44 protein-coding genes, 1 tRNA gene and 1 pseudogene (2 of these 46 cut by a window edge) are annotated in these 57,671 nt (G+C 57.4%); 15 read left to right on the top strand and 31 right to left on the bottom strand.

Translation table 11 applies throughout. The features are described from left to right. On the bottom strand, positions 1-225 hold the 5' portion of the coding sequence (locus tag IM304_RS08205) for an N-acetylmuramic acid 6-phosphate etherase (RefSeq protein WP_193354690.1). Its footprint begins 639 nt before the window's first position; only the first 225 of its 864 coding nucleotides appear in the window; the start codon lies at positions 223-225; the stop codon falls past the left edge of the window. A 153-nt stretch (positions 226-378) separates the two neighbouring features. Between IM304_RS08205 and IM304_RS08200 the strand changes: the two genes are divergently transcribed. Together IM304_RS08200 and dcuR are read left to right on the top strand one after the other, a co-directional pair. Next, the gene (locus IM304_RS08200; protein ID WP_193354691.1) at positions 379-1,995 is read left to right on the top strand and encodes a sensor histidine kinase; all 1,617 of its coding nucleotides are present in this window, start codon (positions 379-381) and stop codon (positions 1,993-1,995) included. After that, positions 1,992-2,711 (top strand): two-component system response regulator DcuR, encoded by a 720-nt coding sequence (dcuR, locus tag IM304_RS08195; protein ID WP_148418171.1) that lies wholly within the window; start codon positions 1,992-1,994, stop codon positions 2,709-2,711. The genes IM304_RS08200 and dcuR overlap by 4 nt, the downstream gene beginning before the upstream one ends. On the opposite strand, the gene IM304_RS08190 is transcribed toward dcuR, so the two are convergent. Both IM304_RS08190 and IM304_RS08185 read right to left on the bottom strand, forming a co-directional pair. Then, positions 2,692-3,654, bottom strand: coding sequence for an FAD:protein FMN transferase (locus IM304_RS08190; RefSeq protein WP_193354692.1), 963 nt, complete (start codon positions 3,652-3,654; stop codon positions 2,692-2,694). The genes dcuR and IM304_RS08190 overlap by 20 nt on opposite strands. Before the next feature lie 94 nt (positions 3,655-3,748). Then, complete coding sequence (locus tag IM304_RS08185; RefSeq protein ID WP_193354693.1) at positions 3,749-6,529, bottom strand: flavocytochrome c; 2,781 nt, start codon at positions 6,527-6,529, stop codon at positions 3,749-3,751. A gap of 609 nt (positions 6,530-7,138) precedes the next feature. On the opposite strand from IM304_RS08185, the gene IM304_RS08180 reads away from it, so the two are divergent. Further along, complete coding sequence (locus IM304_RS08180; protein ID WP_148418174.1) at positions 7,139-8,647, top strand: anion permease; 1,509 nt, start codon at positions 7,139-7,141, stop codon at positions 8,645-8,647. A gap of 52 nt (positions 8,648-8,699) precedes the next feature. Then, positions 8,700-10,349 (top strand): class I fumarate hydratase FumA, encoded by a 1,650-nt coding sequence (fumA, locus tag IM304_RS08175; protein WP_193354694.1) that lies wholly within the window; start codon positions 8,700-8,702, stop codon positions 10,347-10,349. On the opposite strand, the gene IM304_RS08170 is transcribed toward fumA, so the two are convergent. Continuing rightward, the gene (locus IM304_RS08170) at positions 10,338-11,243 is read right to left on the bottom strand and encodes a LysR family transcriptional regulator (RefSeq protein WP_193354695.1); all 906 of its coding nucleotides are present in this window, start codon (positions 11,241-11,243) and stop codon (positions 10,338-10,340) included. The genes fumA and IM304_RS08170 overlap by 12 nt on opposite strands. A 95-nt stretch (positions 11,244-11,338) precedes the next feature. Here IM304_RS08170 and IM304_RS08165 point away from each other — a divergent pair, with 95 nt between their 5' ends. The 3 genes from IM304_RS08165 to IM304_RS08155 all read left to right on the top strand — a co-directional run bounded on the left by IM304_RS08165 (position 11,339) and on the right by IM304_RS08155 (position 14,991). Then, complete coding sequence (locus IM304_RS08165) at positions 11,339-12,634, top strand: serine hydrolase (protein WP_193354696.1); 1,296 nt, start codon at positions 11,339-11,341, stop codon at positions 12,632-12,634. A 260-nt stretch (positions 12,635-12,894) separates the two neighbouring features. Further along, positions 12,895-14,196, top strand: coding sequence for an MFS transporter (locus IM304_RS08160; protein ID WP_193354697.1), 1,302 nt, complete (start codon positions 12,895-12,897; stop codon positions 14,194-14,196). Between the two features lie 6 nt (positions 14,197-14,202). Next, entirely contained in the window at positions 14,203-14,991 is a 789-nt protein-coding gene (locus IM304_RS08155; RefSeq protein WP_193354698.1) for a substrate-binding domain-containing protein, read from the top strand. On the opposite strand, the gene IM304_RS08150 is transcribed toward IM304_RS08155, so the two are convergent. Continuing rightward, on the bottom strand, positions 14,963-15,865 hold the full coding sequence (locus IM304_RS08150) for a LysR family transcriptional regulator (protein ID WP_176609977.1): 903 nt from the start codon (positions 15,863-15,865) through the stop codon (positions 14,963-14,965). The genes IM304_RS08155 and IM304_RS08150 overlap by 29 nt on opposite strands. Before the next feature lie 266 nt (positions 15,866-16,131). Here IM304_RS08150 and mtfA point away from each other — a divergent pair, with 266 nt between their 5' ends. After that, the gene (gene mtfA / locus IM304_RS08145) at positions 16,132-16,929 is read left to right on the top strand and encodes a DgsA anti-repressor MtfA (protein WP_148418181.1); all 798 of its coding nucleotides are present in this window, start codon (positions 16,132-16,134) and stop codon (positions 16,927-16,929) included. On the opposite strand, the gene IM304_RS08140 is transcribed toward mtfA, so the two are convergent. After that, positions 16,926-18,134 (bottom strand): MFS transporter, encoded by a 1,209-nt coding sequence (locus tag IM304_RS08140; RefSeq protein ID WP_193354699.1) that lies wholly within the window; start codon positions 18,132-18,134, stop codon positions 16,926-16,928. The genes mtfA and IM304_RS08140 overlap by 4 nt on opposite strands. A gap of 138 nt (positions 18,135-18,272) precedes the next feature. Between IM304_RS08140 and IM304_RS08135 the strand changes: the two genes are divergently transcribed. From IM304_RS08135 to IM304_RS08105, 7 genes and pseudogenes are all read left to right on the top strand, one after another. Continuing rightward, complete coding sequence (locus IM304_RS08135; protein WP_193354700.1) at positions 18,273-20,015, top strand: IucA/IucC family siderophore biosynthesis protein; 1,743 nt, start codon at positions 18,273-18,275, stop codon at positions 20,013-20,015. Further along, complete coding sequence (locus IM304_RS08130; RefSeq protein ID WP_193354701.1) at positions 20,015-20,962, top strand: GNAT family N-acetyltransferase; 948 nt, start codon at positions 20,015-20,017, stop codon at positions 20,960-20,962. The genes IM304_RS08135 and IM304_RS08130 overlap by 1 nt, the downstream gene beginning before the upstream one ends. Then, positions 20,959-22,701 (top strand): IucA/IucC family siderophore biosynthesis protein, encoded by a 1,743-nt coding sequence (gene iucC / locus IM304_RS08125; RefSeq protein WP_193354702.1) that lies wholly within the window; start codon positions 20,959-20,961, stop codon positions 22,699-22,701. The genes IM304_RS08130 and iucC overlap by 4 nt, the downstream gene beginning before the upstream one ends. After that, positions 22,698-24,023, top strand: coding sequence for a lysine N(6)-hydroxylase/L-ornithine N(5)-oxygenase family protein (locus IM304_RS08120; RefSeq protein WP_193354703.1), 1,326 nt, complete (start codon positions 22,698-22,700; stop codon positions 24,021-24,023). Before iucC ends, IM304_RS08120 begins: the two co-directional genes overlap by 4 nt. 26 nt (positions 24,024-24,049) lie before the next feature. Further along, positions 24,050-26,239, top strand: coding sequence for a TonB-dependent siderophore receptor (locus tag IM304_RS08115; RefSeq protein WP_193354704.1), 2,190 nt, complete (start codon positions 24,050-24,052; stop codon positions 26,237-26,239). A 163-nt stretch (positions 26,240-26,402) separates the two neighbouring features. Further along, positions 26,403-26,478 (top strand) — tRNA-Asn (locus IM304_RS08110). Between the two features lie 161 nt (positions 26,479-26,639). Next, a pseudogene (locus tag IM304_RS08105) lies at positions 26,640-27,856 on the top strand (tyrosine-type recombinase/integrase); the annotation flags it as partial. A 246-nt stretch (positions 27,857-28,102) separates the two neighbouring features. Here the strand turns inward: IM304_RS08105 and IM304_RS08100 are convergent. The 25 genes from IM304_RS08100 to tssC all read right to left on the bottom strand — a co-directional run. Continuing rightward, positions 28,103-28,582: a hypothetical protein gene (locus IM304_RS08100; RefSeq protein ID WP_193354705.1), complete on the bottom strand. Its 480-nt coding sequence runs from the start codon at positions 28,580-28,582 to the stop codon at positions 28,103-28,105. A gap of 42 nt (positions 28,583-28,624) precedes the next feature. Continuing rightward, entirely contained in the window at positions 28,625-29,266 is a 642-nt protein-coding gene (locus tag IM304_RS08095) for an SANT/Myb-like DNA-binding domain-containing protein (RefSeq protein ID WP_193354706.1), read from the bottom strand. A 63-nt stretch (positions 29,267-29,329) separates the two neighbouring features. After that, on the bottom strand, positions 29,330-30,643 hold the full coding sequence (locus tag IM304_RS08090) for a VasL domain-containing protein (RefSeq protein ID WP_193354707.1): 1,314 nt from the start codon (positions 30,641-30,643) through the stop codon (positions 29,330-29,332). Between the two features lie 23 nt (positions 30,644-30,666). Continuing rightward, the gene (tssE, locus tag IM304_RS08085) at positions 30,667-31,110 is read right to left on the bottom strand and encodes a type VI secretion system baseplate subunit TssE (protein ID WP_193354725.1); all 444 of its coding nucleotides are present in this window, start codon (positions 31,108-31,110) and stop codon (positions 30,667-30,669) included. Then, on the bottom strand, positions 31,110-31,634 hold the full coding sequence (gene tssJ / locus IM304_RS08080) for a type VI secretion system lipoprotein TssJ (protein WP_193354727.1): 525 nt from the start codon (positions 31,632-31,634) through the stop codon (positions 31,110-31,112). Before tssJ ends, tssE begins: the two co-directional genes overlap by 1 nt. Beyond that, the gene (gene tssG, locus IM304_RS08075; RefSeq protein WP_193354726.1) at positions 31,615-32,664 is read right to left on the bottom strand and encodes a type VI secretion system baseplate subunit TssG; all 1,050 of its coding nucleotides are present in this window, start codon (positions 32,662-32,664) and stop codon (positions 31,615-31,617) included. Before tssG ends, tssJ begins: the two co-directional genes overlap by 20 nt. Next, complete coding sequence (gene tssF / locus IM304_RS08070; protein WP_193354708.1) at positions 32,664-34,427, bottom strand: type VI secretion system baseplate subunit TssF; 1,764 nt, start codon at positions 34,425-34,427, stop codon at positions 32,664-32,666. The genes tssG and tssF overlap by 1 nt, the downstream gene beginning before the upstream one ends. Positions 34,428-34,440: 13 nt before the next feature. Then, positions 34,441-35,181, bottom strand: coding sequence for a hypothetical protein (locus IM304_RS08065; protein WP_193354709.1), 741 nt, complete (start codon positions 35,179-35,181; stop codon positions 34,441-34,443). A 46-nt stretch (positions 35,182-35,227) separates the two neighbouring features. Further along, a complete protein-coding gene (tssA, locus tag IM304_RS08060) occupies positions 35,228-36,805 on the bottom strand; it encodes a type VI secretion system protein TssA (protein ID WP_193354710.1) in 1,578 nt (525 codons plus the stop codon). Beyond that, positions 36,805-40,221: an ImcF-related family protein gene (locus tag IM304_RS08055; protein ID WP_193354711.1), complete on the bottom strand. Its 3,417-nt coding sequence runs from the start codon at positions 40,219-40,221 to the stop codon at positions 36,805-36,807. The genes tssA and IM304_RS08055 overlap by 1 nt, the downstream gene beginning before the upstream one ends. Positions 40,222-40,242: 21 nt before the next feature. Beyond that, positions 40,243-41,424, bottom strand: a complete 1,182-nt coding sequence (locus IM304_RS08050; RefSeq protein WP_193354712.1) for a hypothetical protein — start codon at positions 41,422-41,424, stop codon at positions 40,243-40,245. 3 nt (positions 41,425-41,427) lie between these two features. After that, positions 41,428-41,685, bottom strand: a complete 258-nt coding sequence (locus IM304_RS08045) for a PAAR domain-containing protein (RefSeq protein ID WP_193354713.1) — start codon at positions 41,683-41,685, stop codon at positions 41,428-41,430. A 9-nt stretch (positions 41,686-41,694) separates the two neighbouring features. Beyond that, positions 41,695-42,228 (bottom strand): hypothetical protein, encoded by a 534-nt coding sequence (locus IM304_RS08040; RefSeq protein WP_193354714.1) that lies wholly within the window; start codon positions 42,226-42,228, stop codon positions 41,695-41,697. Positions 42,229-42,352: 124 nt separating this feature from the next. Beyond that, positions 42,353-43,321, bottom strand: a complete 969-nt coding sequence (locus tag IM304_RS08035; RefSeq protein WP_193361510.1) for an SUMF1/EgtB/PvdO family nonheme iron enzyme — start codon at positions 43,319-43,321, stop codon at positions 42,353-42,355. Next, positions 43,318-44,289 (bottom strand): SUMF1/EgtB/PvdO family nonheme iron enzyme, encoded by a 972-nt coding sequence (locus IM304_RS08030; RefSeq protein ID WP_193361509.1) that lies wholly within the window; start codon positions 44,287-44,289, stop codon positions 43,318-43,320. The genes IM304_RS08035 and IM304_RS08030 overlap by 4 nt, the downstream gene beginning before the upstream one ends. After that, entirely contained in the window at positions 44,289-46,601 is a 2,313-nt protein-coding gene (locus IM304_RS08025; protein ID WP_193355812.1) for a hypothetical protein, read from the bottom strand. Before IM304_RS08025 ends, IM304_RS08030 begins: the two co-directional genes overlap by 1 nt. 14 nt (positions 46,602-46,615) lie before the next feature. After that, positions 46,616-49,138, bottom strand: coding sequence for a type VI secretion system Vgr family protein (locus IM304_RS08020; protein WP_193355813.1), 2,523 nt, complete (start codon positions 49,136-49,138; stop codon positions 46,616-46,618). Next, a complete protein-coding gene (locus IM304_RS08015) occupies positions 49,125-49,667 on the bottom strand; it encodes a putative T6SS immunity periplasmic lipoprotein (RefSeq protein ID WP_193355814.1) in 543 nt (180 codons plus the stop codon). Before IM304_RS08015 ends, IM304_RS08020 begins: the two co-directional genes overlap by 14 nt. Further along, on the bottom strand, positions 49,661-50,221 hold the full coding sequence (locus IM304_RS08010) for a hypothetical protein (protein ID WP_058651516.1): 561 nt from the start codon (positions 50,219-50,221) through the stop codon (positions 49,661-49,663). The genes IM304_RS08015 and IM304_RS08010 overlap by 7 nt, the downstream gene beginning before the upstream one ends. Next, on the bottom strand, positions 50,221-52,863 hold the full coding sequence (tssH, locus tag IM304_RS08005; RefSeq protein WP_193355815.1) for a type VI secretion system ATPase TssH: 2,643 nt from the start codon (positions 52,861-52,863) through the stop codon (positions 50,221-50,223). The genes IM304_RS08010 and tssH overlap by 1 nt, the downstream gene beginning before the upstream one ends. A gap of 173 nt (positions 52,864-53,036) precedes the next feature. After that, positions 53,037-53,528, bottom strand: a complete 492-nt coding sequence (gene hcp / locus IM304_RS08000; RefSeq protein ID WP_029883904.1) for a type VI secretion system effector Hcp — start codon at positions 53,526-53,528, stop codon at positions 53,037-53,039. 5 nt (positions 53,529-53,533) lie between these two features. After that, positions 53,534-55,243 carry an OmpA family protein gene (locus IM304_RS07995; RefSeq protein WP_193355816.1) on the bottom strand — a complete coding sequence of 570 codons (1,710 nt, stop codon included), beginning with the start codon at positions 55,241-55,243 and terminating at the stop codon, positions 53,534-53,536. A gap of 3 nt (positions 55,244-55,246) precedes the next feature. Beyond that, positions 55,247-55,900, bottom strand: coding sequence for a type VI secretion system protein TssL, short form (gene tssL, locus IM304_RS07990; RefSeq protein ID WP_193355817.1), 654 nt, complete (start codon positions 55,898-55,900; stop codon positions 55,247-55,249). Beyond that, positions 55,897-57,237 carry a type VI secretion system baseplate subunit TssK gene (gene tssK / locus IM304_RS07985; RefSeq protein WP_193355818.1) on the bottom strand — a complete coding sequence of 447 codons (1,341 nt, stop codon included), beginning with the start codon at positions 57,235-57,237 and terminating at the stop codon, positions 55,897-55,899. Before tssK ends, tssL begins: the two co-directional genes overlap by 4 nt. Positions 57,238-57,250: 13 nt before the next feature. After that, positions 57,251-57,671 carry the 3' portion of a type VI secretion system contractile sheath large subunit gene (tssC, locus tag IM304_RS07980; RefSeq protein ID WP_193355819.1) on the bottom strand. The gene runs 1,115 nt beyond the window's last position, so 421 of the gene's 1,536 nt are visible here — the last part of the coding sequence; its start codon lies beyond the right edge, outside the window; the stop codon is at positions 57,251-57,253.

Below are 57,671 nucleotides of genomic sequence, written 5' to 3'. Positions count from 1 at the left end.
GGACGCGCCCGCGCCGGTCAGGATCAGACGTCCGCCGTGGCTAAGGGTTGCCGCCGCGTTATCTACCACGCGGGCGAGCATCGTCAGGTGTGGGGTAAGTGCAGAAGCGATCTGTGCGTCATCCTGGTGAATGACTTTCAGCATATCCAGCGTGGATAATCTGTCGATATTCATCGTGCTGGCGTGCCGTTTTTCCCTGGCCGTACCGGTAAGCATAATGCTCATAAACTGCCTCCTTATTATGAGTACCCCCACACTATAAAGTGTTTTATATAGGTCACCTGAGAGGAGGGTCACGAAACGCCCTTCTTTACATGGCTTTATGAAACGCCCGTCATCAGCGATAATTAGCCCATTCTTTATCATCGCGGAGTGTTAATGAGCGATTTGCAGCCCTTTTCCCCGACGCGCAAGCGACCTATGAAGCTGAACACGCTGGTTACGCTGATGGTATGCGCCATTATCGGATCTGTGCTGCTGGTGGTCTTCGCGCTCTATTCTGTACAGATTACCCGGGCAACGCGCGATGACGTAAAAGATACCGCGCTGGGTATCGCCCGTACGCTGGCAGACAGCCCGGACATCAGGCGCGGCCTGATGGAGTCGCCCCAGGCCGGCATCATCCAGCCGATAGCGCAGGCCGTGACGAAGCGTAACGATCTGCTGTTTACCGTGGTCACCGATCTGCGCGGCGTGCGTTATTCCCATCCCAATGAGGCGCTGTTAGGTTTGCATTTTATCGGCGACGATCTGACCCCCGCCCTGGAAGGGAAAGAGAATGTCTCCGTAAACCGCGGCGCGCTCGCAGAAGCGCTGCGCGTCTTTACGCCGGTGTATGACGACCAGCACGAGCTGATAGGCGTGGTGGTGGTCGGCATTTCGCTGAATAAGGTGGAAGATCAGATTGCCCGCGGGCGGCTTAACGCCGTGTGGACCATCCTGTTCAGCGTCTTGATGAGCTCGCTGGGGATATGGGGCTTAGTCCGGGTTCTCAAACGCATCCTGTTCGGGCTGGAGCCTTATGAGATCTCTGCCCTCTTTGAGCAGCGTCAGGCCATGCTGCAGTCCCTGCGCGAGGGCGTCATGGCCGTGGACATTCACGGCCGCGTGACGATGATTAACCATACCGCCAGAGAAATTTTACTCCTGACCTCCGGCCAGCACTCCGAAAGCAGCAGCGAACCGCTGCTGGCCAGCCTGAGGGAGGTGTCGAGAACCGGCATTGCGCGTCAGGATCAGGAGATTGGCTGTAATGGACGGCTGCTGCTGTGCAACATGGTGCCGGTAAAAAGCCAGAATCAGGTGATCGGGGCAATCAGCACGTTCCGCGATAAAACCGAAATCAGCCAGCTGATGCAGCGTATTGATGGCATGGTCAGCTACGTCGACGCCCTGCGCTCCCACACGCATGAGTTTATGAACAAGCTGCACGTGATCCTCGGCCTGCTGCACATGAAGCGCTACGACAAGCTGGAGGAGTACATCATCCAGACCGCGCAGAATTATCAGACCGACATTGGCGCGATACAGCGTAAGGTTAAATCGCCGGTCATTGCCGGCTTCCTGCTGGGTAAAATCAACCGCGCGAAAGAGGCCGGTGTAACCCTGACGCTGGCGGAGGAGAGCCAGCTTCCGGACACGGCCAATGAAGAGCAGGTTGCGGTGCTGATTACCGTGCTGGGCAACTTAATTGAAAATGCCCTGGATGCGATGGAAGGCCAGCCGGAGGGTGAGATCGGACTGCTGCTGCATTACCAGAACGGCTGGCTGAGCGGTGAAGTCAGCGATGACGGTCCCGGCATCGACCCCGAGCGGCTGGAGGCTATTTTTACCAAGGGCTACTCAACCAAAGGTGAAAACCGCGGCGTTGGGCTGTTCCTTGCACGTCAGCAGATCCAGAACCTCGGCGGGGATATTACCGTCGAGTCGGAGCCTGGCGTGTTTACCCAATTTTTTGTTCAGATCCCCTGGGATAGCGAGAGGAATATCGCGTGATAAATGTGTTAATTGTCGATGATGACGCCATGGTAGCCGACCTCAACCGCCTGTACGTTAACCGCGTTGAGGGTTTTAGCTGCTGCGGCGTCGCTTCCACGCTCAACCAGGCCGAGGCGCTGATTGCAAATCCGGCCCAGCCGATCGACCTGGTGCTGCTGGATGTCTATATGCAGCAGGATAACGGGCTGGATCTGCTGCCCGTCATCCGCGCGTCGGGCCGCCCGATTGACGTGATTATGATCTCATCGGCCTCCGACGCGGCGACGATCCAGACGTCCATGCACTACGGCGTGGTGGATTACCTGATTAAACCGTTCCAGTTCCCGCGTTTTGAAGAGGCGCTGAACGGCTGGAAGGCAAAGCGCAGCCTGATGGGATCGCATCAGTATTATGAACAGGCCGACGTGGACAGGCTGATCCACGGCGGTGCGCCGGAGCTGGCCGACAGCAAGAAATTACCGAAAGGGTTAACGCCGCAGACGCTGCGCACGATTTGCCAGTGGATCGACAGCCATCCGGAGACGGAATTCTCCACCGACGATCTGGCCAACGCGGTAAACATTTCACGCGTTTCCTGCCGCAAATACCTGATCTGGCTGGCGCAAATCAACATCCTGTTTACCAGCATTCACTACGGCGCCACGGGCCGCCCGGTGTATCGCTATCGTTTACAGCCGGAACAGACCGGACTGCTCAAGCAGTACTGCCAGTAATACGGTAGCCCTCGTCCAGCAGGGTAAAACGGAAGTGGTGCATCGAGGAGAACACCACTTCTTTCGTTTTGGTGACAAAAATCGCTTCAATATCAGGGCGCGAGCGCAGCGCGGCGCAGCCCTTCTCCACTCCCATGCCGTAGATCAGCGTGGTCCAGAGATCGCCGTCGATGGAGTCTCCGGAAATAATCGTCACGCTGTCCAGCTCGTTATCCAGCGGGTAGCCGGTGCGCGGATCCAGGATGTGGTGATAGCGTTTACCGTTCTGTTCAAAGTAGCGCTCATAGGTACCTGACGTCACGACCGAGCGGTTCTCTACCGTCATTGCGCCAATCAGCGCGTCACCGGCGAACGGTTTTTTCAGGCCTACGCTCCAGCCCCCTTCCGGGGAGCCTAACGTCTGGATGTTGCCGCCGAGGTTAATGAGCCCCATCTCGACCCCCTCCTTGCGCAGATAGTCCCGGACCCGATCGGCAATATAGCCTTTAGCAATGGCGCCCAAATCAATCTCCATGCCGGCCCGCGTCAGAAACACGCTGCTGCTGGATTCATCCAGCACCACGTCAGCGGGACGGGTCAGATCCAGCAATGCCGTGATTTCATCCGCAGGCGGTACGGTGTCGCCCCGAAAGCCGATTTTCCACCGCTTCACCAGCGGCCCAATCGCCAGGTTAAACGCGCTGTCCTTGAGCAGGCTTGCCGCTTTCGCGCAGCGGATGAGATCGAATACCGGACGGCTAACGGCAACCGGATGACTGCCGGCGGCATGGTTGATGTCCATCACCTGAGAATGGGCACGGTTGACGGTAAGGAGATCTTCGTACTGTTTGATGAGTCGAAACACGCGGGAAGCAAGCGCTTCGTCATGGGAAAAGAGTTTCAGGAGAATGGGCGAGCCCATCAGAACGGCGGAGTAGCTGTAAACGCGGTTGTCGTCAGGCATGGCAAAGTCCTCAGATGTAGCCCCGGCAGGCACCGCGCCGCCGGGGTTTAATGCCGGATAGCGCGATGCGTATCCGGCCTACAGTACAGGAGCCTTATGCTTTTTTCGCTCGCATCGCCGCCTGATGTCCGGCAAGCGTACCAAAAATAATGATATCTGCCACCGCGTTACCGCCAATGCGGTTACCGCCGTGGATGCCCCCGACAACCTCCCCCGCGGCAAACGCCCCTGGCAGCACGTTGTGGTTGCCGTCCAGCACGCAGGTATCGGTGTTGATGGTCACGCCGCCCATGGTGTGGTGTACGCCCGGTGCAATCTGAATGGCATAGAACGGCCCTTCGTTGATGGGCGCACGCAGCGCGGTGGTACGACCAAAATCGTCGTCGTGCTGTTTTTCCACAAAGCCGTTGTAGCGTTCAAGCGTTGCCAGGAACTGGTGGGGATCCATTCCCAGCGCTTCCGCCAGGGCTTCCGGCGAGCTGGCGCTGGTGACGAAACCTTTTGCGATGTACTCATCCGCGGCTTTGTTTTTAGCCCGAACATGCTCGTCAAAGACGATATAAGCGTATTTCTCCGGCAGCGCGATGATTTGCGCCGAAACCTTGTCGCGGGTCTCCATTTCGTTAAAGAAGCGGTTGCCCTGCTGGTTCACCAGAATCGCCCCGCCGCCGCGGATGGATTCGGAAATCAGATACGAGGTTTTCTGCTCAACGGTTGGGTGGATCTGGATCTCGCCCATATCGACGGTGCCTGCGCCAATACGTTCCAGCAGCGCGATACCGCCCCCCGTCGCCCCTTTGTGGTTAGTGGTGACGAACCCTTCCAGGTCCGGACGGTATTTCACCACCATCTGGCTGTTGGCGCTGAAGCCGCCCGTCGCGACAATCACGCTTTTGGTTGCCACGGTGAGGGTTTCATTCTCTTCCGTCGTCAGGCGCACGCCGGTGACTTCGCCGTTTTCAAAGAGGATGTCGCTGACGGAGGTATCCAGCATCACCTCAATGTTGCGCCGGTTGACGTTACGCACCAGGCCGCTGATCAGGTAACCGCCCACCGCGGAACCGTCTTTTGGACGGTGAGTACGGTCGATGCTCATCCCGCCGGTTGTGGTGATGTCGTTCAGCATAATGCCGCGCGTAGCCAGCCACTCGATGGCTTCCGGTGCGTTCTCGACAAAGCGACGCAGCAGTTCCGGGTTGTTCTTGTTGCCGCCGCCTTTCAGGCTCTCCTGATAGAACAATTCTTTGCTGTCCTGGATGCCCTTCACGCGCTGGAAGCGGGTTTCGGCGGCGTTCATACCGGCCGAAGCTTTGATGGTGTTACCGCCGATGGTTGGCATTTTCTCGACGATCAGCACGCTCGCGCCTTCGTCATGAGCCTGAATCGCCGCCGCCAGACCTGCGCCGCCGCTGCCGACCACCACAACGTCCACGCTTCTGGTTTCATTCGGGTCCGCGCCCTCTTCTGCCGCCAGCGCCTTGCTGGATTTCAGCATCGCTTTAGAAACCGCTTTTTTCACCGCCTCGCTCTGGCTGGTTGCGCCCGTAATCGCGTCCACGTGCGGGGTGTTGGCATCCAGAATGCGGGTGCGGATCTCTTCGAAGCTGGTCACAAACTCCACGTCATCGCCGGGGCCGGAGGCCAGTTCGATATCCGCGATACGATCGGTTTCAAGGCTGACGTTAATCACCAGCTCGTTAGCATCGTCCTGCACTTTCTCGGTGAAGGTACCGGGCTTGAATTTAGATTCGCCCATGCTCATGTCGCGGATCATCGCTTCCACCAGCGAGAAGCGCCACAGCGGTTCAGGAATGTTCAGCGCTTCACGGCGGGTGCTGTCCATAAACAGCTCGAGGCTTTCACCAGCAGCGATGCGGTCGGTCCAGTCCGGGTAGGCGATAGTGGCCCGCCCGACGGCAATCAGATCGTAGCCGCGATCCAGCGCCTCATTTACATCGGCGGCATTTACCACGCCGCCAACGCCCATCACCGGCACCTGTGCCAGGGTTTCAGACCGCATCGCACAGTATTTTTCAATCAGCGGCGTTGGATCCTGAGTGTCGACGATAGAAGGTCGCAGGGTGGCGCCAACGGAGAAGTGCAGGTAATCCACGCCGCGCGCGGCCAGTTTTTCCAGCAGATACATGGTGTCGTCGAAGCGAATGCCCGGGACCTCCAGCTCTTCAGGCGAGAAACGATAGCCGATAATGAACGCGTCGTCCGCGTACTGGCGCACCATTTTGTGGGTAATGTCCAGCACCGCCAGCGGGAATTTCGCGCGGTTATCGCGGCTGCCGCCCCACTCGTCATCGCGCTGGTTAGAATTTGGGGAGTAAAACTGCTGGATGAGATAGGTGTTCGCCCCGTGGATTTCGACACCGTCGAATCCGGCCTGAATCGCGCGGCGCACGGCTTCACCGAACTTGCCCACCATGCCTTCCACTTCTTCGGTGGTCAGCGCAACCGGCGTCGCGGCACCGTCACGCGGCGCGGCAACGGCGCTGGGACCAACCGGCGTGCGGCCGCCGATAAGCTTAGGATCGACCATGCGGCCGCCGTGGTAGATTTGCAGAAGGGCTTTGGATCCTTTGGACTTAATGGCGTCAGCGATTTTCGCCAGCCCGGCGATTTTCTCGTCGTTATCAATACCAATTGCGCCCGGGAACGCCAGGCCGAGATCGTCGACAAAGCAACACTCAACGATGATGGTACCGATGCTGCCAGAGCGGGCGCGGTAGTATTCCACCAGCTCGCTGGTCACGGTGCCATCGTAATAGCCGGTACAGGTTGTCATCGGGGCCATTAACAAACGGTTTTTCAGTTCAGTACCATTCGGTAATGTGAAAGGGCTTAACATACGTTCGTTAGTGCTCATAATAGAAACTCCAAACTTTAAAAAATTAAGAATTCGTTATCGGGCTGAATTTTTATTTCGTCGTTTTTGCCGATGTCATGATATTAATATAATGCTTTTTTTAGTTTCTAAAGCCATTACGTTAGTTAATAAACTATTTAATCCCTGCGATAACAACAATAATACATTGGTGTTAGCCATATAATTTCATCCATTTACAACAATGCAAAATTCGTTAACATAGTTAAGGTAAGACCATTTTATCAACGATAAATAAACTCATATTTATCAATTGATTGTATAAATACCGAACTTTATATGTTATCAAAATGAAAAAAACGAACAAGAAAAACCCCTAATACCCACATACGCCGTAGTGGTTATTTAAAAGAGCATAAAAATACGCATCCATTTCTGTTTATTTGATCGCGATCAAAAGTTTCGACACCTAAACGCGCAATATATAAATATCATCATTTTTTAATTAAGCGCCCAACAAAAAGCGTTTAACCCCTATTACTGAAATAACTGAAGCACCGTTTTAATAACTAAAAAAAGCAAAGAAATTAAATAAAGCGAACCGGCTATTTCATCGTATGACGAATCTTTGACAACTTAAGACGTGAAACTATGAAAACAAAAACTGCTGTAACGCCTCCTGCGGCGAATCAAGCATCAAATGGAACAGCTAAACGACTGCTGATGATGGCCCTGCCCGTCATAGTTGCCGTACTGCTGCTGTTTGTTCCCGTTCCTGAAGGCCTGCCGCCTTACGCGTGGCACTACTTCGCAATCTTTGTTGGCGTCATCGTCGGGTTAATCTTCGAACCGCTGCCGGGTGCCGTGATCGGCCTCACCGGCGTGGTAGCGATTGCGCTGTGCAGCCAGTGGGTGCTCTTTAGCCCGGAACAGCTGGCCGATCCTAAGTTCAAGCTGGCGGGTGCCTCCTTTAAATGGGCGGTCAGCGGGTTTGGTAACTCTACCGTGTGGCTGATCTTCGGTGCCTTTATGTTTGCCGCGGGCTACGACAAAACCCGCTTTGGCCGTCGCCTGGCGCTGATTCTGGTGAAGTACCTGGGCCGCCGCAGCCTGACGCTCGGCTACGCGATTACCTTCGCGGACCTGCTGCTGGCACCGTTTACCCCGTCCAACACCGCGCGCAGCGGCGGGACAATCTACCCCATCATTGCTAACCTGCCGCCGCTGTACGGTTCAAAACCGAACGACCCAAGCGCGCGTAAAATTGGCTCGTACCTGATGTGGGTGGCGATCACCGCCGCCTGTATCACCAGCTCTATGTTCCTTTCCGCCCTCGCGCCTAACCTGCTGGCGCTGGCGCTGGTAAAAAGCACGGTAGGCATTGATATCTCCTGGGGGACCTGGTTCCTCGCCTTCCTGCCGCTCGGCGTGCTGCTGATCCTCACCATGCCGCTGCTGGCCTACTGGTTCTACCCGCCAGAAGTCAAAGTGAATAATGAAGTACCGCTGTGGGCAACCCGTGAGCTGGAAAAGCTCGGCAAACTGTCGCGCAATGAAATCCTGCTGCTGGTGTTTGTGTGCTGTGCGCTGCTGATGTGGATCTTCGCCGCCGCGTGGATTGAACCGGCCATGGCTGCCCTGCTCATCGTTGGCCTGATGCTGTGGACCGGCGTGCTGGAGTGGAACGATATCACCGGTAACAAAGCCGCGTGGAACACCTTCGTCTGGTTCGCCACCCTGGTTGCGCTGGCGGATGGCCTCTCCTCAACCGGCTTTATCAGCTGGCTGGGTAAAGAAGGCGGCCTGCTGATGAGCGGCATCTCGCCGGGCGTGGCCACTATCGTGCTGCTGCTGGCGTTCTACCTGCTGCACTACCTGTTTGCCAGCACCACCGCGCACACCACGGCGCTGCTGCCGGCGATGCTGACCATCGCCTCCACCATTCCGGGCATGAATATGGAAGTGTTTGTCCTGCTGATGGTGACCTCGCTGGGCGTAATGGGGATCATCACCCCGTACGGTACTGGCCCAAGCCCGATTTACTACGGTAGCGGCTACCTGCCAACCAAAGACTACTGGCGCCTCGGCACCATCTTCGGCGCCATCTTCCTGGCGGCCCTGCTGCTGATTGGTTATCCGTGGATGTCCATGATGTTCTGATTCCTGACCGCCGGGCTAACCCTCCGGCGGTTTTATTTTTATGGAGCAAGCTATGTCGAACAAACCGTTTTTCTACCAGAACCCGTTCCCGCTCGCGCACGACGACACCGAATACTATCTGCTGTCCAAAGAGCACGTCTCGGTTGCCGAATTTGACGGACAGGAAGTGCTCAAAGTAGAGCCGGAAGCCCTGACCCTGCTGGCACAGCAGGCCTTCCACGATGCGGCGTTTATGCTGCGCCCTTCGCACCAGAAGCAGGTTGCGGCTATTCTGAGCGATCCGCAGGCCAGCGAGAACGACAAATACGTTGCCCTGCAGTTCCTGCGCAACTCCGAGATTGCGGCGAAAGGCGTGCTGCCGACCTGTCAGGATACCGGCACGGCAATCATCATGGGTAAAAAAGGCCAGCGCGTCTGGACCGGCGGCGGTGACGAAGCGGCGCTAAGCCAGGGCGTTTATAACACCTATATTGAAGATAACCTGCGCTACTCGCAGAACGCGGCGCTGGATATGTATAAAGAGGTGAATACCGGCACCAACCTGCCCGCGCAGATCGACCTCTACAGCGTGGACGGCGATGAGTACAAATTCCTCTGCATGGCGAAAGGCGGCGGTTCAGCGAATAAAACCTATCTCTACCAGGAAACCAAAGCGCTGATCACCCCGGCGAAGCTGAAAAACTACCTGGTTGAGAAGATGCGTACCCTCGGTACCGCAGCGTGCCCGCCGTACCATATTGCCTTCGTTATCGGCGGAACCTCGGCGGAAGCCACGCTGAAAACCGTCAAGCTCGCCTCCGCGCGTTACTACGACGACCTGCCAACCGAGGGTAACGAGCACGGCCAGGCGTTCCGCGATGTTCAGCTCGAACAGGAGCTGCTTCAGGAAGCGCAAAACCTCGGCCTGGGCGCGCAGTTTGGCGGGAAATACTTCGCCCACGATATTCGCGTGATCCGCCTGCCGCGCCACGGCGCGTCCTGCCCAATCGGTATGGGCGTCTCCTGCTCCGCCGACCGCAATATCAAAGCGAAGATCAACCGCGACGGCATCTGGATTGAGAAGCTGGAGCACAACCCGGGCCAGTATATTCCTGAATCCCTGCGCCAGCAGGGTGAAGGCGACGTGGTCAGCATCGATCTGAACAGGCCGATGAACGAGATCCTGGCGCAGCTTTCCGCGCATCCGGTCTCTACACGCCTGTCCCTGAACGGCACCATCATCGTGGCGCGCGACATTGCCCACGCGAAGCTGAAGGAGCTGCTCGATAACGGCGAAGCGCTGCCGCAGTACGTAAAAGATCACCCGATCTACTACGCGGGCCCGGCGAAAACGCCGGAGGGCTACGCTTCCGGCTCGTTAGGCCCAACCACCGCGGGGCGTATGGATTCCTACGTGGACCTGCTGCAGTCCCACGGTGCGAGCATGATCATGCTGGCCAAAGGTAACCGCAGCCAGCAGGTGACGGATGCCTGCCACAAACACGGCGGCTTCTACCTCGGCAGCATCGGCGGCCCGGCGGCGGTGCTGGCGCAAAACAGCATCAGGAGCCTGGAGTGCGTGGCGTACCCGGAACTGGGAATGGAAGCTATCTGGAAAATTGAAGTGGAGAACTTCCCGGCGTTTATCCTGGTGGACGACAAAGGCAACGACTTCTTCCAGCAGATCCAGAATAAACAATGCCAGAGGTGTTCACAGCGCTGAGCGTTTCCATAACGCCGGCAGCAGCGACAGCGTATCGTTAATCAGCCCGCGCTTGTCGCTGCCCGGCTTCCAGATGGTCACCATCGTCTGGCTTATCCCCTGGCTGCCCACTTCGGTGGGCAGCCTTTTTACGTTTTTCCACCGCGCCGCGCGAAGATGGGTCGGCAAAAAGCCCCAGCCGCAGCCCTGTTCCAGCAGGCCGCGCAGCATCTCCAGTTCATTGGTGTAGAGCGTGTGTCCGGCGATTTGCAGGCGGCGGGCAACCGGCTCGTCAGACGCGTCATGCATAATCACCTGCGGGACCAGAGAGAGATCGAGCAGCGACACCGGCGACGCCACCTCCGCAAAAAGCGCCTCTGCGGCGTAAAAATCCATGTCGATCGCCCCCAGCGCGCGCCACTCCATTTCATTGCCCACGCTGCGGTTGCGCGCCTGGCAGATCGCCAGATCGGCCTCACCGCCTGCCAGCATGGCTTCCGCGTCATCGCGCGACGCGCTGGTCAGGCTCAGGCGAATTTTTTGCGTCGCCAGTGTGGCAATCAGCGCCTGCAAAAATGCCCGGGGGGTGAACGGATCGTAGACGAGGGCAATGTCCTGCGTCGCGCTGGCCGGTACCGCTCTGGCAAAGGCCTCAAATGCTTTTACCTGGCGCATCAGCAGGTGAGCCTGCCGCTGGAGCTGCTCCCCCTCCGGCGTCAGGCGAAGGCTGCGCCCCTCTCGCAGAAACAGCGCGTAGCCCAGCCCGTCCTCAAGAAAATCAATCAGATCGCGCAGGGTTGTACGATCTTTGCCAAGCTTCATCGCCGCCTTCATCAGGCTGCCGTGCTCGGCGACGGCGGTGAATGCCTCAAGCTGGGCAAACGAATAGTTTAGTGACGCCACGTCATCCTCCACGGGGATTTTGTGGGGGATTTTCCCCCATTACGCGCTTTTTATTATAGGCCGGGGGTTCTTAAACTGAAGCCCTTCCTGAGCCACACGAGATAAACATGAAAACTAAAACGAACCTCACGCTGCTCGCGGCGCTTGTTGTCAGCAGCCTGCTGTCGCCCGCTGCCATGGCGGCCTGCAACGGTACCGACCTCGCTACCTGCCCGGCGCCTTTTGACGCACGGCTTCCGGATGCGCATACGATGCTCACCTGGAGCCAGGCCGATCGCGTGGTGGGCTTTCGCAATGACTACCGCAACTACGCCGGCGACGTGTTCCGCCACGGCAACGCCTCGCCGCTGCTCGCCGCGGAAAAGCCGCTCGCTGACGTCCGCTATCAGGTGAACGGCAAGACCTGGGATCTTCAGGATTACCTCGAACGCCAGAACGTCAGCGGCATGCTGGTGCTCAAGGACGGCAAGATCGCCTTTAAATATCTGGGAGAAGGCAATACTGATTCAACGCTCTGGACGTCGCGCTCCGTGGGAAAATCGGTGGTCTCGGCGCTGGTGGGCGTTGCAATTAAAGAGGGGAAAATCCACTCCCTGGACGATTTTGTCACTCAATACGAACCGGACTTAAAAGGCACCGCCTGGGAGGGCGTGACGCTGAAACAGCTCATCACCCACACCTCGGGCGTGGCGTGGAATGAAGATTACACGAACCCAAAATCTGACTTCGCCCGGCTTACCGAATGTGAAGCGAAACCCGGCGCGTACGACTGCGTGCGCACGCTGGTGAAGGGGTTACGCCGCGAGCATCCGGCGGGAGAAAACTGGTCGTATTCGTCGGGCGGCGCGTGGCTGCTGGGCGACGTGCTTGAGCGCGCCACGGGAATGACGCTTGCCGCATACCTGGAGAAAAGCATCTGGCAGCCTTACGGCATGGCGAGCGACGGCGTGTGGCACGCCTACAGCAAAGGCCAGCACGACGTGGGGGCGCACGGGTTCAACGCCACGCTGGAGGACTGGGGGCGCTTCGGGGAATTTATCCTGCATAACGGTACGCTGCCGGACGGCAGGCAGATCCTGCCGAAAGGCTGGGTGAAGCAGTCCTCAGACTGGACGCAGGCTAACGGGTCGGTGTCAGAGGCGCACCCGAAAGGGCTGTACGGCTATCAGTGGTGGAACAACGAAGTGCCGGCTAATGCCGTCGGCGTGACGCCGAAAGTGGAGGATTCGCTGAAGGATTCCCTCTGGGCGCTGGGAATTTTTGGCCAGATGATTATGGTCAACCAGAAGGAAAATCTGGTTATCGTCCAGTGGTCCACCTGGCCGCAGGCGGAGCCGTCGTTCAGCGCCCAGCCGCTGGAGGCGTCATTGATGTTCAGCGCGATAGCGAACGCGCTGCGCTAAACAACCTGAGCCAGGCGCTGCCTGGCTTCACTTCTGCGCCATGTCACAAAACAGGCATTTCAGCAACTTAGGCTGAAACGGTGAATAAAAAATTGCCGAATTGTTAAGTTATTGTTGGCAATGTAAATCCTGGTCAACGTAGCGTCATTGATGCGCATCGCGCATCGGCCTATGCGCTAAATGCGCTTATTAATTTCCGCTTCCTGATCCAGTTTTCAGAAACAGACGGGCATAACGTCACTATAAAACTGGAGATAATCATGGTTACCTCAACCTCACCTGCAACGGTCCGTGCGAAAGCCGGCGCGATTTTTCGCGTCACCTCGGGCAACTTTCTTGAGCAATTCGACTTCTTTCTTTTCGGCTTTTATGCCACCTACATCGCCCACACGTTTTTCCCGGCGAGCAGTGAATTTGCCTCGCTGATGATGACCTTCGCCGTCTTTGGCGCAGGCTTTCTGATGCGTCCCGTCGGGGCGATTGTCCTCGGGGCCTACATTGACAAGGTGGGCCGCCGTAAAGGGCTGATCGTCACCCTGTCGATTATGGCCGCCGGAACGTTTCTGATTGTGCTCATTCCCTCTTATCAGAGCATTGGCCTGTGGGCGCCGCTGCTGGTGCTGACGGGCCGCCTGCTGCAGGGCTTTTCTGCGGGGGCGGAGCTTGGCGGGGTTTCGGTTTATCTGGCGGAGATCGCCACGCCGGGCCGCAAAGGTTTTTACACCAGCTGGCAGTCGGGCAGCCAGCAGGTGGCGATTATGGTCGCGGCGGCAATGGGCTTTGCGCTGAATATGATGCTGGAAGAGAGCGCCATCCGCGAATGGGGCTGGCGTATTCCGTTCCTGTTTGGCTGCCTGATCGTACCGTTCATCTTTTTCCTGCGCCGCAGGCTGGAGGAGACCGAGGAGTTTAGCGCCCGTCGCCACCATCTGGCGATGCGTCAGGTGTTCACCACGCTGCTCGCGAACTGGCAGGTTGTTGCGGCGGGCATGCTGATGGTGGCGATGACCACGACGGCCTTTTACCTGATTACCGTTTACGCCCCAACCTTCGGCAAAAAAGTGTTGATGCTGAGCGCGTCAGACAGCCTGCTGGTCACGCTGCTGGTCGCCGTTTCTAACTTCATCTGGCTGCCGATTGGCGGCGCGCTGTCGGACCGCTTCGGGCGCAAGCCGGTGCTGATTGCCATGACGCTGCTGGCGCTGGCGACCAGCTATCCGGCGCTGACGATGCTGGCGGCGGCTCCGAGCTTCTCGATGATGCTGGCGGTGCTGCTGTGGCTCTCCTTCCTTTACGGCCTGTATAACGGCGCGATGATCCCGGCGCTGACGGAGATCATGCCAACGGAAGTTCGCGTGGCGGGCTTCTCGCTGGCGTACAGCCTGGCAACGGCGGTCTTTGGCGGCTTCACGCCGGTCATTTCTACCGCCCTTATCGAGTACACCGGAGATAAAGCCTCTCCGGGATACTGGATGAGCTTTGCCGCCGTGTGTGCCCTGCTGGCGACGCTCTATCTCTATCGTCGTCGCACGTTAACCCTGCACGCCGCCGTTAAGGAGTGATTCAGCATGCATACATTCAGAACGGTGGTTGCCGCCCTGACGCTTGTCGGCTTCAGCGCGGGCGCGCTTGCGCAGGACGTGACGGTGATGATCTCTGGCGGCTTCAGGGCGGCGCTGGAGAAGCTGACGCCGCAGTACGAAGCGAAAAGCGGCGACAGGCTGATTTTAATTTCCGGCCCGTCGATGGGCAAAACGCCGCAGGCCATTCCGGCCCGGCTCGCCCGGGGAGAAAAGGCGGACGTGGTGATTATGGTGGGCGATGCGCTGGAGAAGCTTGAACAGGATCGCCGCACGGCGCCGGGCTCCCGCGTGGAGCTCGCAGATTCGCCCGTCGGGATGGTGGTGAAGGCGGGTGCGCCAGTGCCGGATATCAGCACGGTGCCCGCCCTGCGGCAAACGCTGCTGAAGGCCCACTCCGTTGCCTGGTCCGACAGCGCCAGCGGCCGGTACGTTGAGAGCGCCCTGTTGCATAAGCTGGGCATTGCGGATCGGATAAAAACGAAGGGACACCGGGTTGAGCGCATTCCGGTGGCGTCTGAAGTGGCGAAAGGGAAATACGCGCTCGGCTTCCAGCAGGTCAGCGAGCTTCTGCCCGTTCCGGGGGTGACGTTTGTCGGTAAGCTGCCGGAAGATGTGCAATACATTACCCGTTTCGCCGGAGCCGTCACCCGGGGCGCCGACCATCCGCAGCAGGGCAGCGCGCTGCTGACGTTCCTCTCTTCCGAAGAGGCCGCCAGCGTCATTACCGCCACCGGCTTACAGCCCGTTAGCGCAGCTCGCGATACTGCTCGGTGATAAGCGTTTCCAGCTCAGCCGCGATATAGGACTGGATCCGCCCGCGGCGGCGAATCAGCCCTACGGTTCGCCTGACCTCGGGCTCAGTCAGAGGAACAGACGTCAGCAGGGAATGCTCCGGGCGGGGCATCGACATGGCGGGGACGGCCGCAATGCCGATCCCCGCTTCAACCATCCCCAGCATGGTCGTGACGTGGCGCGTTTCGCAGATGCTGGGGCGCTCGGGACGAATATGGCCGATCCGCTGGTCGAGGAGGTTGCGGTTTCCGGAGGTCTTGTCCAGGCCGATATAATCCTGCTGATAAAAAGCCTGCCACGTCAGGCTTTTTCTTTTTGCAAACTTACTGTCGCGTCGGCAGGCGGCAACGTAGATATCCTCCACCAGCGGAACAAACTCAACGTCGGACGGCAAACGCTGGGAAAAGCAGATGCCAAAATCCGCCTGTCCGCCGGTCACGGCGTCGATTACGTTTCCGGCGCTGCTGTCGATGAGCTTAATACGCACCCGGGGGTAGCGCGTCTGAAAACGGCGGATCACGTCCGGCATAAAGTAACAGGCGGCGGACGGCACGGCCGCCACCGTGATCAGCCCCGTTCGATCCTCGCTGGCTTTATCGATATCCGAGAGCATGGACTCCACGTCGGCAAGCAGTTGCCCGCACCGGTCGGCAAAGGTCTGGCCATAAAGCGTCAGCGTGACGCGCCGGGTGGTACGGTCGAACAGCTTTGCCCCCAGCGCCGCCTCCAGCTTTTCTATTCTGCGACTCAGCGCCGACTGGGAAAGGCAGATAGACTCTGCCGCAAGACGGAAATTGCCATATTCCAGCAGCGCGCGAAAAGCGTAGAGATCGTTGAGGTCAAAATTGACGGGCATACGGACGTGATCCTTGAGCACAGTAGGGTTAGAAAAGATTTATCACAGTTGCGCACGACATACTTCACAAAATGAAGGGGATACACCTAAAGCGCTATCAACCTGACGGCACATAGTGATAGTTTATGCGGGCTGGATTCCTCTTAAACAGGCTGGCAGTCAGCACGCCGCAGCAGAGGAATGTCATACTACAAAACAGAGTATGTTGGCACGCTAACAGCCCCTGACCTTTCCATTTTTTTCACGTGCGAGTAACGAGCAAAGCGATGATTAAGTGGCCCTGGAAAACGAACGACGCCGATCGAAATATGACGCTCCCCTGGGACGAGGCTATGGCGATCCCCGTCCTGGCTAATCTTTTGCCCGAAGAGCAATCCAGGCTGACTCAGATGGCCGAGCGTTTTTTACAGCAAAAACGCCTGGTACCGCTACAGGGCTTCGAGCTGGATCCGCTGAAAAACGCGCGCATCGCCCTGCTCTTCTGCCTGCCGGTGCTGGAGCTGGGCATCGAGTGGCTGGATGGCTTCCACGAAGTACTGATCTACCCGGCGCCGTTTATCGTGGACGACGAGTGGGAAGATGACATTGGCCTGGTGCACAACCAGCGTATGGTGCAGTCCGGACAAAGCTGGCAGCAGGGGCCAATTATTCTCAACTGGCTGGATATTCAGGACTCGTTCGATGCCTCAGGCTTCAACCTGATTATTCACGAAGTGGCGCACAAGCTGGATACCCGCAACGGCGATCGCGCCAGCGGCGTGCCGATGATCCCGCTGCGCGACGTCGCGGGCTGGGAGCACGACCTGCACGCGGCGATGGAAAACATTCAGGATGAAATAGACCTGGTTGGCGAGAGTGCGGCCAGCATTGATGCCTACGCCGCAACCGATCCCGCCGAGTGCTTTGCGGTGCTTTCCGAATACTTCTTTAGCGCGCCTGAGCTTTTCGCTCCTCGCTTCCCAGCGCTGTGGCAGCGCTTTTGCCAGTTCTATCAGCAGGATCCGCTGCAGCGCCTGCGTCAGAGTGAAGACTCTGCGAACAATTCCCCTCACGCCTTCCATTAACGTTCGACAGGGGTACGGTCGGCAGACCGTACCCACGCGCATACCGCGAGGAACAGCAGCGCCATTCCCCATGCGGCAGTAATTAAATACTGCTCGCCGTAAAAGCGCGTTACTACCGGTACCAGCAGCGCGCTGACGCCGTAGCCCAGGGTATGACTGGTGGCGATCGCCCCCGCGCCTTTGCCCGTCGTCAGCCGATCGTTGAGCAACAGCTGGTAGCCCGGCGTCGCCATTGCGGCCCCCAGCGAGGTGATGACAATTCCCACGTAGAACAGCACCACGTCCGCGATACACATCAGTCCAAGCCCCGCCACCATCAGCACCGCTGCAATGGAAAGCAGCACCTTCGGGCTGAAATGCTGCGGGCGCACCACCAGAAACTGCGCCGCGAGGGTCGCCAGCGCGGCAAGGCTAAGCAGCAGCGCCACGTGATGGCTGATTTGCACCGCGTCGCCGCTGAACAGCGGGGCAAGGTGCGGGGACAGGCCAAGCTGCATCAGGCTGACCAGTGCCGCCAGCAGCAGCGCCAGCAGCAGGAAAGGCAGCATTGAAGCCTGCAGGCGCGTTGACTGATGCGCCACCGGCGGCAGCGGCGGATCGGCAGCCTCGCGCAGCACCAGCAGCAACGCGATAAACGGCGCCAGCGCCATCAGCCAGAGCGGCGCAATCGGGTTAAGGCTGAGCATCAGCGCGGCCAGGGGCGGCCCTGACAGGCGTCCGCAGCTGAGGCCGGAGCTTATCGTCGCCAGCGCGGCCATTCTTTTATCCAGACCCGCGCGCTGTATGGCCCACGTCTGCGCCGCAGGCACCAGCCCTGAAACCGTCAGGCCGTACAGCGTACGCGACAGCACCAGCCCCGCCATTCCCCAAAGGGTATTCAGCACGCCGTTGGCCATCGCCCAGACCACCAGCGCCATCACGCCGAAGCTCGCCAGATAGCCGCCCAGCGAGGCCATCATCACCACCTTACAGCCGTGCCGCTCGCTCTGACGCCCCCACCAGGGCGATGCCGGCAGAAAAAGCATCGAGCCGAACATCAGCAGTCCCGCCCAGGCGGAGAGCGACAGGCCGGTGAGGGAAACCAGCTGCGGCAGCATAACCAGCAAACCGTTTTGCCCGATGCCCAATAACCCTGCGCACAGCGCCAGGGGCCAGTTCGCTTTGGGAGCGATGATTTCAGTGAGATTTTCGGTACGGGTGCGCATAGAATTGTGAAGATAATGTCAATAAATGTGTGGAAATTATGAAGTTTATGAAAACAAATATTGCAAAAATAGTTGCGGCTGTAAACAGAATGAATATCATAACGAGAATTATTATCAGTCATGGAATGAGGTACACCTATGCGTACTCTGCCCCGCTCCGCCGGTACAGACGTTGCGGCCCAGTGTTTCCTGAACGCGCTGCTGCGCGAAACGAAGGACTGGCGTTATCTTCCCGCAGCCCGCGCGGATGAGCTATCGCAGATTCATATCCCGCTTTCCCCATCCCGGGCCATCCGGGTTCCGGTACACTATTTCTCCCCCACTCAGCATCATCAGTATCGCTTTCCGGCAACGCTGATTCAGGCAGACAGCGACGAAGGTGACATGGTCACTTTCCCTCAACTGATTGATTTAATTCTTGAAAAAGACGCCGTCAAAGACTCGCTTGATGCCGGTACGCTGGCGCGCTTCAGGCAGCGCGTGCTTGAAAGCCATACGCATACCTGGCAGGCCATTGACTTACGCCACGGCTGGGCCACCCTGCGCGACGGGCCGCTGACGTTTGCCGAAGCGGAACAGGCGCTGCTGGTCGGCCACGCGTTTCACCCGGCGCCCAAGTCGCACGAGCCGTTTAACGAAGCCGAGGCGCGTCGCTATCTGCCGGATTTTGCCTCCCGCTTCCCGCTGCGCTGGTTCGCGGTGGAGAGTACGCAGATTACCGGCGACAGCCTGAACGTCTCCCTGCGCGAACGCCTGCTGCGCTTTGCGGCACAGAGCGCGCCCGGGCTTCTTGGCCACTTCACCGACACCCGCTGGCTGCTGCCGATGCACCCGTGGCAGGCTGACTATCTGCTTGAGCAGCCGTGGTGCCAGCGTCTGGTAGAAAAAGGCGCCCTTCAGGATCTCGGCGAAGCCGGAGCGCAGTGGCTGCCCACCAGCTCCTCCCGCTCGCTGTACAGCGAAACCAACAGCGACATGATTAAGTTTTCCCTGAGCGTGCGCCTGACCAACTCCGTGCGCACGCTGTCGGTAAAAGAGGTTAAGCGCGGAATGCGCCTGGCACGCCTGGCGAAAACAGAACGCTGGCAGGAGCTTCAGGCCCGCTACCCGACCATGCGCGTGATGCAGGAAGACGGCTGGGCGGGCCTGTGCGACGAGCACGGCGTCGTTCAGGAAGAGAGCCTGATGGCCCTGCGCGTCAACCTGCTGTTTGATACCCCTGAAACGCAAACCAACGTGCTGGTAAGCCTGACGCAGGCCGCGCCGGACGGCGGCGACAGCCTGCTCGCGGCGGCGGTGCGCCGTCTGAGCCAGCGCCTGGCGCTACCGCTCGACAAGGCCGCGCGCTGCTGGCTGGATGCCTACTGCGATCGGGTGCTGCTCCCGCTGTTCAGCGCCGAGGCGGACTACGGTCTGGTCCTGCTGGCGCACCAGCAAAACATCCTCGTTGAGATGCAGCAGGATTTCCCGGTCGGGCTTATCTACCGCGACTGCCAGGGCAGCGCATGGACCGAAGGGGCCGACGCCTGGCTGAAAGCGTCGGGCGAAACCGAGGTGGAAAACCGCTTTGGCGAAAGCCAGCTGCTGCGCTACTTCCCGTACTACCTGCTGCTTAACTCCACGCTTGCCGTCACCGCCGCCCTCGCCGCTGCCGGTTTCGACAGCGAAGAGAGCCTGATGTCCCGCGTGCGCGACGCGCTGGCCGGCCTGCGCAGGACGGCGAAGCAGACCCGCTGCCTCGACTACGTGCTCGACAGCCCGACCTGGAACTGTAAAGGCAACTTCTTCTGCTACCTGCACGACCGCAACGAAAACACCATCGCCGACCCTGCGGTGATCTATTTCGACTTTAGCAACCCGTTTTACAAGGAGAAGGCGTGATGGCCATTGCGAATATCGTACATTCCGGCTTCGGCTTCCGCTGCGCCGCAACGGAACTGGCCCTGCCGCTGACGCTGGGCCTCGACGGTAGCGCGGTGCTGGAACGCCTGACCGGGATCCCGGACGGCTGGCTGGTGGAAGCCCTCGATCAGCTGTTCGTCGCCGCCCCCGCCCTGACCGGCATTACCCTGCCGTGGGCAGCCTGGCAGGATGAACCGCAGGCGCAGGCGCTGTTCAGCCTGGCCCACGGGGACTACCTGGCGCGCGAAACGTTCTGGCAGCTGCCGCTGTGGCTGAAGGGCGAACGGCCGCAGGCAAGCGGCGGGATGCAGTTTGATGAGAGCCGCCAGCTCTACTTCCCGCTGCGTCCCCATCGCCCGCAGGGCGAGGTGTATCGTCGTTACGATCCGCAAATCAAACGCACCCTGAGCTTCCGGGTGGCGGACGTGGCGCTGGACGGCGAACGATTCACTCAATGGATGAATAACCCGCGCGTGAACGCCTTCTGGGAGATGGCCGGCCCGCAGGCCGAACAGGAAAACTACCTGCGCCGTCAGCTCGACTCGGCGTACTGCTATCCGGCGATCGGCTGCTTTGACGACCAGCCGTTCGGCTATTTTGAACTCTACTGGGCGGCGGAAGACCGCATTGGCCGCCACTATCGCTGGCAGCCGTTTGACCGCGGGCTGCACATGCTGGTGGGTGAAGAAAACTGGCGCGGCGCGCAGTATATCCGCAGCTGGCTTCGCGGCCTGAGCCACTATCTGTATCTCGATGAGCCGCGCACGGCGCGCATTGTCGCCGAGCCGCGCTTCGACAACCAGCGCCTGTTCCGCCATCTGGCGTCCGCCGGTTTCGACACGGTGAAAGAGTTCGACTTCCCGCACAAGCGTTCTCGCCTCATCATGAGCGAGCGTCACCGCTTCTTCAGCGAGGTGGAACTGTGAACGCGCGCTGGCAGAAAGTAAATCGCGAGATGGTGGCGAAGATCCTCGCCGAGCTGGAATACGAACGCACCCTGCGCGCGGAGCCGGTTTCGTCGGACGGCTGGCGCATCACCATGGGCAGCGAGGCCTGGCAGTTTCGCGCCTCGCGCGGCATCTGGGGCTGGCTGCATATCGACCCTGATACCCTGACCACCGCCAGCGGCGCTGCGGTAGAAGCGGAGCACGCGCTGCTGCATCTGGCGAGCGTGCTTGAGATGAGCGACGCGCAAACGGCGGAGCACATGGAAGATCTCTACGCCACGCTGCGCGGCGACATGCAGCTGCTGCAGGCGCGCGAGGCGCTGGATGCCGACGCGCTCATTCATCTTGACCCGGACGAGCTGCAGTGCCTGATGAGCGGTCACCCCAAGTTTATCTTCAACAAGGGACGCCGCGGCTGGGGGCTGGATGCCCTGCGCCAGTACGCCCCGGAATATCGCGGGCGTTTCCGCCTGCACTGGGTTGCCGTGCAGCGCGACCAGCTGGTCTGGAGCAGCGACGCCGATTGCGATATCAATACCCTGCTGTCCAGCGCCATGGATCAGGCCGAGCGCGCCCGGTTCGACGCCCGCTGGCAGGCGCTGGATCTGGACGACAGCTGGCTGCCGCTGCCGCTGCACCCGTGGCAGTGGCAGCAAAAAATTGCCATTCATTTCGTAGCGCAGCTCGCGCGCGGCGAAATGGTTGAGCTGGGCGAGTTTGGCGATGAGTATCTGGCGCAGCAGTCCCTGCGCACGCTGACCAACGCCAGCCGTCGCGCGCCGTATGACATCAAGCTGCCGCTGACCATCTACAACACCTCCTGCTACCGCGGCATTCCGGGCAAGTACATTGCCGCCGGTCCGCTGGCCTCGCGCTGGTTACAGCAGCAGTTCGCCAGCGATGCCACGCTGGTTCGCTCCGGGGCACGGGTGCTTGGCGAACCCGCCGCCGGGTATCTGGCGCATCCGGGTTACGCCGCCCTGCCGAAAGCGCCCTACCGCTACCAGGAGATGCTGGGCACGATCTGGCGCGAGAACCCGTCCCGTTATCTGCATGAAGGCGAACAGGCGGTGCTGATGGCGGCGCTGATGGAAACCGACAATGCCGGACGCCCGCTGATCGACGCGTGGATCGCACGCTCGGGATTAACCGCCGAGGCATGGCTGGAAAAGCTGTTTGAAGCGACGGTTATTCCCTTCTATCACCTGCTCTGCCGCTACGGCGTGGCGCTGATCGCCCACGGCCAGAACGTGACGCTGGTGATGAAGGACTACGTCGTGCAGCGCATCCTGCTGAAGGATTTCCAGGGTGATATGCGTCTGGTGGACGAGGATTTCCCGCAGGCGCAGAGCCTGCCCGACCCGGTAAAAGCGGTCACCGCGCGCCTCAGCGCGGATTACATCATCCACGACCTGCAAACCGGCAACTTTGTGACGGTGCTGCGCTTTATCTCGCGACTTACCCTGCAATGCGGCGTCAGCGAAACGCGCTTCTACCAGATCCTGGCACAGGTTTTGCAAAGCTATATGACCGCGCACCCGGATCTGGCGGAACGCTTCGTCAAATTCGATCTCTTCAAGCCGCAGATTATTCGCGTGATCCTCAACCCGGTCAAACTGACCTTCTCCGAACACGACGGCGGCAGTCGCATGCTGCCGAACTACGTCAGCGATCTTGATAACCCTATTTTTCTGGTCTCCCAGGAGTCAGCGCAATGAAAACGTATGATTTCATCGGCATCGGTATTGGTCCGTTCAACCTCAGCATCGCCGCACTGGCGGAGGGGCTGGACGGTTTTAGCTCGCTGTTTCTTGAACGTAAGCCGCATTTTTCCTGGCACCCTGGGATGATGGTGCCGGACTGCCACATGCAGACCAGCTTCCTGAAGGATCTGGTCAGCGCCGTGGAGCCGACCAACCGCCACAGCTTTCTGAACTACCTGGTGCAGCGTAAAAAGTTCTACCGTTTTCTGACCACCGAGCAGCGCACCGTCTCCCGCGAGGAGTTTGCCGACTACCTGTGCTGGGCGGCGGATAACCTCACTAACCTGGCCTTCAGCCAGCAGGTGCAGCAGGTCAGCTTTGATGAGCAAAGCGGCCTGTTTGAGGTTATGACCCAGCGGGATCGCTTCCTGGCGCGCCACGTCTGCGTGGGGATTGGCAAACAGGTCAATCTGCCCGACTGCGTCACGGCGCAGGATGATAGCTGCTTCCACGCCAGCGAGATGATGCTTCGCGCGCCGGATCTGGCCGGCAAGCGCGTCACCGTCGTCGGCGGCGGCCAAAGCGGTGCAGATCTGTTTTTGAATATCTTCCGCGGTGAGTGGGGCCAGCCGCTGAGCCTGAACTGGGTGTCGCGCCGCAACAACTACAACGCGCTGGATGAAGCCGCCTTTGCCAACGAATATTTCACGCCGGAGTACGTGGACAGCTTCTCCACCCTCGGCGATGACGCCCGTCGCCAGATGCTGCACGAGCAGAAAATGACCTCCGACGGGATCACCACCGAGTCGTTACTGGCGATTTACCGCGCCATGTACCACCGCTTCGAAGTGCTGCGCGAAAAACCCTGGGCGCACCTTCTGCCGTCACGCTCGGTGACGGCGCTGGCGCGCCAGGAAAACGGGCAGCGCCTGAGCATACAGCATCACCTCGACGGCGGCCGCGAGCAGCTGGACAGCGACGTGGTGATTTTTGCCACCGGCTACCGCGCCGTGCAGCCTGCGTTTCTGGCCCCGCTCTCTCACCGCCTGCGCCTGGACGAGGATGAAGCCTTCTGCATTAACAATGATTTCACCCTTGAATGGGACGGCCCGCAGAGCAACCGCCTGTTTGCCGTGAACGCCGGGATGCACCGTCTCGGCATTGCCGAACCCCAGCTCAGCCTGATGGCCTGGCGTGCGGCGCGAATACTCAATCGCGCCCACGGCGACGAGCCGTTTGAGCTGGCAACCACCCCCGGCGTTATCCACTGGCGGAGCACCGCCGGCCCGGAGAGCAGCCCGGTTTTTAAATCTTTAGCAAAAACCACCGAGTACTGACACACACATTCAGGATCAACATAACAATGAAACGTTCTCATCTTTGGGTATTAAATCCGTGCCTGCTTGCCATGCTTTCTACCTCTGCGTGGGCGGAAGAACAAAAGGAAGAAGATATTGTGGTTTCCGCCAGCCGCGCGCACCGCAGCGTGGCGGAGATGGCGCAGACGACCTGGGTCATTGAGCGTGCGGAAATTGAGCAGCAGGTTCAGGGCGGCAAAGAGATTAAAGACGTGCTGGCGCAGCTGATCCCCGGCATGGACGTCAGCAGCCAGGGGCGTACCAACTACGGCATGAACCTGCGCGGTCGCTCCATGATGGTTATGGTAGACGGCGTACGCCTGAACTCCTCCCGCAGCGACAGCCGCCAGCTTGACTCTATCGATCCGTTCAACATTGACCGTATCGAGGTTATCTCCGGCGCCACCTCGCTTTACGGCGGCGGCAGCACCGGCGGCCTGGTGAATATCGTCACCAAAAAAGGCCAGCCTGAGACCGAAGTGGAGTTCCAGACCGGTACAAAAAGCGGATTTAACAGCCATAACGATCACGATGAGAACGTCTCCGCCGCGGTGAGCGGCGGTAACGACAACGCCTCTGGCCGTCTGTCGGTCTCCTATCAGCGCTACGGCGGCTGGTACGACGGCAACGGCGACGAGGTGATTATTGATAACACCCAGACCGGCTTGCAGTATTCCGACCGTATTGACGTGATGGGCACCGGCACCATCAACATTGACGACCATCAGCAGCTCCAGCTAACCACGCAGTACTACAAAAGCGAATCCGACGGGAAGCACGGCCTGTTCCTCGGGGAGAATTTCGCTGCGGTAACGGGGGATGCCAAAGCCTACAACAAAAACAACCTGGACTCAGACCGGATCCCGGGCACAGAGCGACACCTGATTAACCTGCAATACTCGAACACCGACTTCTGGGGCCAGGATCTGGTCGCGCAGATTTACTATCGCGATGAGAGCCTGACCTACTACCCGTTCCCGACGCTGAGCAAAGGCACGGTGACGAGCATTGGCGCGTCCCAGCAAAAAACCGATTTTTACGGCGGCAAGCTGACGCTGAACAGCAAGCCGGTGGACGACCTGACCCTCACCTGGGGCGTGGATGCCGATCACGAAACCTTCGACGCCAACCAGCAGTTCTTCGACCTGAGCAAAGCGGCCGCAAGCGGCGGCATGAAGCTGGACAACGCCTATAACGTGGGCCGTTATCCGGGTTACAGCATTACCAACCTGGCCCCGTTCCTCCAGGCCAGCTATGACATTGACGCCATCACCCTGAGCGGCGGCGTGCGTTACCAGTACACCGAAAATAAGGTGGACGATTTTGTCGGTTACGCCCAGCAGCAGGCTATCGCCACGGGCAAAGCGACCTCGGCAGACGCGGTGCCGGGCGGGAAAACCGATTACAACAACTTCCTGTTCAACGCGGGGATCCTGGGACGCCTGACCGAACGTCAGCAGCTGTGGTTTAACTTCTCCCAGGGCTTTGAAATCCCGGATCTGGCGAAGTACTACGGATCCGGTACCTATCAGCTGGTCGACGGTCACTATCGTCTGCAAAACAGCGTGAACGTGAACGACTCCACGCTGGACGGTATTAAGGTCAACGCTTATGAACTGGGCTGGCGCTTCACCGGCGATAACCTGCGTACGCAGGTGGCGGCCTACTACTCGCTCTCGGATAAGACCATTACCATCAACAAGAGCGACATGACCATTAACCTGGAAGACGACAAACGCCGTATTTACGGGGTTGAAGGCCAGGTGGATTATTTCTTCACCGACAGCGACTGGAGCACCGGGGCAAACTTTAACGCCATTAAGTCCGAGACGCGCGAAAACGGGAAATGGGAGAAGCTGACGGTAGACAGCGCCAGCCCGTCGAAGGCCAGCGCATGGGTTAACTGGGCGCCGGGCGACTGGGCGCTGCGCGTGCAGAGCACACAAACCTTTGACGTGTCCGATGCCGACGGCAAGAAGATCGATGGCTATAACACCATTGATTTCCTGGGCAGCTACGCCCTGCCGGTGGGTAAAGTCAGCTTCAGCGTGGAAAACCTGCTGGATAAAGACTACACCACCGCCTGGGGCCAGCGCGCACCGGGGCTGTATAGCCCAACCTACGGCGCACCGGGTCTTTATACCTATAAAGGCCGTGGACGCACCTTTGGTCTGAACTACTCCGTCCTGTTCTGATCCTTCGCGCCGCCTGCGGGCGGCGCAGCCTGCTGTGCAATTTGAAAGCAAATTTGCTATAAAATCATCGGTTTGCTGAAATTCTCGGCAAACGAACAAAAACGCCGTTTTCCCCTTTGACAAGGCGCACGCAGGTCGATAATATTCGCCTCGTTCACACGATTCCTCTGTAGTTCAGTCGGTAGAACGGCGGACTGTTAATCCGTATGTCACTGGTTCGAGTCCAGTCAGAGGAGCCATATTCTTGTTTCTGTGCGTCTCAGGATGTCTCAATAATAATTTGATTCAAAGAGTTAGCGTAGAAATCTGTCTCGGTGCATATTGATTTATCTCTCCGCATCGGGAAAAATTGGTGGTCTGATCTGGGGTCATTTCAGTTCGATAATAGAGTGACCACCACATGTCTCTTACCGATACCCGAATCCGTAACACAAACCTGCTTTATCCCCTTTTAAACTGACTGACTCTCACGGTTTAACCTGCCCATTAATCCGGGCGGCTCACGTCTCTGGTACCTCAAATACCGTTTTAACGGCAAAGAATCTCGTATTGCGTTAGGCCCATATCCCCAGATTTCTCTTTCCGATGCCAGGCTGCAGCGCGAAGGCATCCGTAAACTTCTGGCCCTGAAAATCAACCCCGCTCAGCAACGAACCGACGAACGGGTTACCCGTTCTCCTGATAAATGTTTTAAAGCCGTAGCGCTGGAGTGGCATAAAAGCAGAACCGGTAAGAAATGGTCGGCTGACTATGCCGTACGTCTGCTTGCCAGTATGCACAACCATATTTTCCCGGCTATTGGTCATCTCCCCGTCCCCCTGCTCAAAACGCAGCATTTCACAACACTGCTGAAAGGCATAGAAGAAGTCGCATCCCGGACACGGCAGCAGCTTTGCAGCATGCCGTACAACGAGGACTGGTCGAAAATAATCCTGCAATGTATCTGAATGGTGTCACGACCCCGCCTGCCACCCATCACTATCCCGCCTTACCGCCCGAACGGTTACCGGAGCTGCTCCGGAGAATCAGTGACTACCGGCAGGGGCGGGAATTAACCCGGCTGGCGGTGATGCTGACCCTGCATTTATTTGTCCGCTCCAGCGAGTTGCGCTTTGCCCGCTGGAACGAGTTTGATTTCAACAACAAAATCTGGACCATCCCTGGCTCTCGTAAACTAATAGAAAAAGTCCGTTATTCCGCACGGGGGGGGCCAAAATGCGTACCCCGCATATTGTGCCACTTTCCCGGCAGGCGATAGCCCTGCTGAAACAGATAAAGAATATTACCGGTCATCTGGATTTAGTCTTCCCCGGCGACCATAACCCGTATAAACCGATGAGTGAAAACACCATTAACCGGGCACTGCGACTGATGGGATACGACACAAAAAAAGAAGTATGCGGACACGGATTCCGGACAATGGCCTGTAGCGCGTTAGTGGAATCGGAACGGTGGTCGCGGGATGCGGTGGAGAGACAGATGAGCCATCAGGAACGCAACAGCGTACGGGCAGCGTATATTCACAAGGCGGAGCATCTTGATGCGCGCAAAGCGATAATGCAGTGGTGGTCGGATTACCTGGACGCAAACCGTGAAGGTTTTGTCGCTGCGTTGATCACGGACCTCATCTCTCTGTTCGATAAACTGGATCGCCATGTACATGCTTTCATAAAACGATACGAAAACGAACATGGTCGGTATGAAGTCCCACTGCCTCTGGGAGTATGACCCGGTCCCACTTGAACGATCACTGCGATGCCAGGCAACGTCCGTTCCCTGGCATAAAGCCGACGGTCAATTCTGAATATCACCGAATTGCAGAAGAACCAGACTCTGTGTAAGCCAGCGCGCACGAGGTTACATTCAAGCCAGATTCTCAATAGCCCGAAAAAAAACCTCTTCAGTCAGCAGAACGTTGTCCTGACCTCCCTGATGTTTGCTGCGGATAAACCAGCCGCTTTCCGGTGCCATGCTCAGGTAAAACACCTGAGCGACGCCGGGGACATTAATTCGCAGGGTCACACATCCCGTTTCCGTACCGCGGCAGAGCTGCTCCGGCACGATGCTGACGCTGCGCCCGCCGTTCTGCAGCAGGACCGTGGTGATGTCGTAACGGCAGATGCCGCTGTCGAGGCTGAAACCGACGGTACTCAGGTCGTGAATATGTTTCGTCGACAGGGTGACCTCAATCCCTGACCCCGCAAGCCACTGACTGACCTGCTGCGCAAGCTCATCCATCCGCTGCCGGAATACCTGAATTTCAGCTTCCGCCGTTCTCTGGCCGGACGGGATACGGGTGATATTCTGCTGCACTTTCCTGAAAAATCGTTCTCTGGCTGACACGTTGTCGTCCCTGTTATCTTTTCACATTCTGTTAAGCCGGACTCAGCGCGACAGGCGCTGCCCGGCCAGTTTCTTTCTTTTTCTCAGCCGCTCCCTCGCCTTCTTTACCGACTGACGGCTCCGGTGCGGAAAGAGTTTCAGCAGTTCCGGCAATTTCAGGTGGTCGTTTCTGGCCAGGAGCTGCTGCTCTTCCTCACTCCATATTTTCTGCCCGGCGCTTTCGCCCCCCAGGTACCGGATACCCATGTCGCAGGCCTTTAATTTCACCGCCTCCGGCGTGCGTCCCGGCAGGCGGTCTGCCACCGTAACGCCCTGCTCCGGATAGCGTGCCGCCAGAATGGCCTCCTCTTCCGGGCTCCAGCTCCGGGCGCTCACCACGCCCAGCCTGTTTGCCATCCACCGGACCGTCTGGCGGCTGCGGCCCGGCAGGAGCGACAGCACATGGTCCGCCCCCCTGGCGTAGCCGGTGCGGACAATCTCCTTTTCCTCCTCGCTCCAGGGCGCGTAGGTTTTATTTCCTGATGAACAGCCCATCGAATGCGCCGCCGCCCTGACCGAGGCAGGCGTGCGCCCGAGCCGCTGCGCTATCGCCGCGGTCGCCATACTGCCGTAGTGTTTTTCCACAAAGGCCAGTTCATGCAGGGTCCAGGGGGACCGGTGGTTACGGTAGCGGGAAGGGTTCATCAGGTACAGTTCCGTATGGCAGTCTTAATCAGGGGGGAAAAATGGCACCTGAGTTTACCCGGTTTATTGCGCCGTTTTTTGCTTCAGAAGTGCATAGCGGGCCGTCAGCTGCTGCAGGTGCTGCTCCGTCTGGCTCTGCTGCGCGGCAGGCCAGGGCTGGTTCTGTGGCAGTTCTGACAGCTGCCGCAGTTGTTCCTCTGCTGGCACGGCACTGTTGAATGACTGCATCATGGTAAACACCGCTGATTTCAGCTCGCTGACCGTCATGTACCTCCCCCGCTGCTCATCCAGCGCGTTAAGCCGGTTCGCCAGTTGCTGCAGCTGTGTCATTCCCTGATGCCAGCCGCTGAGGTTTTCGGGCGGGAGCGCGGCGGCGGCCAGCTGCTGCTGCCACTGTTGTGCCAGCGGTTTCGCCTCTTCCGGCCACAGAGTCAGCGCCTGCTGCACCAGGCTGTCGCCGTAGCGGATTGCCCGGTCCGGTGACGACTGCGTAATCCTCGCCAGCTGCTGTTGCGTCTGTTTCAGCCCCGTTTCCGCTGACGGCAGCGTATGCCGCAGCGACTGTAACTGTCTGACAGACAGAGCGGCGGGCAACGGGGCAAGCGTGGCGGCAAACTGCACCTGCACCGGGTCCGGCCGGTGCATCACCTGCCATCCCCATGCCACCAAGCTGGCAATCACCAGCATGGTCGCCATTCCGGCGGCAAACGGCTTCAGGGGCCGGGCAGCGTGTTGTGTCACGGCCGGTAACGTTGCCGGTGGCTCTGGCTGCACGACATACACCCGTTTCACATACTCTTCACCGGGTCGGGTTGCGGTAAGGACTTCACCGGGCAGGCTGACGCGCGCAGTATCGCTGTTTTCCAGCCGCACCGCCGCGTTGTGCACCTGAGTGCGCAGGGCATCAAGCTGGCTGGCATGCCTTAACTCCAGACGCTGCAGGACGTCGCCCAGCGCCGTCAGGTGTGCTTCCCCCTGGTACAGCTGGCTGAGGTCGGCAGACGTCAGCGTCAGGGTGCGCATCGTCTGTTGTACCCGTCTGCTGAGCGCGCTGAGAATGTCCATCCGGGCATGCACAGCCTGCGGCCAGATATTGCCCCACTCGCGGGAGAGGAGCACGTCCAGTATCGCCAGCCCCTCGTTCATGCCATGCAGCCCGGCCAGATGCGTGCGGACGAGCGTATACCAGGCGGCGGTCTGCAGCTCCACTCCGTTGTGCTCAAACAGCGACAGACAGAGCTTTTCAGCCTGCTGCCAGTTGACGTCCGGGCGCGCCGGGTGGGTGAGCTTGTTCATTTCGTCACGCAGGGCGGCGTAATCCGCAAGCGTGCGCGGGTCGCCGCCGGTTTTGAGGTGGCATTCGGATTGTGTCGTCATGATGGTTTCAGCCTGAATAAAAATCAGAGTGCGGCGCGGGTATCAAGATACTGTTGCTGTTTCAGGTGGCGGATTAACACCCTGCCTTCGGGCATAAATTCAGTGCCGTAGCGCACCAGCCCGACGCCCTTCAGCTCCGCGTCGATGGCGTAGCGCAGTTCGCCGGGCTGTATCTGCTCCAGCATCACCACCGTGATTTTGCTCAGGCGTGGCTCGTATTTCAGCAGCACGGCCGACAGGGTGTTAATCAGCTGGTGCGCGGTGCCGGGCATCCCCTGAAGAATTTTTGTCATATCCGGCAGGCCGTAGTCCGGCAGGTGAGCCAGCGTACCGGCGCGGCAGTTGAGGATACGCTGCATGTTATCCAGCACCGACATAATCAGCTGGTTCTCCTCGCTGACGCTGTGCAGGTCAAGCCCGCCGGAGAAGTTGCCGTAAAGGGTGTCATACAGGGACGGACGCGGCATCATTCTCCCTCCAGCGGTTTCAGCGTCAGGCGGTTATTACTGACTTCAATAACCCGTGCCTTGTCCGGGTCAAGGTCGTCACGGGTCAGGGTAATACGCCAGGTATCATTGACCTGGTCCGGTGACATGAACATCCCCGCCACCGCCACAACCTGCGCACTCTCTTCCATCGGCATATCCAGCGTCACCGATTCGCCAGGGCGCAGGCGGATATCCTTTTCCGCCACCAGGTCGGCTTTAATGGCCTGACTGTCACTGGCGAACAGTGACGGATAATCCGTGCTGTCAAAAGCCTTACGCTCTTTAAGCTGGTAAATACGCACCACCGTCGCCAGCGACGCCCCCTTCACGTTGTTGTTCACCCCTTCGCGCGCCTGAATATCCAGGTGCAGGGTTTTCACCTGTCTGTAAAAAATGGACTTCGTGACGGCAACGGTGCCGTCCGTTACTTTCTGCGTCAGGCCGCAGCCGGTTACCAGGGTCGCCAGAGTGAGTGCCAGAGCCTTACCAGCGGTAATCGCCATCTTCATCGTTCTTCCTTCGCTGAATGTTTTCCCGGACGCGCTGAAAGCGTCCCAGGTGAATGGTGATAATGTTGTTTCTGTTCTGTAGTGAAGCCAGGGGGCGCAGCACCGCCGTGCGCCCGACCTGCGCGGTCTGTTCCGCACTGCAGGACAGCCGCGCATCCGGCAGCAAATGCCGGGCAACACATAGCTGCATTCGCACATCCAGGTGCGCGCCCAGCCACACGTGCAGCAGCGCCATCAGGTCGGCGTGCAGGTCGCCACCCGGCAGCCAGCCCCGGACCTCTTCCGGATTGTCGGTGGAAAGAAGCAACAGCACCTGACCGTTCACATCCGTGGCGTGCGTGCCCATCACCGGACGGTGTTTCAGGCTGACCGGCTGACATGCGCTCATCGCAACCGGCTGCTTCAGCGGGATACGGCAGGGGTCGTGGTGATACACCTGCGTGCGCGTATCCGGGGCCAGCAGTTGCACCAGCGCCCCCATCCCCTCCGCCGGACGTCCCGGCAGCATCATCACCGGCAGCAGCGCCAGAAAACGCGACAGCGGCGTACCAGCGGTCCTGGCGCAGCCGGGTATCCCCAGCCCCGCCAGCCCCAGCAGATATTGTGACGTGTTGTCAGTGCCTCCGGCCTGAAAGGTTGCCGGGTACGAATACTTACGCCAGATGCGGTAATACTGGGTAATCAGCCGGTGGCTGAAGATATCCAGAAAATCCTGCGTCGCGTCGTGCCCTTCCCGCCGCTGCGCAATATCGTCGGTGTAGTGTGTCGGCAGCGGCGACTCCACGCCGTACAGCCCCATAAAGGTGACGCGCACCGACGGCGGCAGATGCGGATGTTCCGGGTCTTCCATCCCCCGGATTTCACCGGCCGGGAAACCCATCCCCGGATGCGGACGGAAACGCACCGGCTCCTGCCGCATCCGCCAGTCGCTGCCGGGTACCGGCATCCCCGGCTGGCTCTGTTCCAGCAACTGACAGAAGCGGTAAAAATTCATGTACGGCAACTGGTACCGTACCTGCGTCATCAGCCGGGCAGGCGCGGACTGTGATTCTCTTTCCACCGGATAGATTTCCCTTCTGGCTGAACAATCAGCGTGAGCTGGTTAAACTGATTCATGTCGGCATACAGCGCGAAAAAGCGGTTGAGCAGCTCGCCAAACAGATGAACATCGCCCTCTCCGGTAAAGCCGTGGCTGTCGAGCGTCACCTCCACATCCAGCCCGCGCAGCAAAAAACCGTCCTCAAAGCGCTGAATGCGGTGGTGTCTGACATCCAGAATGGCATCGAGGCGACGGTTGTTCAGCTCGTCGTTCCGCCAGTTATAGAGTGAGAGCGTGCCGCGCAGGACCTCCGCGCTGCTCATCATATTGAGAAAACGGGTGCCCAGATGGCTCATCACCCGCCAGTGGAAACGGTCTTCCGCAGGCGGGTACGCGGGCAGCGTCGGCTTGCACAAATTGCGCACGGTTAGCGGGGTTTCAGACACCGGCTCGCAGCGGTCCAGCAGCGTGCTCTGTAGCGCCCGGCGCGGCAGCTGGCCGTTGGTGCCGGTGATACGCAGCGAGACGGTTTCCCGCGCCATTTCCCTGTCAGCTTCCCACTGCCGGCCGCCCAGTATCAGCCAGGTATCGTGCATCCCGGTGACGCCCCGCTTCACGCGGGTGTGGTAGTAGCGCTCCGGCGCATGACGGCGCAGCATCCCGCCCTGATGGCGAAAGCTGGTGAACGGCACATAGCGCGCCTCCCCGGTCCGCCCGGAGCCGGTCACGCTGTCCACCGAATAAATTTCGGTATGCCCGTCCTGCAGACGTTTCGGGCGCAGCAGGTATTCGCTCTCCAGCCCGCTGATGGTCAGCGGGTCAGCCTCCAGGGTGAACAGGTTAATGACCGGCACGCAGTGCAGGCGCAGGCTGCTGTCTGTTACAGGTAAATCACTCTGCCATACCTTGCTGAACACCACCTCGATATCGAAATACGCCGTCCCCGCCGGAAGGGTGATGTTTTCCAGCCCGTTAAGATGGACGAACATAAACTTTTCGCGGAAGGTGAAATACTCCAGCAGCAGCTGATAGCCGCTGAAGGCGCTTTCCCCCTTCGGCCACAGCCGGTCTTCCTCAGCAAAGCCTCCCGGCGAGAAGTAGCCGTCCAGTGCTGTCCGCTCCGTCTGCCCCGGCAGACGGATATACAGCGCCGCCTGACGTTTTGTCAGCCACAGGTGCAGGCTGCAACCCATCACCATATCTTCGCCCAGGTACAGCGGCAGATGCCGGAGGTCAGTCTGCGGCCAGTCCGCCTGCGTGCTGCAGGCAAAACGCACCCGCAGGAGCGAACGCCCGTCCGGCTCAGTGGACATGGTGACCTTCTCCACCGCCAGCGGATCCAGCGTCACATCCCGGGTGGTGCGGTAGCGGCAGACGGTGTTTTTAGGACCGACCGGGCGGGAGCTGATTTCCAGCCCGGCGGACAACGTTTCCGCCATTTTCATAGCCGGCACATCCGGCGACAGTGCCACCACCGACAGGGACGGGATGGTACGCAGGTAGTGCGGCCACAGCATGCTGACCAGACTTTCAGTCAGTTCCGGCAGGTCGTCGTCTATCTTTTCGCGCAGGCGTCCCATGGAGAAGGCAAAGCCCTCAAACAGCCGTTCGACATACGGGTCAGGTGTTCCGGCTTTGTCGAGGTCGAGCATTGCCGCCCGGTCGGGGTGGGTCTGCGCGAACTCTTTCGCCGCCTCGCGCAGGTAGCGCATTTCAGCGTCAAAATAACGCAGGGTTAAATCTTCCATAATTTTCCGGTCATTAATGTACAGGAGGATGGGTAATGAGCCCTAATACACGCAGTGATATTGGGAAAAATACAATATCCGCAACGGCCGTGAAGGGGGTTAACACGATTTTAGTTGCCAGTCGCAGAGGATGAAAGTGAGTCGAGTCTTCTGTAGAATAGAATTCCACATTATGTTTTTTAACCAGCTTCTCGCTCTTATTAAACAAACTGTCGTTTTTATCCCTGGGAATAATTACCCCTTCCAGATGCATTTGCTTAACATACCTTACACCATTATTCCAGAACCCCGTATTTTCAAGGTCATCAATATCCTGCGCGGTAAGGTTGTTGTCGTTTTCATTAACCTGCAGTACAAGTGTATCGGAAAACTGCATGACAACATCATTTTCACGTGGCACGGCCAGCTTTAGCCTTAAACCATCAAATTTCTCAAAACCGCTAACCAGCGTTACCTGTGTGGATAATTTATCCAGCGCAAGTAACTCTTTTGCGCCTTTCGTTAATATATAGATGTTTTTTTCACCCTGGAAAGCGACACCATTCTGAGGTATATCCACCCTGACCTGAGTCTTTCCCTGAATAGCTGATGCAGCGAGATTTTCATAATAAAATGCAGCTGTAACTTCGTCTGAAATTAAAGTACGCTCTTTTTTCTTTGTTTCAATAACACTGTTCCCTCCCCAAAGAATTGCTGTACAGCCTGAAAGATGAATAAATATAACCGACAATATTATTTTCTTAAGCAAATGCATGATTGCTGTATATCCCTGATAAAGAGTTTTTGTTACGTTTGTTTAATTATCCGCACAATACGGCCGCTCTGGCAGCGTCAATCGCAATCAGCCCCGCCAGCAGATGTTCCATCTCCGGACTCAGACGGGTTTTATCGGTATCATTACGTCCGGCCTTCATCCGCAGCAGCTTCAGCCGACGGGCTTTAATTTCAAAGGACAGTTCCGGCTCCCACTGCGTGAGCGTGATGGCGGCAGCACGACCGTCCAGCTCGCCCAGCAGATGCAGCGCCAGCTCATTTTTACCGGTCTGCTCGGCCACTCTCGCCATCAGCAGGCGCAGCAGCAAGCGGCTGCGTGCCGTGGTGATACCGGGACGATTCTGCAGCCACGCCAGCGCAGCATCGGGGCCGTCGCTGTCAGCAATCGCCAGCGCTTCGCTCTCCAGTTGCAGGATATCGTTATCCCCGGAAGCGGTCGTCGCTGTCACGGAGGTGTCTTCCTGCCAGCGCCCACCGCTGTCCATCACCTGCTGCTGTATCCAGTTCAGCGTCACTTCATCGGCGAACGGCGTGCCGTCGTTAAACGCCAGCGTCTCCAGCCCTGTCAGGCGCGAGAGCAGTCCTTTCAGGTCGGCCTGGATAATCGCCGCCTCGTGCTCCCGCCCGGATTTCAGCAGCGCCTGGTGCAGATACCACTGTACGTCCAGCCAGAGATGGTTCGCACCGCGCGACAGCAGGCTGTCCGCCTCTTCCATCAGTTCGCGCCAGCTCTGCTGCAGGTACAGCCGTTTCAGCAGTGCGCGCTGGTCCGGTTTTGGCGGCTCGATACGGGTTTTGCCGTCGGCCAGAAGCGGCGGCAGCTGGCGCAGGGTGTCGTGACGCAGGTTCTTTATCAGCCGGTGGGCGGATAGCCAGCCGTCCGGCTGGTTTCTCAGGTAGTCCGCCAGGACTCGTGCCTGTGAGAGTAACTCCTGGCCTGAAGTGATGCCCGCCAGCGACGGGACGCTGACCTGTGAAGTGGCTGCGTAACCCGTATCGCTGGCATTCTGCGGCACCACCGCATCCGGACCGCCGGATTTCTGCAACCGGGTTTCCAGCGCCTGATACAGCGCACCGGGGATGGCCCCTTCCGCCGCCTGTTCCGTAAGCCACAGGGCACCGGCAATGCGCAGGGTATCGGCGTTGCTGACCTCCGGGTACAGGGACAGGCTGTCGAGCATTCTGGTACTGGCGAGCCACTCCAGCGCCCCCTGTCGGCTGCGTTCACGTTGCGGGTGCAACTGTGTGTTAAAGCGCTGCATTAAACCAGCCAGCAACTCCAGTCCGTCCGCCAGTCCCGCTTCGCCATCCCGGTGCAGTCGCGCCCAGGCGTAATACGTGACGACACGAATATCTTTTGTGGTGGTGGTCAGCAGTTTTTCCGCCAGGGTACAAATCAGGTCGGTATCTGCCCCGGAAAGTTTGCTGACCTCCTCGCGCACCTGCTGAAAATCATCGTCGTAGCCGGGGTCATCGCCGCTGGGGCTGGCATCAGAGACAGGCTGCAGCCAGTTCTCCCACAGGGACAGACGCCGTTGTGCCTGTTCCGCCAGCGTTCCCGGCGCGGCCTGGCAGGCTGCAATTAAGGTATGAACGGATGCCATCAGTACGTTTCCTCTCCGGTGTCAGTGTCATCAGCCAGGGCGTCAGCGGCAGGTTCGCTAACAGTGAATATCTGCAACGGCAGGCTGAAGTTTCGCAGCTTCAGCAGGGCCAGCGGGCCCTCTCCCGCCTCGGTGCGCAGGGTGTAGTTCAGCGGTCTACCATCCTGCGCCTGCCACGTGAGGCTGTAACTGCTGCCTGTGCCGGGATAAGCGCTGACTGACGCCTTGTCCAGCAGCCGTATCCAGCCCCACGCCCCGGACATGTCCGCATACTGCCGGGTGCCGGCCTGGGTGCTTATCCAGCTTAATGCCGCCCCCGGCGCTTCGGTGTCCGCAGGCCAGGTAAAACGCTTCCAGGCGGGCATCTGGTTCATATAAGTCAGCTTCTGGCTGTCGATAACCAGCCGGGTCTCCATGATGCCATCCGCCGTACCCGGACGCAGTTCAAAGGACAGCCCCGCCTCCCCGCGGGTGAACACCACATCGGAGAGGTGACTCAGGGTATCGACCGCCTTCAGGAAGGCCGGATTAAAGGTCAGCCCCTGGGCGTTGATGCTGTCCGGCACCCAGTGGCTCCCCTCCCTGTGCAGCACGCCGTTAAGACGGGTCTGCAGAAAACGGGTGATGCGCCCGGAATCGGCATTGAGGTATCTGGCCAGCAACGGCAGGGAGACCTCGCTGCTGACGTCCTTAAACGGATACCGCCCGCCAAAGGCGCTGTTCCAGTCATCCACCACGGCGGTCTGCCACTGCGCATTCAGGCTTTCGGCGGCGGGCTGCAGCACCTGCTGCCACGCCTGCTCCATGGGCCGCACAAACACCGTCTGCCCGAAACCGCTCCACTCCTGCCCGAGCCCCGCCGCCACCAGGCTGCCGTAGTCTCGTGTCTCGGTTAAATCCACCGCCTTGCCCTGAAACACCGTCTGTGCCAGTGCCTGGGTCATCGCCTGCGGGTCAGCGGCGTTGGTCACCTGCTGCAGCCGCAGGCGCACCTGGGTGACGCGCGTCAGAAACGTCTGCAGGCTCAGGTCGGTATTTCCGCCACCTTTTTGCTGGCCGTTCATCAGCGTCAGTACCGGGCCAAAAGTCGCCTCCAGCGGGCCGCGCGGGCCGCCGCTCTGGTCAATGACCGGCTGTTTATCACCACCGAGCAGGTTTTTCGCCGATTTCACCAGCGAATCGGATATCGCCTCGCCGGTTTCACCGGTACGCCCCTGGATATTCAGGGTGTTCATCAGCGCCACCAGCGGCGACTGGCGCACATCCGCCATCAGGGTGAGCTGGTCAATGGCGTCGGACAGGGTCACCGCCCGTTGCCAGCGCAGGCTGTTGAGAAAATCGAGCCAGGCGGTACTGAAATCGGCAAAGTAACGCACGGTAAGCCGCTGCTTCAGGGCTTCCGGCGAGGTCTGCTGCGTGGCGGGCTGCCTGCTGTCGCTCAGCACCCAGTCCATCTCCTCGCGACGTTCATTCACCACCTTATCAATGGCAGGCTGTACCGCCTCCTCCCACGCCTGACGGGTGAACATCCCCGGCACGATTTCATCCGTGGTGAACAGGCGCGGGGTGTCGGTATCGCCGGTCATGTCCGCCAGGCGCATATCGGCATACTGGTTCGCCACCTGTGCGAGCATTTTCTGGTATAGGGTGGATTCGCTGTTGCGTACGCCCATCTGGCGAACCAGCAGGGTTCGCGTCTGACTGACCAGCATATCGTCAGCATGAAGACGCCACTGCGGGTGTGACGTCAGGCTCGCGGCATAAAAGGCATACAGTGCCGGGCCGCTGCCCTGCCAGACGCCGTTTGCCACCCCAGTACGCTGCGGCCAGTCGCGCATCAGTGTGGTGGAAAACCAGGCCGCATCCATTTTCTCCGGCCGCGAGAGCATCAGATACAGTCTGAGCCGGTCGTAAACCGGTTTTGCCATGCGCTCACGTAACGGGCTGTCCGGTGGCAGCTGTACAAACGCCTGTAGCTGTTTTGTAAGGTGTTCCGCCGCCGCATTGCGCAGCAGCGGCAGGGCACTTTCGCCATAGCGCGGAAACAGCGCCGCCAGCAGGGCATCGTTCTGGCTTAAGCCGCCGCGCGCGTACCAGGGCACGCTGTGTTGCGCGCGGTACTGCAAGCGGGCAAGGATTTTCTGCAGCTCAGACAGGGCGTGAAGACGCGCGGTCAGCGGCTGCTTCTCTGCAACGGCCTGCCGGACCTGCTCCTGCGCCGTCGCCACCATGTGTCGGTTGGCGACAAAGGAGACGGCCATGGATACGCCCCAGAGCACCATCAGCGCCGCTACGCTCACGCCCGCCATCTGCGTCCAGCTGACGCCGGGTTTACGCGGGCGAAGACCTGCCGGTAAGGCCTGTGCCGACGCCGGGATGACATCCCAGCGGTTGTCTTTGCCCCAGTGATGAGCAACGCTGCGCACGCCGCCGACCGTGACCGGACTGAACACCACACCGGCCAGCGGCAGAGGGCGATACGGGTTGAGCAATACCGATAAGGGGCCGGTCAGCGTTTCCGGCTCGCGGGTCAGCTGGTCGACCAGGGCGAGTAAAAAACCCTGCTGTGGTTTATCGCAAATCTGCTGAATACCCTGCGCGGTGAGGGCCGGTATCAGGTCGCTTAGCTGGCGGGCCAGGGCTTCAGGTTTGCAGGCCGCTGACAGCTGGCACCCCACCGGCTGGGTAATCCGCCCCTGCTGCTCTCCGGCTCGCGGATGCAGCGACCAGACATACAGCGGCAGTTTCCAGCCCAGCGCGTCATAGCGCCCCTTCAGGGCGTGAGCCAGGGCGTCTATGGATTCAGGAGTCAGTGGTGCTGCCGGTTCAGCATCTGAACCCGCGAGGCGGTCAAACGCGGAGGTCACCCACACCATGCCATCCGCCGGGCGGTGGCGCAGTTTACGCAGCGCAGTAAGCCAGTCGGCATCCGCCGGTGCTGCCGGGTCACCGCCCCACAGCAGCAGCGTCCCCTGGTCTTCCTGCCAGAGTTCCTGCGTGAGTTTTGGGGTGAGCTGTTCGACGTCTGAAGCGCTGCCGGTTATCAACAGGATGCGGAGCTTGCGGCGCCAGCGACAACCGTATGTATGGCGAAGATACAGGCGTATATTTTTGAGCGTTTCGCTGTGTTTTTCTTTATCTGCACGCTTTGCTTCTTCCTGTTGATGACCTGTATCCGATAATTCACGAAGTTGCCGGATAAAATTCAGTGAGATGAGCCACTGCCACAACCGGAAAAATAAATCATCACAGAGCAGAATAAACAGGCAAAACCCGACCACTGCCAGCGATACTGTCTGTTTTTTCTCTGTAGTACGCAGTTGAACGAGGGGATTTTCAGCCCAGATGAGGAACCCGCCCACAGCCGCAATCAGCAGGATAATTAACCATGTACTGAGGCGTTTTTTCTTTTTCACATCACTATCCTTTGCGTAACATTATGCCGGACGGACAACAGCCATTTGCGTGGTTTTATCGCCAACAAGTAGCCACTGAGCCAGCCCTGAAGCAACCGCATGTTCACAGGCACAAATCAGGGTGATATTGCCCACCGCAGCCCCTGGCATGCCAAGAGAGTCATCCAGAACTTGTTCTCCTTTTCTTGCGGATATGTGTCCTGATTTATCCATCGCCTGAAGAACAGTTGCCAGCGCATCGCTTTTTACCTGCGTACGCCAGAAATACCAGGGCAATCCGGGTGTGATATCTCCCCAGCAAGCCACATCTGCGACCGATTCATCCGCGTCCTTTAACACAACCGGGCGGTGTATCCACATTTGCGGTTTTACATGCTGGCGCTCCAGCCACGCAGAAGAGGCCAGCAAAAGAGCAGATACAGATTCAGTCTGCTGGTCACGGGCCTGCAAAAATAAGTTGATTTCTACACAGAGAAACAGCGTTTCATCCTGCTGGTCGAGCCATTCATCAATCCACAACAGGCCGTCATTTTCAGTACTGGCACTGACGTCACTGACAGAATATGACGAAGGAAAAACAGCCTGCCAGGCCATGATAATCTGCTCATGTTCCAGTGTGCCATCATGGTGAAGACGAACAGAGAGTTTACCGGTGAACTGCGCCAGCTCGGTATGCAGTTGCCAGATGACGCTGGTCAGCTTCGATTCCAACCGTGACCGATACCCTGTTTTACTGAATGTTTTTAATGGCGGAGAGAGTGAGGCCGTAGTCAACACAGACTGGAGGTCCGGGGAATATTGTGTCTGGCGCGCATTTCCTCCCTGTAAAAGCGCTGCGGCAAGTTTATTGCTGGCAACCGGCGTGATGTAACTCATCCCCAGAACACCAACAGCCTGCCGTCCCAGTAATATCCGTTCTTCATATTGCTCCCGGTGTAAATGGTTCCACCACAGCACACGATCGCGCTCATTCTCATAACTCCGCCTGCGGATAATAAAACCTGACAGACCAGTCAAAAAAGGCATGATAAGCGTACAAAACCAGAACCAGGCAGAGTGTGTGGATAACCCGGCAGGCCAGAAGGAAAGAACCAGAACCGCCCCTGCTATCACGCACAGAACAATGACGACCAGCCAACGGGTTTTATCCGGAGGAACGGGTAATGGTTCCTCCTTCGGGATCTGTTTAAGATCAACTGGCATATATCAGCGTTTCCCTGCATTGGGTAATGAAGAAATCAGCGTGCAACCGCAGCCGCAACGATGACCGTGAAAAGCAATGGGTTTGCCATTAATTTTCGATCCTTCATCACCTTCTGCAATATATATTTTGCCATGAACAGGACAGAAGACTTTATCCATCAGACAGGCAACTTCCAGCCCCATAAATTTCACACCGGAGCTACCTTCAAGCACAGTGCCACCATGAGTGGTTTTATCATTAATGCGAATTACACCCTGCATAATCTCTCCTTAGAACAGATAATACACTGTCACGAGTAACACTACCGCAATAAAAATCAGCCAGACCAAACGGGTTCCATACTTATCAGCAAGACTTTTTTTGAGTTTCCACCCGGATTTTTCAATAGCATTGAAAACAGGATTTTTTATATCTGATGTACTGAATTTATAAGAGTACTGTTCTCCAATAGTGCCGTCTGTTTTTATCCCCCATGATTTTCCAAAACTAAACTCTTTACGACTACCCCACCGAACTTCCTTTTTAAAACCACATCTTTCTGCGTTTATCTCCGTTTCTATATCGATTGATTTCTCCCGGTAACTCACCAGGCTCTTTTCCTCATCGAACCGTAATGTCAACTCATATTGTTTTTTTAGTCCGCCAATGCCAAATAACTCAATCCATTTCGCATCCACAATTTTCCATGAAGCAATTAGCTTATCTTTTTTCTCAATCACAGAAAATGGGATGTCGGCATTGTAGTTCAGCTCCAGAAGCCGGAATTTTAGTTCAGATAAGGATACGGGTTGCTCGCTATTCATATTACCTCAGTTATTAAATATACGCTTGGTCGTTCTTAATACGGTTTATATGTTGTCTTAGTAGTATTGTCACAACCACGGATAAGCAAAGCCACAACAAGGCTGCATCAATATATTACTCATTTCATTTTATCGGCTCAGATGAGTTCATTACGCAACGAACTGTAGTGCTGACAGGAAAGTCATTATCAATAATATTAGATGCTCGACTAAAGGTAGTTCCTTCAGGAGTACCTGATTCTGGATGATTTATTCCACGTAATACTTTCAAGTATTGCCCAGTGTCTTCGTCTTTGACGACGGGATTTTCAGGCCCTTGCGGATCTTTTTTAGCCGAGTTTCTATAGTAATCCGGATCATACCAATCTTTCATCCATTCCCAACCATTATCTGTCATGCCGTATAATCCAAGAGGGGTTGGTGGATATTTATCAACTGGAAAATGAACTGATGTACTATCAATCCCTGTGGCATCTTCCACTGCTCGCCGATCTTCATCGGTAGCATAATTCTCGCCTTGACCACTCTTTTCATCCTCTCGCCAAACGCCATCATCCGTCGCTACAAGAATATACTGTCCACGACTGCGTGCTGCATATTCCCATTGAGCCTCAGTTGGAAGCGAAAAAGGCAGCCCGGTTTCATTTTTCAGCCAGATGCAATAATCATTTGCTTCTGTCCAGGTCACGATAGCTGGACTATTTTTAAAATGGGTCATTTCAAAAAAAACATCATCATAACTCTTCTTTTTAAAATGCTGTTCGGGTAAACCTGCTATCTTGAGATAAAATCTGTAATCCTCATGGGTTACTTTAAACTTACTGATAGAAAAACCTGTAAGTTCCACTTCATGAAGTGGCCTGGTGTCTTTCTCCGGCGAACAATAAGGGCCACCGTTGCGCATTTTTTTACAAAAATCCCCCATCCAGAATGTACCGCCTTTTACATACACCAGATCAGCTTTGACACGGTTTATATATTTCTGTAATTCTGCCTGTTCCTGCGGTGTATGCTGTACTGTCTTAGTAGCGTTATCACAGCCACTAATAAGCAAAATCAAAAAAATACTATATAGATAAATTATCTGTTTCATTTTATCGACTCAGATGAGTTCACTACGCAACGAACTGTAGTACCTGCAGGATAAAGATTATCCTTGATTCTGTATGCTCTATAAAATGTCAATCCTACCTCGAACCCAGGTGATGGTGCTTCACCTCCTCGAAGTACCTTACGATATTGCCCGGTATCTTTATCTTTGATAACAGGTTTGTCTGGACCTTGTGGGTCCTTTTTAGCTGAATTGTTATAGTAGTCAGGATCGTACCAGTCCTTCACCCACTCATAACCATTTTCTGCCATGCCATACAAACCAAACAGAGTCGGTGGATATTTATCGACAGGAAAATGAACAGATGTACTATCAATTCCCGTTTTTTCCTCAACTGCTTGGCGATCTTCGTCGGTGGCATAATTTTCACCATAACCAGTTTTTTCATTTTCCCGCCAGACACCATCATCCGTTGCCACCAGAATATACTGTCCACGACTGCGTGCTGCATATTCCCACTGAGCCTCAGTTGGAAGCGAAAAAGGGAGCCCGGTTTCATTTTTCAGCCAGGCGCAATAATTATTTGCTTCTGTCCAGGTCACGATAGCCGGACTATTTTTAAAATGGGTCATTTCAAAAAAAACATCATCATAACTCTTCTTTTTAAAATGCTGCTCTGGTAAACCTGCTATTTTGAGATAAAATCTGTAATCCTCATGGGTTACTTTAAACTTACTGATGGAATAACCTGTAAGTTCCACTTCATGAAGTGGCCTGGTGTCTCTCTCCGGTGAACAATAAGGGCCACCGCTGCGCATTTTTTTACAAAAATCACCCATCCAGAATGCACCGCCTTTTACATACACCAGATCGGCTTTAACACGGTTTATATACTGTTGTAATTCTGTCTGCTCCTGCAGTGTATGCTTTACTGGCTTAGTTCCGTTATCACAGCCACTGATAAGTAAAAAGAGAGTAACACTGCATAGATATAAAGCACGTTTATTCATTATTTATTCCCTTCCCACTTTTGTTTATATTGAGGATTCACCGGTTCAAAATAACATAACGATGTATAAAATGGATTGTCATCGCAATGTAATGCATATTGTTTACTACAGTTTGGTGAAAACGCATAACCCCAGGCTGGATTACTCTTCAGGCGTTTAACTACCTCTTCAAAATCCCGTAGATTTAGCCTGTCAATAATATCCTCCAGTTCTTTATCCCGATTAAATCCTATCTGTAGAAATATTTTTAAATTTTTCTGAGCTAAATCAACTATTGCATCTTCATTACCGGGAAAAACAGTGCCATCTTTAGTGATTCGAGTCAGCACTTTCTTCCATTCCCGCTTAGTCTGAATACTGGATAAAATATATAACACTGCCGTTTTGCGTTTTTTATTTGTATCAGGGAGAAATCCATCGCCCTGATTATTAATATCGATATGATCATATGCACCATCTCCGGTCAGTACAAAGAGTGCAATCCCCTTAGCTTCAGGAGAAAAAAGATATACACTGCCGGGATCTGCATTAATAATCTCAGAAAGTTCATTACGCTCAGTAGATTGATTTTTAGCAGTAAGGAATTCATTCGACATTTCATCGATAAAATCGATTAAATCTTGTTTAACACTTCCAATTTCAGCAGCAAGTTCATCATAATATTTTTTATATATTTCTTTGCCTCCCATCACCAGCATATATGTTAACCCCATAAATGCCTCTTCTGTGATAATCGTCAAATGCTTATAATCAATCCCATACAACTGATAAATCACCCAGATAGCAAACTCACCAAATAATTCTGGTGAGATTTCCCCTTCAACATCACCTTCAGCTCCAACCGCCAGACACAGGCCACCTTTAATATGAAATCTGAATCGCCCCTTTACAAACCGGACTCTGAACTCACCACTTAGCCCTACACCCAACTCAGCATTTCCCCCTACTTTTAAAGAGGCAAAATCCTGAAACCCTCCCAGATGTGCATCTTTTTCCTTTTCTGACTGCTGGACCGCGAGAATAATCCGTGCCTGTGCGGGGGAGTCCACCAGTCCAAAGGTACGCAGCATATTGGGAAGTTCATCCACCAGTGAATCAAAAGGCTTCAGCCACTGTAATGCGCCCCCCAGACTGCCTCCAGCTTTCGCTCCACCAAATGCTTCTCCCTTAATCTCCAGGGAATGGGTTTGTTCTTTGTTGTCCTTGATCTTCACGCCTTTTTTCCGTTCGGCAAAACGCGAACCTGGCGTGCGATTTCCCATCAGCAACTGCTTATTGTTGTACGTCACAAACTGCAGGTTACCCTCCACCTGTGCTGATGCGCCAACGTATCCTGTCAGTTCACAGTCAATTCTTGCCCGCAGGACACCAAGATTAACTTCGTTAGTGTCGTTGACCGTAAATCTAAGCGGCCAGCCAACCCGATCCGGAGTGTAAATCGTCGAATTTACTTTCCCGGTAAATAGCATTAATTCTGCACACGTTTCCCCTTTTATCCGGACTTCGCCGGTATCCGGGTTCCAGGTGTTCAGCGTGGAGGCATTTGCGGTAAAACGCAGAAACTGCGCCCCGGCGGAAACATCAATATAATTCCCCTCTTTGCTGTATTCCTCACACTGTTCATTCCATGCATTAGCCCAGTCAGTCAGCGTGGCTTCATAATTAATATCAGCGCTGACCGTCATGGTACTGTCCATCATCTGTTTGATGGTATTTTTCACTGATGCCAGTTTCGTCTTTAACGAGCTGATATTAATTCCAATGATATTTCCTTTATCATCTTTCTTAAAAATTGCATCACCGCTAAAAGTATCAACCGAAATAATGGTGAACTTACTCTCAAACGAGTCATAATCGGATTGTTTAACATATGAGTAGCAACGCCCATAAATACTTTTATTTAAAGGCTGAATGGGGATCAACTCAATTAAAGGTTTATAACCAGATTGTTCGTTGAATTCACCAAGCTCTGCCTGAAGATCCTTAGTCGCTTTTTCAAGCGCTATTTCAGTTGAAGTGATTGCATCCTCATAGCCCGATAACTTATTTTTGTTTGCAATATCCTTCATGGCGTTGCCGTACTTTTCTAAGGCGTCTGAGTAATCATCACTGGCTTTATGGTGTTTATCTATTAATTCACTGAGTTTACTCATACACTTTTCAAACTCAGCGGCATCAGACTCATCAATAAAAATAAGCTCAAGCGTTTCTATTCTGAAATAACACTGGCATGATTTGTGAAGAACAACTTTGACATTTTTATCTACTTTGTTCAGCGAATGTTCCGCAGCTGGAGTTTCCTGTCCACTCATCATCATCTCCCTGATTATTCAAAAAATAGTTTGATTCCTTTTGGATCAATACCATAATGCGCCTGTGTATAACCATTCTCATCCGTCACACCGCGAATAATCTGCCCATCTTCGGTTTCAATGCGGTATGGAATGTAGGGTTTCGGCTGATTACTCGATTGATCCAGCACCTGAAAACCACCGTTCATCGGATTATGAAATTCAGGGTCGCTCACAGATACAGGAGAAAGTGCCTGCTCCAGGGAAGCACTTCCACCCCACAAAATATTTGCACTTTTTAAATCTATTTTCCCTGGTGCACCAATTTCCACCGAACCATCTTTAATTTTTATATACGCCCCACCTTTGCTGGTCAGCGTGATCCCCTGAGCGGCATTCAGCACAATTTCACCACTGACGCTGTTAATGTTCATGGTCTTATCCGACTGGAGGCGCATGGCGTCCGTTTGCGCCTGAATATCTACCATTCCCCTTGCTGCAAATATCTTCATTCCCATTTTCTGGGCAAACAGACTGATGGCTTCACCTGCCGCAACCGTAAACTTTTTTATTAAGCTTATATCCGCATTCTCACCCGCTGTCGCGGTTAGAGTCTGGCCTGCGGAAAGCTGAATATTTTTCGGTGTAACCAGACCAATACCCGCCGGAGCGGAAGCCAGCAGCCCCGCATCTTTTAACTGTGCAAGCATATTACCAAACTGCTTTTGAGAAGCTGTATCGGCTTCCAGCGCACCTGATACACTCGCACTCTGCGCTAGCGCTGTTACCAGTTGTAACGCCCCCTGTAACTGAGCGATCGCAGCATTCATATCCAGCATTTTTCCCTGCGCTTTCGGCTGAGCATCGGCACTGAGAAAGATCCCTTTCCCCCCTCTGATTGTCACCCAATCATCGGTGCGCAGCTCCGCGCCTTCTCCCCGCAGCGCCCTGGACGCATCCACATTGTGCCCCAGATTAAGCTGCGTCTTACCGCCGTACTCCGTGCTGAGCTTGATATGCTCTTCGCCGCGCTTGTCCTCCATCCGCAGCTTGTTGTTCGTCGGCGTGCGGATCACATTCCGGGTGCTGTTCTTCTCCGTCACGTGGTCAACATGCCGCGAGTCGTGCAGCGCATGGGCGATATACGGACGGTCGGGGTCGCCTTCGTGGAACGCGATCGCCACTTCCGTGCCCTGGATCAGCGGGAAGTGAAAACCGTACACGTCACCGCCGTAGGGTTTGGCGAGACGCACCGGCATGCTCTCCTGCCCCTGCGACTTGTCATCCCGGTCGGCGTCAAATTTCACCCGGTACAGGCCGGATGCATCCTGCCAGGCGTAGATATCGTTGGCTTTTGCGCTGGTGATACGCGCCGTCATCGTCCCGGTCACCTTCGGGCGCGGCAGCGGTGCCGGACGCCAGCACACCGTTTCGCTGTACGGAACGCCCAAAATATCCACCAGAAGGGCGCTCTTGCGGCTGGCAGTAAAATGCGTGCTGATAACCAGCACCGGTTCCTGTAAGACAGCAGGCAGGGTGGGTGGCAGGCCGTCGGTAATATTCAGCACCTGAGCAGGTGCCAGCCATGCCGCAGTGCTGTAGCCTGTGATTTGCGTCTGGTTTGCCAGAAAACGCTCGTGGTCCAGGCGGGCGTAAAAGTTAGCCGTTTCTGCCGTGGGGTCTATTTTGTCGCCGCGCGCCAGATGGCGCAGCCGGTAATGGTAGACATCACCATAGGTCCCCCCTTCACCGTCTCCCCGGGTCATATCCGCCGGAGCCGACTGCAGTACGCTCTGTGCGTCACGGTGGTTGTAATCTTTCGTGGTGACGCTGGCTTCAACCACGTTATGGGTAATATTCATGCCCCACACCGAGTCAGCCCCGCTGTCGCTCATCCCGGACGGGCTGTTGACTGGCAGGGTTTTACCAAATATCAGCGCACGCTGCGCATCGGCAAAATGCACCACCTCTGTCTGCGCGTCTTCCTGGAGGGTAAACCAGTAAAATATCCCCACCTCCGCCAGCAGACGCTGGATAAACGCCAGGTCACTTTCCTGATACTGGTTTATCTGCTCGCGCTTCGGGTAGCTCTGTTTGAGGGTAAACTCATATTCCCAGCCATGCAGGTTATGCTCCTGTAACACCTGCCCGACCACTTCGGGTACTGACTTATTGACAAAGAAACGGTGACTGCGGTGCTGCTTATCCAGCAAAAACAGGAATGGTTTAAGCGTGATCAGATACTGTGTCTGGTCGGCAGAGCCGGAAATGCGTCTGAAATGAGTAATGACACCGTGCACTTTTTTCTGTTCAGTCAGGCTCTCCAGTAACCCGCCCCCCATCGTCAGGGTTGCGGGTTTACACAAAAACCAGGCAGCATCCAGATGTTTGTCCGTACTGGTAAAAATGATGTCATACCTGTAAATCCTGCTCAGGCCTTCAATACCGCTGAAGTCTTCAACATCAAGTGAAGAAGGACAGGAAGGAATATCCAGCCTGTAGCGGTTTAGGGTTCCCGCCCCGGATAAAACGTTTTGCAGAGAGTCAGTGAGATTCATAATTTTTCACTCCATGAACGGATCTAAAAGGGGATTTGCAGAAACCATCACGTTCGCCTGGATCAGGCTGAACATCACTGTTGTCCAACTCGCCGTACGGTCTTACTGCCTCCATGTCATTAAGCGGAATGTCGAAAATACACTCGCCGGCAATCTCCACCCCGGCGACCATTCTGCGCGGCGTATCCTTATGGCGCTCAGAGTGCAGAACGTATCTGACAATGAACTGGCCTTTATCAGGAAAATGATGGAATGAAGGTGGGATACATAGCTGGCCGTTCACAATAGGAAGTGTGGGATCAAACGTAATTTGCCGCTCCCTGAACCGGGTTCCTCTTGGATCGATGGAAATACTGACTAGCTGGTAGTCTTCTGGCTCCGGAACACTGAAACACACATTGTCGCCTCTTGTGCTGACCGTTGCTATTTCATCAGGCCGAAGGTAATCCCCGTGGCCGGGGCAACCGGCCAGTAGCGTCAGGCTGAGCAAAAAAGCATACCTGATGCGAAAGGTTATTATTTTCACCATGGGAACCCCCGCAGCGTGCTGGTATACAGGTGGCTGATAACGGACTCAGAAATGTTGCCGTCAAGCGTGATATCACCTGCTTTTCTCAGATCACACCATGTCTCGTATCCTTCAGCCTGCAACGTAAAATGGTCGGCAATAATCTGTGCCTGCTGTTCCATGGGATATTCACTTAACAGACGTCCATCCAGGACATAACGGTAACTCACCGCCCAGCTGACCAGCCCCCGCCCGATGATGTTCATTCCTTTTTCACGCTGCCAGACATGTGCCATTTCGTGAATAAAAAGATGTTGCAGAAAAGGTAAAGCCGACGCGTAATCATCCCTGTACCAGTGACGAAAATAAATCTCACCGTTCGGGGACATCGCCGTATTTTTATTCTGGAGGCCAAACGGAAGATAACTGTCATGATGGATCCAGACCTTATGGTACGGGATCGTCGATTTGTAGACCGACTTCGCCAGTGCAATCTCTCCTGACGTCAGTAACCGCAGCGAGCCTTCCTTCTCTTCTTTTTGATCAGTCTTCTTTTTTTTATCATGGATGGTCATCACTCATCCTCCTGCCGCAGCTCAATCACAATCCCCTCTTCGTCATCCCAGCCCAGTGTAAGATGCTGCGGCTTCTGCCCCGCCGCCATATGGCTCAGCAGCAGCTGGCTCAGCACCGGTAAAACCTGCTGGTTCAGCAGGCTGTCGATATTGCGCGCACCGGTATCCGGCAGCAGGCAGGCGGCAGTCAGCGCATCAGACAGGCTTTCGCTGACGGTGGTGGTCATACCGTAATGCCGGGCCAGGCGCTGACTCACCTGGCCGAGCTTCATGCCGACAATCGTGCGCATCGCCGCCTGTGCCAGCGGACGGTAAATCACCGTCTGGAAACGGGCTAGTAAGGCTGGCTGGAAGTGGTCACGCAGCACCGGACGCAGCAGCTCGTGCAGTTCCGGTTCGGTAGCCTCCGGCTGTGCATCCAGCAGCTGCATGATGTGGTCGCTGCCGAGGTTGGAGGTCATCAGAATCACTGTGTTGCGGAAGTCAATTTCCCGCCCCTCGCCGTCGCGCATAAAGCCCCGGTCAAAGACCTGGTAGAACAGGTTCATCACGTCGCGGTGCGCCTTTTCCACTTCATCGAGCAGGACCACGCTGTACGGGCGCTTGCGCACGGCTTCGGTCAGGATGCCGCCCTGGCCGTAACCCACATAACCCGGAGGGGAGCCCTTGAGCTGGGAGACGGTGTGCGGCTCCTGGTATTCGGAGAGGTTGATGGTTATCAGGGATTTCTCGCCGCCAAACAGTTCGTCCGCCAGCGCAAGGGCGGTTTCGGTCTTGCCGGTGCCGCTCGGCCCCACAAGCAGGAACACGCCCTGCGGGCCGTTCTCCGGCGCAAGCCCGGTTTTTGACGCGCGCAGGCGCTGCGCGATGGCATTCAGCGCCGCATCCTGGCCCACCACGCGTTTACCGAGGCTGGTTTCCAGGCTCAGCAGCTCCGTCTGCTCGTCCTTCATTAATGACGAGAGCGGCACACCGGTCCAATCGGCGATGACGGTGGCAATCGTACGCACGTCAACGTCCAGCCCCAGCAGCGGGTTACCCTGCTGAACTTCACTCAGTTGCTGTTGCAGACCGGCAATTTCCGCCTGACGGGAGATGTCCGCGCGGCAGGCGAGCAGTTCTTCCGTGAGTTTCAGCTCCTGGCCGTACTGCGTTTCCCGTTCGTCGAGTTCCACGATGATGCGGACTTCGTCCTGCTCAATGGCCGCCAGACGTTCACCGGGAGCGGAGTTGCCCACCGCGATATCCTCCATCAGCGCCTGCTTTTCCATCGCCAGGGCCGTGAGCTGCGCCTTCATCCGGGTTAGCGGCTCCGGCACGGTGTCGAGGCTCATGCGCACGCGGGCCGAAGCCGTGTCCAGCAGGTCAACCGCCTTGTCCGGCAGCTGGCGGCCGGTCAGGTAACGCCGGGAAAGGGTCACCGCCGCCCTGACCGCCTCATCGGTGATATGCACCCCGTGGTGCTGCGCGTAGCGGGATTTCAGGCCCCGGAGCATCAGGCAGGCGGTGTCGTCGTCCGGCTCGTCCACCTTTACCATCTGGAAGCGGCGCTCCAGCGCGGCGTCGCGCTCAAAGTACTGTTTGTACTCGCTCCAGGTGGTGGCGGCGATGGTTCTGAGTTCACCGCGGGCGAGCGCGGGCTTCAGCAGGTTGGCCGCATCCGCGCTGCCCGCCTGGTTGCCTGCGCCGATAATGGTGTGCGCCTCATCAATGAACAGCAGCACCGGCAGCGGCGACTGCTGTACGGCTTCGATGATGTTTTTCAGGCGCTGCTCGAACTCCCCCTTCACACCCGCACCGGCCTGCAGCAGGCCGAGGTCAAGGGTACGTACCGAGACCGGCTTCAGTGCGTCCGGGACGTTGCCTTCGGCAATGCGCAGTGCCAGCCCCTCCACGAGGGCCGTTTTGCCCACGCCAGGTTCACCGACCAGTATCGGGTTGTTCTTACGGCGACGGGAGAGGATATCCACCATCTGGCGGATTTCATTGTCACGCCCGAATACCGGGTCGATTCTGCCCTCCCGGGCGCGGGCGGTGACGTCGAGGGTGAACTTATCCAGGGCGTTCTGTAATGCTTCACTTAACCCGTTGCTGCCGGCAATGCCCGACTCGCGGGGGGACTCATCGTTCAGCACGGAAGGCGACTGGCTCAGGCTCTCCTCCTGCTGCACTTCCGGTCGCTCGTCCGACTGCGCATCCAGCAGCGGGCGCAGACGCTCAAGCTGGCTCTGCGCCAGGGTCAGCAGCGGCCACAAACCGTCGCAGCGCACCCGTTTTGGTTTTTCAGCCAGCGCCATCAGCAGGTGAATGCTGCGTATCTGCTCTTCGCCCGCCAGCGACGCCCACAGCCAGGCGTCCTGCATCAGGGTCTGAGTGCTGTCGGAGAGCTGCGGACGGCTGCGTACCGAACGGGGCAGCGTGTCGAGAAATGCCAGCAAATCCTGCCAGATGGCGTCCATATCCCATTCGTAGCGGCGGGCCAGCACCGTCAGGTCGCCCTCGCCCTGCTCCAGCAGCTTCAGCAGCCAGTGCTCGGGCAGGATTTCCGCATGGGCGCGGGTCTGACACAGGGAGGCCGCGCCTTCCATGGCACGGGCGCAGTAGGGGTTAAGACGGCGTAACAGGCTGGCTGGATTTTCCATGAGGCTCTCTCTTTATCAGTTCCGGACACGCTACCGCCCGTCGCTGTTCCCTGTCATTCAGGAACCCGAAGCGCATCAGGTCAGGCAGGCAGATTGTGTTGTTCTTTGCTGAACGCCCGCAGCTACAGAAGTTCAACAAAAACGGCGGACAGGCAACCCTGTCCGCACGGGGCTTACGCGGTGGTACGTTCGTTCCAGCTGTCGGAATGAATGATGTTGCCGTCCTTGTAGGTCCAGGTGATTTTTTCGTAGCGCAGCTCAATCTGCTCGAGGTGGTTGTGCTTCTCGAACGCCGGGTCCTTGATGTCGTGCATCTTCGGATTCACCTTCACCAGCTTCACGTTCTCAAGCTTCGTGTTGAAGTACTCCACTTCCTGGCCCGCGTCGTTGATTTTGTACCATTTGAATTCGGCCGATTTCAGGGTCTGACCGGTGGTCACCGCCTTGTACAGGTACGGGCTGGAAGAGTCGATTTCCTTGGTGAACAGGAACGGCGTGTGGATACGCGTGCCGGTCAGTTTGCCGGTGTTGTTGTCGGTCGGGATGTACAGGTTATGCTCCTGCGCCACCACCTCGATGCTGCCTTCACGGTCCTTCACGTCCACGGAACCTTTGATGTCCGCGCCGCCATCGTCCTTCAGCCACAGATAAACAGGAATTGCCATGTTAATTACTCCATTTCATTTTTTGAGACGCCATCATCCTGCGATGGCGCCAGTGTGTTGCCCGGTGCCTGGCAGGCATTCGCCTGCGGCACCAGACTGATTTCGACACGACGGTTCAGCGCCCGGCCTTCCGCCGTGTCGTTGGTGGCAACAGGACGGCTTTCGCCGTAGCCCTGCACCGCAAAGCAGCTCTCCGGCACGTCGCCGGTGTCGCGCATCCAGTTGCGCACAGACGCCGCACGCTTAAGCGACAGCACCTGGTTGGACGGGTCATCCCCCGTGCTGTCGGTATGACCTGCCACCACAATCAGCCAGCCGGGCTTCGCCTTAATTCCCACCAGCGAATTCACCAGCAGCTTCGTGGTGCCGGGTTTCAGCGCCCAGCGGCCTGTGTCGAACAGCGACATGCTGTTGAGGCGGACAGTCTGCGGCCCCTGTACGATTTTCTTAATGACCGGACGAGGTGGCGGCGGTGGCGTCCAGCTATTGATGGCGGCTTCTACCGGCGGGATCAGACGCATGCCCTGGTACAGGCCAAGTCCGTAACGCAGTGGCTGGCCCCGGCGCAGCCAGTCGTCCAGCAGGCGGCTGTCTGCGCGCAGACGCTGCTGCGCCTGCTGCTTCGGCTCAGGTGGCGTGCCGCTGAGACGGTGGTACACGGCAAGGTGGTCGCCCACGCTGCGTACCAGCCGCTGGTTGTTGATAAAGGAAGCCAGCATCGCCAGCGCAAGGAAGACAAAACAGATACCCCCAGCCAGCCGCATATCCTGCATCCGGCGGCTGATGCCGTGGCGGCGCGGCAGGTGTGGCAGCAATACCTCCGGCAGCGGCAGTAAATCCGGTGCAAGGACAGGTTGCGGGCAAAGCGTGGTGATACCGGCTATCTGCTGCTGCCAGAGGTTATCCGCAGTGGCGGCGACCGGTGTCAGACAGATACCCGTCGCGCAAAGATTCAGCTGCGGAAGCTCACCCTGCCGGACGTTGAGTGGCCGGGTGAGATGGTGTGCCGTCAGCGCCAGTATGCTCTCCAGCCACAGCGTGTCATGCAGGCGCGAAGCGCGGCTGCCGCTCTCCCGCTGCCAGTCCGTCACCGGCAGGGCGACATGACCGTTCTGCCGCACCCGCACGCCCGGCAACCCCGGTGTGACGGTAAACCACTGCGCCTCTCCTTTATGGTGAAGTGCAGGCGGCGATACCCAGGCCACACTCCATACCGGTGGCACACCGTTCAGCCAGCTCCGGCACTGCGCAATGCTGCGTCGCCAGCCACGCAGAGACTGCGCCAGCGCCTCTTCCGAGGTCTGCTGTTCCGGTATCAGCGCCAGCAACACCGAGACCTGCGACACCAGCGCCGGGCGGACGGCTGCCAGATGCTGCGCCAGCAGCGGCAGCTGTTCTGCGTTTTGCGCGTGCAGATACCAGCCCTGACGGGTTTCACGATAAGCGGTATCGGGGGAAAACAGGGGGGCCGTGTCGCCGCAGACCAACACCACCGCCCCCTGAAAATCTTCCGGCGGCAGGCTGTGCTCCGTTACCGGTATGCTGACGAACTGGCGACGCCGCCACCGGTGCCAGAGCGCCGCGCCGCAGACCAGCAGAATACAGACGCTGAGCACAGAACGACTGACGGTGGACAACGGCCAGAAACCCATGACCAGCCACAGGGCAAGAACAGCAGCAAACAGTGTGAGAAGCGTTCGGGAGAGTTCACGCATCCGTTATCCCTGCCCCGCAATCTGTGACACCTGTTGCGCCAGCGAGGACGAAAACATCAGCCACAGCGCCGCCAGCACCACCACGCCCGCCGCCCAGTCCAGCCAGTACAGCCGGCGTCCGGAACGTAAGCGCGAGGCGCGAACCACCACCGGTGTCTCCTGGGTCAGCGCAAACGGCGGTACGCGCTCACTCAGCGCCTTCACCACATCCTCCCGCCGCTCATCATCCTGCGTGCGGTACTGGCCGGTGAAGCCCAGTTGCAGGGTGCGGTACAGACAGGTCAGCACCGCCACGTCCGGCGCAGGCTCGCGCAGGGCCGTGCGGATACGCTCCCACAGCTCTTCCCCGGCATTCAGGGTACGGAAAAACCGCGCCTGCAGCGGGTCCTTGCGCCACTGGCGGTAGCCATCGTCCTGTATGTCCCGGTTCAGCACGCTCTCATCCAGCAGGGCGCAGTACGCATACAGCATATGGTCGCAGGACACGGTGCTGAACCCGGCTCCGGTCAGTGATTCACGCGCGGCATTCACCCACCGGCAGGCCCGGCGGTACAGCGCTTCGCCGTCCTTTATTTCCTGGCCGCTGCGCAACTGGCTGACCATCAGCCAGCCCGGATAAAAGGTTTTGTTTATCAGGTTAATTTCAGCATCGTTCATGAGCGCAGCACCGCAAACAGTTCAAGTTTCACCTCACCGAGCGAGCCCGGCGTATAGAAAGTGCAGTTGCCGGCGTCCAGCATGGCGCGCGCCGCGTCAGTGGACAAATCCAGCGCAAAATACTGGTTCTCCAGACGCAGCGGAATGGCCGCCGGGACATGGCTTAACGGCTTAATCACCATCCCGCTCAGGGCGATGTTCACCACCTCAGACACGTCGTCATGGCTGCCCGCCTTGCACAGTTGCGGGAAGCGCGTCTGGAGTTCGTGGTTCGGCATGGCGGAGCGCACAGACAGATAGAAATCCGCCCCTTCACGCAGCCGCGCGTCATGCAGTTTCCCGCGCCAGATTTCCCGGTCTTCGCCCTGTATCAGTTCAATGGTGATCACGCGCGACGGCAGGCTGGCTTCCAGCAGTTTATCGAGCAGGGTAAACAGCGGCGGGAACACCGTTTCCGGTGCGTCATGCCGGTACGGGGGAATGGCTTCCACATCATGTTCAAGCGAAAAGGTCAGCAGGCTGCCGGCAAGGCGGGCCAGTTCGCGGTACAGCAGTTCCGGATGGCGCGACGGCGTCTGGTGCAGCTCCGTCAGTACCGGCTCCGCGCTGTTCAGGGCGTTGAGCAGCCAGAACAGCGACACGTCCGCCACGGCGAAGTCCGCCATCCGCTCGTTGCTTTCACGACGCATCGCCATCAGGCGCTTACGCCGGGCGGCAAGGCGGTGCAGCAGGTCACCCAGTTCACTGAGCAGTAACGGGCTGGCGGATAAAGAGAGCAGCGGCGGTATAAAACTCCCCTCCTGTATCCACTGCTCCTGCGCATTACGCGCCAGTCTCGCCACCGGACAGGTCAACCAGGCGCTGTTCTCCTGGGTGGACAGACGCAGCGTCAGCGTATGGCGCAGTACCGCCAGCTCGCTGCGCTCATGCCCGGCCAGCTCCTGCACCGTCACCCGCTCAGACTGCCAGCGGCGCGGACGCGCACTGTCGCGCCCGTCATCGAGATTGCCGCCGTTCGCGCTGAGCAGCGGCAGGCACAGCAGCACCTCCACGCTCTCCTGCGCCACCGACGAGACATCACACACCGGTGGCAGATTGTCGGCCAGCCCCGTGTCAACCAGCGTCCCGTCAGCGAAACGGACAACCAGTTTCGTCGCGTTCAGGCGTGAGAGCGCAAGCGCGCCCTCGTCGAACTCCGCACACAGCACACCCCACGGGTGCGCCAGCGCCATCCGGGCCACGGTGTCGGCCACATGTGCATCCCAGCGGGCCTGCTGCTGGAACTGCTGCGGGGCCAGAAAGGCCCCGTCTTCCCATAACGGACGATAGATTTTCATTCCTGCGACCGCCTTACGCTTTGGCTTTCGGCATCTGGGAAACCAGCGACAGATTCACGTCCATGCCTTCCACCTGGAAGTGCGGCACCGCATACAGCCTGACGCGGAAGAAGCCTGGGTTGTCCTCAATGTCTTCCACCACCACCTTCGCGTCACGCAGCGGGTGTGAAGCCTGCAGCTCGTCGCCCGGATCGGTCATTTCCGTTACCAGCGTGCGCACCCAGGTGTTGAGCTCCAACTCCAGCAGGCGGCGGTCCTTGGTGGTGCCGATGTTTTCGCGCTGGATAAGCTTCAGGTAGTGCGCGATGCGCGACAGCAGGAAGATGTACGGCAGACGGGCGTTGATGCGGCTGTTGGCCGTCGCATCAGCGGTGTCGTACAGGGCCGGTTTCTGGGCGGAGTTCGCCGAGAAGAAGCAGGCATAGTCGCGGTTT

The sequence above is a fragment of the Enterobacter cloacae complex sp. P40C2 genome, from assembly GCF_014930695.1.
Classification (GTDB): Bacteria; Pseudomonadota; Gammaproteobacteria; order Enterobacterales; family Enterobacteriaceae; genus Enterobacter; species Enterobacter pasteurii.
The sequence above is the reverse complement of the archived record's forward strand: the minus strand, read 5'-3'. Positions and strand labels throughout refer to the sequence as shown.

Coding starts and splice junctions, on each gene's coding strand:
- IM304_RS08065 (WP_193354709.1), bottom strand. CDS start 35,181: ATGCATTTGCTTAAGAAAATAATATTGTCGGTTATATTTATTCATCTT.
- IM304_RS08045 (WP_193354713.1), bottom strand. CDS start 41,685: ATGCAGGGTGTAATTCGCATTAATGATAAAACCACTCATGGTGGCACT.
- IM304_RS08030 (WP_193361509.1), bottom strand. CDS start 44,289: ATGAATAAACGTGCTTTATATCTATGCAGTGTTACTCTCTTTTTACTT.
- IM304_RS08010 (WP_058651516.1), bottom strand. CDS start 50,221: ATGACCATCCATGATAAAAAAAAGAAGACTGATCAAAAAGAAGAGAAG.
- IM304_RS08135 (WP_193354700.1), top strand. CDS start 18,273: ATGCGTACTCTGCCCCGCTCCGCCGGTACAGACGTTGCGGCCCAGTGT.
- IM304_RS08200 (WP_193354691.1), top strand. CDS start 379: ATGAGCGATTTGCAGCCCTTTTCCCCGACGCGCAAGCGACCTATGAAG.
- IM304_RS08190 (WP_193354692.1), bottom strand. CDS start 3,654: ATGCCTGACGACAACCGCGTTTACAGCTACTCCGCCGTTCTGATGGGC.
- IM304_RS08040 (WP_193354714.1), bottom strand. CDS start 42,228: ATGAATAGCGAGCAACCCGTATCCTTATCTGAACTAAAATTCCGGCTT.
- fumA (WP_193354694.1), top strand. CDS start 8,700: ATGTCGAACAAACCGTTTTTCTACCAGAACCCGTTCCCGCTCGCGCAC.
- mtfA (WP_148418181.1), top strand. CDS start 16,132: ATGATTAAGTGGCCCTGGAAAACGAACGACGCCGATCGAAATATGACG.
- IM304_RS08020 (WP_193355813.1), bottom strand. CDS start 49,138: ATGAATCTCACTGACTCTCTGCAAAACGTTTTATCCGGGGCGGGAACC.
- tssF (WP_193354708.1), bottom strand. CDS start 34,427: ATGGAAGATTTAACCCTGCGTTATTTTGACGCTGAAATGCGCTACCTG.
- tssL (WP_193355817.1), bottom strand. CDS start 55,900: ATGAACGATGCTGAAATTAACCTGATAAACAAAACCTTTTATCCGGGC.
- tssJ (WP_193354727.1), bottom strand. CDS start 31,634: ATGGCGATTACCGCTGGTAAGGCTCTGGCACTCACTCTGGCGACCCTG.
- tssK (WP_193355818.1), bottom strand. CDS start 57,237: ATGAAAATCTATCGTCCGTTATGGGAAGACGGGGCCTTTCTGGCCCCG.
- tssA (WP_193354710.1), bottom strand. CDS start 36,805: ATGGCATCCGTTCATACCTTAATTGCAGCCTGCCAGGCCGCGCCGGGA.
- IM304_RS07995 (WP_193355816.1), bottom strand. CDS start 55,243: ATGCGTGAACTCTCCCGAACGCTTCTCACACTGTTTGCTGCTGTTCTT.
- IM304_RS08160 (WP_193354697.1), top strand. CDS start 12,895: ATGGTTACCTCAACCTCACCTGCAACGGTCCGTGCGAAAGCCGGCGCG.
- IM304_RS08090 (WP_193354707.1), bottom strand. CDS start 30,643: ATGACGACACAATCCGAATGCCACCTCAAAACCGGCGGCGACCCGCGC.
- tssE (WP_193354725.1), bottom strand. CDS start 31,110: ATGCCGCGTCCGTCCCTGTATGACACCCTTTACGGCAACTTCTCCGGC.
- IM304_RS08115 (WP_193354704.1), top strand. CDS start 24,050: ATGAAACGTTCTCATCTTTGGGTATTAAATCCGTGCCTGCTTGCCATG.
- IM304_RS08015 (WP_193355814.1), bottom strand. CDS start 49,667: ATGGTGAAAATAATAACCTTTCGCATCAGGTATGCTTTTTTGCTCAGC.
- IM304_RS08165 (WP_193354696.1), top strand. CDS start 11,339: ATGAAAACTAAAACGAACCTCACGCTGCTCGCGGCGCTTGTTGTCAGC.
- IM304_RS08180 (WP_148418174.1), top strand. CDS start 7,139: ATGAAAACAAAAACTGCTGTAACGCCTCCTGCGGCGAATCAAGCATCA.
- IM304_RS08140 (WP_193354699.1), bottom strand. CDS start 18,134: ATGCGCACCCGTACCGAAAATCTCACTGAAATCATCGCTCCCAAAGCG.
- hcp (WP_029883904.1), bottom strand. CDS start 53,528: ATGGCAATTCCTGTTTATCTGTGGCTGAAGGACGATGGCGGCGCGGAC.
- tssH (WP_193355815.1), bottom strand. CDS start 52,863: ATGGAAAATCCAGCCAGCCTGTTACGCCGTCTTAACCCCTACTGCGCC.
- IM304_RS08155 (WP_193354698.1), top strand. CDS start 14,203: ATGCATACATTCAGAACGGTGGTTGCCGCCCTGACGCTTGTCGGCTTC.
- IM304_RS08050 (WP_193354712.1), bottom strand. CDS start 41,424: ATGCCAGTTGATCTTAAACAGATCCCGAAGGAGGAACCATTACCCGTT.
- IM304_RS08025 (WP_193355812.1), bottom strand. CDS start 46,601: ATGAGTGGACAGGAAACTCCAGCTGCGGAACATTCGCTGAACAAAGTA.
- IM304_RS08120 (WP_193354703.1), top strand. CDS start 22,698: ATGAAAACGTATGATTTCATCGGCATCGGTATTGGTCCGTTCAACCTC.
- IM304_RS08150 (WP_176609977.1), bottom strand. CDS start 15,865: ATGCCCGTCAATTTTGACCTCAACGATCTCTACGCTTTTCGCGCGCTG.
- IM304_RS08095 (WP_193354706.1), bottom strand. CDS start 29,266: ATGAACCCTTCCCGCTACCGTAACCACCGGTCCCCCTGGACCCTGCAT.
- IM304_RS08035 (WP_193361510.1), bottom strand. CDS start 43,321: ATGAAACAGATAATTTATCTATATAGTATTTTTTTGATTTTGCTTATT.
- tssG (WP_193354726.1), bottom strand. CDS start 32,664: ATGACGCAGGTACGGTACCAGTTGCCGTACATGAATTTTTACCGCTTC.
- IM304_RS08185 (WP_193354693.1), bottom strand. CDS start 6,529: ATGAGCACTAACGAACGTATGTTAAGCCCTTTCACATTACCGAATGGT.
- IM304_RS08130 (WP_193354701.1), top strand. CDS start 20,015: ATGGCCATTGCGAATATCGTACATTCCGGCTTCGGCTTCCGCTGCGCC.